We start from the raw sequence: 45,331 nt of genomic DNA, 5'->3' as shown, positions 1-45,331 counted from the left end.
GCTTTCCATTTGTCACACGACCAGTTTCACTAATACTGTTCTGAACTTCCGGAGAAACATAATCAAAAAACTCAAGATGATTAATGTTCTTTTTCTTTGGCCGATCAAATTTACGTTTATCACCATCGGCAATAAACACGAAACGCTCATCGAGGATTTTTATTACTACTGCAAATTGACCAGCATCTCTTCCTTGCACAATTTTAACTAACTGACCTATTCGCGGACTCGACTCAGGTTCGTTCACCCATTATCACCTTCACTTAGGCTTTTGTTAAAATTTCATATCCAGTTTCAGTAATTGCAATCGTATGTTCAAAATGAGCACACATTTTGCCGTCAACTGTAACAACAGTCCAGTTATCTGAAAGTGTTTTAACATAACGTGTACCTGCATTCACCATAGGTTCAACAGCAAGCACCATACCAGGCTTTAACCGTGGTCCTTTGTTAGGAGGTCCATAATGTGGAATTTGCGGATCTTCATGAAGATCCTGCCCAACTCCATGCCCCACATACTCTCTAACAATGGAAAAACCGTTTGCCTCTACATATGTTTGAATCGCATGCGAGATATTCGATAATCTTACACCGGCTTTCGCTTCCTCTAGACCTTTGTACAAAGATTGTTCGGTTACCTCTAATAGCTTCGTTGTGTTTTCATCTATGGTTCCTACAGCATATGTCCAAGCGGAGTCTCCATGGTAGCCATTATACTTTGCACCGATATCAATTGAAATTATATCACCGTCGCGTAGAACGCGATTACCAGGAATACCATGCACTAGCTCTTCATTCACAGATGCACATATACTTCCAGGAAAACCATTGTATCCCTTAAAGGATGGAATTGCGTTATAGAATCGGATGGTCTTTTCAGCTATATTGTCTAATTCCTTGGTCGTTATTCCCGGTTTTATATGCTTCTTTAGCTCTTGATGTGTAAGTGCAACGATTCTCCCTGCTTCACGCATAATTTCAATCTCGCGCTCAGTTTTACAAATGATCATCCATTTAAGCCTCCAAGGAGTTGATCTACTTCTTTAAATACATCATTAATATCCTGATCACCATTAATATTTCGTAGTGTCCCTTTTTCACTATAGAAATCAAGCAATGGTTGAGTTTGTTTTATATTTACTTCTAAACGGTTCCCTACAGTTTCTGCATTATCATCAGAACGTTGATAAAGCTCGCCACCACACTTATCACACACGCCCTCATGACGAGGTGGATTGAATACCATATGGTACGTAGATCCACATGATTTACAAATGCGGCGCCCAGTCAAACGTTCCATTAGCTTACTAGTATCAACACCAATGTTAATGACGTAATGAATTGGTCGATCTAGTTCAGTTAAGAGAACTTCAAGGGCTTCTGCTTGTGGAACTGTTCTAGGAAATCCATCTAAAAGAAAACCTTTTTTACAATCATCTTTTCCAAGACGGTCTTTCACGATACCAATCGTAACTTCATCAGGGACAAGTGCACCTTGGTCCATATACGACTTTGCCTTCATGCCTAATTCTGTGCCATCTTTGATAGCGGCACGGAACATGTCACCCGTTGAAATATGAGGTATATCATATTTTGCTACGATTTTTTCAGCTTGCGTCCCTTTTCCAGCTCCCGGTAACCCCATTAATACTAAATTCATCTTTACCCCCCTATATTCTGGCGAGGTATAGGGAAGATACCCTAACCTCTAAAATACTATTTCAGGAATCCCTTATAATGTCTCTTTACTAATTGGCTTTCCAGCTGCTTCATTGTTTCAAGTGCAACACCGACAACAATTAATAGGCTGGTACCGCCAATTTGTACCGATTGCGGTAATCCCGCAATGTTCACAAAGAATACAGGAAGTACTGCAATGATTGCCAAGAATATGGATCCCACTAATGTTAATCTGTAAAGAATACGAGTTAAGTACTCCTGGGTGCTCTTTCCTGGTCTAATACCTGGAACATAGCCACCTTGTTTTTGCAGGTTTTCCGCCATTTGTTCAGGATTTACTTGAACAAATGTATAGAAATAAGTAAACGCTATAATTAAGGCGACATAAATAATCATACCAATTGGATGTGAATACGTAAAAGTTGTTGTAATCCAAGTAGTGACCTTATTCGTTCCAAAAAAGCCTGCAATAGTTGGTGGTGTTATTAAAAATGATATTGCAAAGATTACCGGAATAACCCCTGCAGCATTCACTTTAATCGGTAAGTGCGTTGATTGTCCACCAACTGGACTGCGATTTACAAGTCTCTTCGCATACTGAATCGGTATTTTTCGAAGCGCTTGTGAAATAAAAATCGTCCCGACGATAACTGCTATTACAGCAACTAATAACAATACAATTGTTACAATTCGTAAAAACAGCGCTTCTCCTGCACCTTCAATTTGTTGAGCATAAATTTGGTTAGCTGCCGTTGGAATCGCAGCAACAATACCTCCAAAGATTATAATGGAAATTCCATTACCAACCCCATGTGATGTAATAAGTTCACCTAACCAAAGCAGGAACGCTGTTCCAGCAGTTAATACTAAAGCGATAAGTAAATATGTTGGTAACCCAGGATTGTTTATTAAGCCTGGAAACATATTATTAAATCCGATAGACATACCGACCGCTTGGATAAAACCGAGTACGATTGTACCATAGCGGGTAAACTGAGCTAACTTACGTCGTCCAACCTCTCCTTGTTTAGACCACTCCGTAAATTTAGGTACTACATCCATTTGTAAAAGCTGAATAATGATAGATGCAGTAATGTATGGCATAATCCCCATTGCAAAAATCGAGAAGTTCTTTAAAGCTCCGCCGCCAAATGTATTGAGAAGTCCAAATACACCTTGATCGCTGAGCTTTAGTACCTCTGCATTTACTCCTGGAACTGGTATAAAACTACCGAGTCTAAAAACTACGAGCATTAATAAGGTGAATACAATTTTCCTTCTTATTTCACCAACTCGTATAAAATTGGAGATTGTCTCAAACATTAAACCACCTCAGTTTTACCGCCAGCTGCCTCGATAGCTTCTTTAGCAGAAGACGAGAACTTATGTGCTTTAACAGTAAGGTTCTTTTCTAACTTACCATTTCCTAGTACTTTCACACCAGCATTTAATTTGCTGACAACACCAGTTTCAAGCAATAATTCGGGAGTTACCTCTGTACCATTCTCGAAGCGATTTAATGTTTCAAGATTAACAATCGCATATTCTTTACGATTGATATTTGTAAAACCACGTTTAGGCAAACGTTGGAAAAGAGGCATTTGTCCGCCCTCAAATCCAGGACGTACACCACCGCCTGAACGAGAACCTTGACCTTTGTGACCTCTACCTGATGTTTTACCATTTCCTGAAGCCATCCCACGGCCTACGCGGTTACGCTCTTTACGAGAACCTTCTGCTGGTTTTAACTCATGTAGTTTCATTCTTGCACCTCCTCTTATATTGAAAATTTATAATTAAACTTCTTCTACTAATACTAAGTGAGATACTTTATTAATCATTCCACGAATTGCCGCATTGTCTTCGTGAACAACTGATTGATGTAACTTGCGTAATCCTAATGTTTTTACAGTAGTTCTTTGGTCCTGTGGACGACCGATAACACTGCGTTTGAGGGTGATTTGAAGTTTATTTGCCATTGTTTTCCCTCCTTATCCTAACAGTTCTTCTACCGTTTTACCACGTAACTTTGCCACTTCATTTGCAACTTTTAAATCTTTCAATCCTTCAATAGTAGCACGGACAACATTAATTGGAGTATTAGTTCCTAATGACTTAGAAAGAATATCTCCAATACCTGCTAATTCTAGTACTGCACGTACAGGACCCCCAGCGATAACACCAGTACCTTCAAGAGCAGGCTTTAATAGTACATTGCCAGCACCAAAGTTTCCAATAACTTCATGTGGAATAGTTGTACCAACAAGCGGTACACTAATTAGGTTTTTCTTCGCATCTTCAATAGCTTTACGAATCGCATCTGGAACTTCTTGTGCTTTACCTGTTCCGAAACCAACATGACCATTTTTATCTCCAACAACAACCAGCGCAGCAAAGCGGAAGCGACGACCACCCTTAACTACTTTTGCTACACGGTTAACCGCAACAACGCGCTCTTCAAGCTCTAATTTATTTGGATCAACACGACGCATTAATTTCCCTCCTTTATGATTAGAATTCGAGACCAGCTTCGCGAGCAGAGTCTGCTAAAGCTTTAATTCTTCCATGATATAAGTAGCCGCCACGGTCAAAAACTACTTCTTTAACACCTTTTTCAAGTGCACGTTTTGCAACTAATTCACCGATTTTTTGAGCTGCTGCAATATTTCCAGTTGATTCAAGATTCACATCTTTTTCAACCGTAGATGCACTAGCTAAAGTTACTTTATTGACATCATCTATTAATTGCGCATAAATATGCTGATTGGAACGATATACATTTAAGCGTGGACGCTCAGCAGTCCCACTTACCTTAGCACGCACACGAGCATGTCTCTTTTTACGTACAGCATTTTTGTCAAGCTTAGTAATCATTCTCGGATTCACTCCTTTCTTCTACTCTAAGAAGCGTTATTTCTTGGCAGTCTTACCTTCCTTGCGACGTACAAATTCGCCTTCGTAACGAATCCCTTTACCTTTATATGGCTCTGGCGGACGAACGGCACGAATATTTGCAGCAACTGCTCCAACACGCTCTTTATCAATACCCTTAACAATAATCTTTGTGTTAGAAGGAACTTCAATTTCAATACCTGCTTCAGGTTGAATTTCTACTGAGTGTGAATATCCAACGTTAAGAACTAGCTTAGTTCCAGACTTAGAAGCACGGTAACCAACCCCGATTAATTCAAGTCCTTTTTCAAAACCATTCGTAACACCTTCTACCATATTAGCAAGGAGACTACGTGTTGTACCATGTAATGAACGATGTTCCTTATTATCTGAAGGACGTTCTACAGTAAGAACATTATCCTCTACTTTAATATTCATATCAGGATGAAAAGCACGAGTTAGCTCGCCTTTAGGTCCTTTTACAGTAATTACGTTACTTTTATTTGTGAAAGTAACGCTTTGTGGGATCTCAAGTATTTTCTTACCAATACGAGACATCTATTGCACCTCCATTCTTCAAAAAATCTTACCAAACGTATGCTAGGATTTCTCCACCAATTTGTTTCGCACGGGCATCTTTATCTGTTACAACACCACTTGATGTTGAAACAATTGCGATACCAAGGCCATTAAGTACGCGCGGTACTTCATTTGCTTTTGCATAAACACGTAATCCAGGCTTACTAATGCGTTTTAAGCCAGTAATAACTCGTTCATTATTTGTACCGTATTTAAGGAAAATACGAATAATTCCTTGCTTGTTATCTTCGATATATTCAACGTCACGGATAAAGCCTTCACGCTTTAGAATTTCAGCGATCTCTTTTTTAAGTTTAGATGCAGGGACTTCAAGCTTCTCGTGACGTACCATATTAGCATTACGAATGCGAGTAAGCATATCTGCAATTGGATCAGTCATTACCATATATTTTACCTCCTTCCCAATTTAAGGGTTTACCAACTTGCTTTTTTAACACCAGGGATTTGACCTGCGTATGCTAATTCACGGAAACAAATACGGCAAAGTTTAAATTTGCGTAATACTGAATGCGGACGACCACAGCGTTCACAACGAGTATATTCTTGAACAGCAAACTTTTGTTTGCGTTTTTGCTTAGCGATCATTGATTTTTTGGCCACGAATTTCCCTCCTTTTTAATTACTTTTGGAACGGCATGCCCACTTGAGTTAATAACTCACGAGCTTCTTCATCTGTATTAGCAGTAGTAACAATAACAATGTCCATGCCACGTACTTTAGATACTTTATCGTAATCAATTTCAGGGAAAATTAATTGTTCTTTAACACCTAGTGTATAGTTACCGCGGCCATCGAATGATTTCTTAGAAACACCTCTGAAGTCACGTACACGAGGTAACGAAACAGAAACTAATTTATCTAAGAATTCATACATACGCTCACCGCGAAGGGTAACTTTCGCACCGATTGGCATTCCTTCACGTAATCTGAAACCCGCAATTGATTTTTTCGCTCTCGTAACAACAGGCTTTTGACCTGTGATGGCAGCCAATTCTTCAACTGCACTATCTAGTGCTTTTGAGTTTTGAACTGCGTCACCAACACCCATATTGATAACGATTTTTTCAATTTTAGGTGCCTGCATGACAGATTTATAGTTAAATTTGCTCACAAGAGCTGGAACTACTTCTTTATTAAACTTTTCTCTTAGGCGATTCACTAGTCGCGACCTCCTTTCATAACAATCTATTTATCTAAAACTTCACCTGATTTTTTTGCAATACGCACTTTCTTACCGTCAACCACATTATAACCTACACGAGTAGGCTTGCCAGTCTTAGGGTCGATTGGCATTACATTTGATACATGAATAGGTGCCTCTTGGCTCATAATTCCACCCTGAGGATTCATTTGTGTTGGTTTTGAGTGTTTCTTAATAATGTTAACACCTTCAACTAGGACGCGGTCCTTTTTCGGATACGCTTCAAGGATAACACCTTGTTTGCCCTTGTCTTTCCCAGAGATTACTTGTACTTTATCACCTTTTTTGACATGCATCTTATAGACACCTCCTTCAAGGCTAATAATAAGATCTTTTCTTTATAGTACTTCCGGAGCTAATGAAACAATTTTCATAAAGTTTCTTTCGCGCAATTCGCGGGCCACTGGACCAAAGATACGAGTACCACGTGGACTCTTATCATCACGAATAATTACGCAAGCATTTTCATCAAAACGAATATATGAGCCGTCAACACGACGTGCACCACTCTTTGTGCGTACAATTACCGCTTTAACAACGTCGCCTTTTTTGACAACGCCCCCTGGTGTTGCTTGCTTGACAGTACATACGATAACATCACCGATGTTAGCTGTCTTTTTGCCTGAACCACCAAGAACTTTAATTGCTAAAACTTCACGTGCACCTGAGTTGTCAGCCACTTTTAAACGAGATTCTTGTTGAATCATCGATCAGTACCTCCTTTCGGAACACAATTTATATCCGAACTTTAAATTAAATAATTACCGCTTCTTCTACAACTTCAACTAAACGGAATCGTTTTGTAGCTGATAAAGGACGAGTTTCCATGATTTTTACAACATCGCCAATTTTTGCTTGGTTGTTCTCATCATGAGCTTTATACTTTTTAGAGTATTTAACACGTTTACCGTATAGTGAATGTTTTTTGTAAGTTTCTACAACTACTGTAATCGTCTTGTCCATTTTATCAGATACAACACGACCTACATATACCTTACGTTGGTTGCGTTCACTCATTTACGCTAACCTCCTCTCGATTATCGATTGTTAACACCAAGTTCTCTTTCACGAATAATCGTCTTCATGCGAGCAATCGCCTTGCGAACCTCACGAATACGAGTAGTGTTTTCTAATTGACCAGTCGCAAGCTGGAATCGAAGGTTAAATAATTCTTCTTTTAAAGATTTAACTTTTTGTTCAACTTCGGCAGTGGTTAAATCACGGATTTGATTAGCCTTCATTAGTTTCACCACCAATATCTTCACGTTTTACAAACTTACATTTAACAGGTAACTTATGGGCAGCAAGACGTAATGCTTCGCGAGCTACTTCTTCTGATACACCTGCAATTTCAAACATTACCTTCCCTGGCTTTACTACCGCTACCCAGCCTTCAGGAGCACCTTTACCGGAACCCATCCGTACTTCTAATGGTTTTGCTGTAAATGGCTTAGATGGGAAGATCTTTATCCAAACTTTACCGCCACGTTTCATATAACGAGTCATTGCACGACGAGCGGCTTCAATTTGGCGGTTAGTGATCCAAGAAGCTTCAAGTGATTGTAAACCGAATTCACCGAAGTGTACTTCTGTACCACCTTTAGCACGACCACGCATTTTTCCACGGTGTTCTCTGCGATACTTAACACGTTTTGGTAATAACATTATTGGTTTCCTCCTTCCTCATCTTTCGTTGCTCTTTTCTTTGTAGGAAGAACTTCACCACGGTAAATCCATACTTTAACACCCAACTTACCATAAGTAGTGTCAGCTTCTGCAGTTCCATAATCAATATCTGCACGTAAAGTATGAAGTGGTACTGTACCCTCACTATAATGTTCTGAACGAGCGATATCAGCTCCACCAAGGCGACCAGAAACCATTGTTCTGATACCTTTAGCACCTGCACGCATCGCACGTTGAATTGCTTGCTTTTGGGCACGACGGAAAGATACGCGATTTTCTAATTGGCGAGCAATATTTTCAGCTACTAACGTTGCGTCGATATCTGCCTTTTTAACTTCCATAATATTAATGTGAACACGCTTCCCGGTTAGCTCGTTTAACGCCTTACGAAGTGCTTCAACTTCTGTTCCACCTTTACCAATAACCATTCCTGGTTTAGCAGTGTGGATAGCGATATTCACACGGTTTGCAGCACGTTCGATTTCAATTTTTGAAACCGCTGCATCTGATAAACGTTTGTTAATATATTCACGGATTTTAATATCTTCATGCAATAGATCAGCATAATCTTTACCAGCAAACCATCTTGATTCCCAGTCCCGAATGATGCCGACGCGAAGTCCGTTAGGATTTACTTTTTGACCCACTACTATCCCTCCTTACTTTTCAGATACCACAACTGTAATGTGGCTAGTACGTTTGTTAATTGCGCTAGCACGGCCTTGCGCGCGTGGTCTGAAACGTTTTAATGTTGGACCTTCATCAACAAAAGCTTGTGATACTACTAAATTGTTAACATCCATTTCATAGTTATGTTCAGCGTTAGCAATCGCTGACTTTAGCACTTTCTCGATAACAGGAGAAGCTCCTTTTGGTGTATGGCGAAGAATGGCTATAGCTTCACCTACTTGCTTACCTCGTATTAAATCGATCACAATACGAGCTTTACGAGGAGCAATACGAACAGTTCTCGCTACCGATTTAGCTTGTTTCACTTCCATTCATATACCTCCTCTCTACTAACGTCTTGTTTTCTTATCGTCATCCGCATGACCTTTATAAGTGCGGGTTGGAGCAAATTCGCCTAATTTATGACCCACCATATCCTCAGTTACGAATACTGGAACATGTTTGCGGCCATCATAGACAGCGATAGTGTGCCCGATAAACTCTGGGAAAATCGTTGAACGGCGAGACCAAGTTTTAATAACTTGTTTTTTGTTAGACTCGTTCAATCCTTCAACTTTCTTCATTAAATGATCATCGACAAATGGTCCTTTTTTCAAGCTGCGACCCATGAATTGACCTCCCTTCGCGACTGTGCCACGGTTCCTATGAACCGTAGTACAATCCCGTTATTTTTTACGACGACGAACAATAAATTTGTCTGACGCTTTATTTTTCTTACGTGTTTTAGCTCCAAGTGTTGGTTTACCCCATGGTGACATTGGTGATTTACGACCGATTGGTGCTTTACCTTCACCACCACCGTGTGGATGGTCATTAGGGTTCATTACAGATCCACGTACTGTTGGACGAATGCCTAACCAACGAGAACGACCTGCTTTACCAACGTTCACTAGTTCATGCTCCAAGTTACCAACTTGGCCTACTGTTGCACGACATGTCGCTAAGACTTGACGAACCTCACCAGACATTAAACGAACTAGTACATATTTACCTTCTTTACCTAATACTTGAGCTTCAGCACCAGCAGAACGAACTAATTGTCCACCACGTCCTGGCTTTAACTCAATATTATGCACAACAGTACCAACCGGAATATTTGCAAGTGGCAATGCATTACCAACTTTAATATCCGCTTCAGGTCCTGAGAATACTTCTTGACCAACTTTTAAACCTTTTGGCGCAAGGATATAACGTTTTTCACCATCTACATAATTGATTAATGCGATGTTTGCAGTACGGTTTGGATCGTACTCAATCGTAGCAACGCGTCCTGGTATTCCATCTTTATCACGTTTAAAATCGATTAAACGATATTGACGCTTATGTCCACCACCGTGATGACGTGTAGTAATTTTACCTTGGTTATTACGTCCAGCTTTTTTGTGTAACGGTGCGAGCAATGACTTTTCTGGTGTGTCAGTTGTGATTTCTGCGAAATCCAAGCCTGTCATGCCACGACGACCGTTTGACGTAGGATTATACTTTTTAATCGCCATTTCGGTTTCCCTCCTTCACTTGTTGATTATGCTTCAAAGAACTCTAATTCTTTACTATCAGCAGTTAATTTTACAATTGCTTTTTTACGTTTAGGTTTAGTTCCTGTATAACGACCTACACGCTTGAATTTTCCTTGATAATTTTGAACGTTAACTTTTTCAACTTTTACGCCGAAAATCGCTTCAATAGCTTGTTTAACTTCCGTTTTGTTAGCTCTTGTATCTACTTCAAATGTATATTTTTTCTCACCCATTATTTCAGTAGAACGTTCAGTTATCACGGGGCGCTTAATAATATCACGAGGATCTTTCATTATGCAAGCACCTCCCCTACTTTTTCAGCTGCTTCTTTTGTAATCACCATTTTATCATGGCTCATTACATCTAAAACATTTACTCCATTAGCGTCTATAACAGTAACACCAGGAATATTGCGAGCAGATAGTTCAACCGTTTGATCTGCATTAGCAGTAACGATTAAAACTTTGTTATTTAATGATAATGCATTTAACACTTGAACCATGTCTTTTGTCTTTGGTGCTTCAATCGTTAAATTTTCTAATACTACAACGTTATTATCTAAAACCTTTGTAGATAACGCTGATTTAATAGCTAAACGACGAACTTTCTTAGGAAGTTTAAAAGAATAACTTCTTGGTTGAGGACCAAATACGATACCCCCACCTCTCCATTGTGGAGAACGAATCGAACCTTGACGCGCACGTCCAGTTCCTTTTTGGCGCCATGGCTTTCTGCCACCGCCGCGAACTTCAGAACGGTTTTTTACTTTGTGTGTACCTTGACGTCTTGATGCACGTTGCATAATAATAGCATCGAAAAGCACGTGACTGTTTGGCTCAATGCCGAAAACCGCTTCAGAAAGTTCAATTTCACCAACTTGTGAACCTGTTTGATTATAAAGTGCTACTTTAGGCATCAAATTTCCTCCTTTCTGAACAATTATTTGTTACCTTTAACCGCATTAAGGATTTTTACATAACTTTTTTTAGCTCCAGGCACATTTCCTTTAACTAATAATAGGTTACGTTCTGTATCAACCTTTACGATTTCAAGATTTTGAACTGTAATTTGCTCTCCACCCATTTGTCCAGGTAATTCTTTACCTTTGAATACGCGATTTGGAGCAACTGGTCCCATTGATCCAGGACGACGGTGATAACGAGATCCGTGAGACATAGGGCCACGTGATTGGTTATGACGTTTAATTGCACCTTGGAACCCTTTACCTTTTGATGTTCCTGTTACGTCAACTAACTCACCTTCTGTAAATAAATCAACTTTGACTTCCTGACCAACTTCATACTCCCCAGCGTTAATACCGCGGATTTCACGGACGAAGCGCTTAGGAGTTGTATTTGCTTTTGTTGCATGACCTTTTTCCGGCTTGTTTGCACGTGATTCTTTTTTATCTGCAAAACCTATTTGAACCGCTTCGTAACCATCAGTTTCAACAGTTTTCTTTTGTAAAACGATATTAGGCTCGGCTTGAATAACCGTTACTGGAATTAATTCGCCGTTTTCAGCGAAAACTTGAGTCATACCAATTTTTCTACCTAAGATTCCTTTGGTCATTAGTCACACCTCCTGTAATTATTATGATTTTTTATTTAAATTAAAGCTTAATTTCAATATCAACACCAGATGGTAAGTCTAAACGCATTAATGAATCGACAGTTTGTGGTGTCGGATTGACGATATCGATTAAGCGTTTATGTGTGCGCATCTCGAATTGCTCACGAGAATCCTTATATTTGTGTACAGCACGGAGAATTGTGTAAACAGCTTTCTCTGTAGGTAATGGAATCGGACCAGATACATTTGCACCAGAGCGTTTTGCAGTTTCGACAATTTTCTCAGCTGATTGATCAAGAATTCTGTGATCGTAAGCTTTTAAACGTATACGAATTTTTTCTTTTGCCATTATTTTCCCTCCTTTATTCGCCCATATTAGAATAGACATACTCCGTGGAAATTTCCCCACACTCGCCATGGCAAAGGGGCCGGGTGTGTCAGCAACCTTCCACATCATAGCTGTAAATGACCAACATTCAATATTATACAAAATAATAGAAGTGATTGCAACAACAAAAATAATTTCTGACGAACTTTTTAAATTCTACAATTCAATCAAATTGATTATAGAATTGCATATGAAAAAGCAGCCGGTTTTAGCCGACTGCTTTAATCTTTCATTAATTTAATTACTCAACGATTGTAGCTACAACGCCAGCGCCTACTGTACGTCCACCTTCACGAATTGAGAATTTAGTTCCTTCTTCAATCGCAACTGTAGTGATAAGTTCTACAGTCATTTCGATGTTGTCACCAGGCATTACCATTTCTACACCTTCTGGTAACTTGATGATTCCAGTTACGTCAGTTGTACGGAAATAGAATTGTGGGCGATAATTTGAGAAGAATGGAGTATGACGTCCACCTTCTTCTTTTGATAAAACGTAAACTTCAGCTTTGAAAGTTTTGTGTGGTGTAATTGAACCTGGTTTAGCAAGTACTTGACCACGTTGGATGTCATCACGTGCAACACCACGAAGTAATGCACCGATGTTGTCTCCAGCTTCTGCATAGTCAAGAAGCTTACGGAACATTTCTACACCAGTTACAGTTGTGCTCTTAGCTTCTTCAGCTAGACCAACGATTTCAACTACGTCACCAACTTTAACTTGACCGCGCTCAACGCGTCCAGTAGCAACTGTACCACGACCAGTGATTGAGAATACATCCTCAACTGGCATCATGAATGGCTTGTCAGTGTCACGAACTGGGTCTGGAATGTAGCTGTCAACAGCATCCATTAGTTCATTGATTTTAGCTTCCCACTCAGGCTCTCCTTCAAGAGCTTTAAGAGCAGAACCTTTGATTACAGGGATATCGTCTCCTGGGAATTCGTATTCTGAAAGTAAGTCACGAACTTCCATTTCAACTAATTCTAGTAATTCTTCGTCATCAACCATATCACACTTGTTCATGAATACTACTAAGTAAGGTACACCTACTTGACGAGAAAGTAAGATGTGCTCACGTGTTTGAGGCATAGGACCATCAGTAGCAGATACTACTAGGATACCGCCGTCCATTTGAGCAGCACCAGTGATCATGTTCTTAACATAGTCAGCATGTCCTGGGCAGTCAACGTGTGCATAGTGACGCTTTTCAGTTTGATATTCTACGTGAGAAGTTGAGATTGTAATTCCACGTTCTCTTTCCTCTGGTGCTCCATCGATTTGGTCATATCCACGAGCTTCCGCACCACCTGCCTTAGCAAGTACGTTTGTGATAGCAGCAGTAAGGGTAGTTTTACCATGGTCAACGTGTCCAATTGTACCGATGTTAACATGCGGTTTTGAACGGTCAAATTTAGCTTTAGCCATTAGAGATTTCCTCCTTAAATGTATAATAATTTATTATTTTTTTATATGTAAGGGACGGGAATTCTAGGAATTCCCAATTACCAACTTACTATAAAATTTGAATTAATGCAATATTAAACCTGATTATGCACCTGTGTTTTTCTTGATGATTTCTTCCGAAATTGATTTTGGAACTTCTTCGTAATGATCAAAGTGCATAGAGTATACTCCACGACCTTGAGTATTTGAACGAAGTGCAGTTGCATAACCAAACATTTCTGAAAGTGGAACCATTGCTTTAACAACTTGTGCATTACCACGAGCTTCCATACCTTCAACACGACCACGACGTGAAGTTACATCACCCATGATATCGCCCATGTATTCCTCTGGAACAACGATTTCAACTTTCATCATTGGCTCTAGTAATACTGGATTACATTTTGTTTTAGCATTTTTAAGTGATAAAGACGCAGCAACTTTAAACGCCATTTCACTTGAGTCTACATCATGGTAAGAACCATCGAATAATGTAGCTTTTACGTCTATTAACGGATAGCCAGCAAGGACACCGTTTTGCAGTGCGTCTTCTAGTCCTGATTGGATAGCAGGAACGTAATCTCTAGGGACTACGCCACCGACGATTGCGTTAACAAACTCGAAGCCTTTACCTTCTTCATTAGGTTCGAATCTAATCCATACGTGACCATATTGTCCACGTCCACCTGACTGACGTACGAATTTACCTTCACACTCAGCAGTTTGACGGAATGTTTCACGGTAAGAAACTTGCGGTGCACCCACATTAGCCTCAACCTTGAATTCGCGTTTCATACGATCAACAATGATGTCTAAGTGAAGTTCACCCATACCAGAGATAATCGTTTGTCCTGTTTCCGGATTTGTTTCCGTACGGAATGTCGGATCTTCTTCAGCAAGCTTTTGTAATGCAATGCCCATTTTATCTTGGTCTGCTTTTGATTTCGGCTCCACAGATAATGAGATTACTGGCTCCGGGAACTCCATAGATTCAAGAATAACTGCATTCTTTTCATCACAAAGAGTATCACCTGTTGTTGTATCTTTTAAACCAACAGCCGCTGCGATATCTCCAGCATAAACTTGTGAGATTTCTTCACGGTGGTTCGCATGCATTTGCAGGATACGTCCTACGCGTTCACGCTTACCTTTTGTTGAGTTTAATACATACGAACCGGAATTTAAGATACCCGAGTAAACACGGAAGAATGTTAGTTTACCGACATATGGATCTGTCATTATCTTAAATGCAAGTGCGGAGAATGGTTCTTCATCACTAGAATGGCGTTCCACTTCTTCGTCAGTATCAGGAATTATACCTTTAATTGATGCAATATCAATCGGAGCAGGTAAATAATCAATTACAGCATCAAGCACTTTTTGGATACCTTTATTCTTAAATGCTGTACCGCAAAGCACTGGGTAGATTTCAACATTAAGAGTACCCTTACGGATAGCCGCCTTAATTTCCTCATTAGTAAGCTCTTCGCCTTCAAGATACTTCATCATTAATTCTTCATCTAGCTCAGCTGCCGCTTCAATTAATTTTCCGCGATATTCTTCAGCCAAATCCTTCATGTCTTCAGGTATATCTGATTCTTGAATATCTGTCCCAGTATCATTACCATACATTGTTGCCTTCATTTCAACGAGGTCAATAATTCCTTTGAACTCATCTTCAGCACCAATTGGTAATTGAATTGGGTGTGCATTCGCACCTAAACGGTCATGGAGCGTCTTTACTGCATATAAGAAGTCCGCACCTGTTTTATCCATTTTGTTAACAAATACAATACGTGGTACTCCATAAGTTGTTGCCTGACGCCAAACTGTTTCAGTTTGCGGCTCAACACCTGATTGTGCATCTAATACTGTTACTGCGCCATCTAATACACGAAGAGATCGCTCAACCTCAACTGTAAAGTCTACGTGTCCTGGTGTATCAATAATATTAACACGGTGGCCTTTCCATTGAGCTGTTGTCGCAGCAGAAGTAATCGTGATTCCACGCTCTTGCTCCTGCGCCATCCAGTCCATTTGGGCAGCTCCTTCATGAGTTTCCCCAATTTTATGAATTCGTCCAGTATAGAAAAGGATGCGCTCAGTTGTTGTTGTTTTACCAGCATCAATGTGTGCCATGATACCGATATTACGAGTATTTTCTAAGGAGAACTCTCTAGCCATCTATACTTCTCCTTCCTTTTTAGGAAATTAATTAGTATGTTTATTTTACCAACGGTAGTGTGCGAATGCTTTATTCGCTTCTGCCATTTTGTGAGTGTCTTCACGCTTCTTCACTGATGCACCAGTGTTGTTTGCTGCATCAAGAATTTCGTTCGCTAAACGCTCTTCCATCGTTTTCTCACCACGAGAACGTGAATATTGCACTAACCAACGTAACCCTAAAGTAGTACGACGCTCAGGACGAACTTCTACTGGCACTTGATAGTTGGCACCACCAACGCGGCGTGCACGAACTTCAAGTACAGGCATAATGTTCTTAAGAGCTTGTTCGAATACTTCTTTTGGATCATTGCCAGTACGTTCTTTGATGATATCAAACGCATTATAAAGAATTGTTTGCGCCTTTCCTCTTTTACCATCAATCATAATTTGGTTGATTAGGCGAGTAATAAGCTTAGAGTTATAAATCGGATCTGGTAATACGTCTCTACGAGCTACAGGACCTTTACGTGGCATATGATACCCTCCCTTCATAATAATTATTTATGAAATATCGATTATTTTTTAGCTGCTTTTGGTTTCTTCGTACCATATTTAGAGCGACTTTGTGCACGATTGTTAACACCAGCTGTATCTAGCGCACCGCGTACAATGTGGTAACGTACCCCTGGAAGGTCTTTTACACGACCGCCACGGATTAACACAACACTGTGCTCTTGTAAATTATGTCCGATACCAGGAATATAAGCTGTAACCTCAATTCCATTTGTTAAACGAACACGAGCATATTTACGTAACGCTGAGTTTGGCTTCTTAGGAGTCATTGTTCCTACACGAGTACAAACACCGCGTTTTTGTGGTGAAGAAAGATCAGTTTGTTCCTTCTTCATGCTGTTATAACCTTTGTTTAACGCAGGAGATTTAGATGTAACGACTTTGCTTGTGCGTCCCTTGCGAACTAATTGGTTCATAGTAGGCATTAATTTTTCCTCCCTTCTTTTTTATGTCCACATATCCAGGTGATTCATTTTTTCGGCAAAAACAATGTTTTTGTGAGAGCGGTAAAAACCGCACCACAAAAACATTTTTAGCCTTTTATAGCAACTGTTGCAGCACCAACTTCTATTCCACACGCTTTTCCAAGCTTTTTCATTGAATCCACTTTGACGATAGGAATTCCATTTTCTTTTGCTGCCAGCAGTACTTTATTTGTCACACGCCGATCAGCATCATCGGCAATGATGACTTCTAATACTTCTTTTTCTTTAATAGCCTTAAGAGTCTGTTTTGAACCAATAACGAGCTCTTTTGCTACTGATACTTTTTCATAAGACATGTACCTATATCCTCCAAAGCATCGGGAATTAAAAACACCTTTGTAATGATATCATTTTAGCCAATCAATGTCAATATACTTTTATTCTATTCTTTAGAGACTAAATTTTTTTCATCATCAAAAGATTGCTCTTTTTCAAGGTCTTTTTCATATCTTACTTTTCTATATCTAGTCATACCTGTACCAGCTGGAACAAGTTTACCGATAATTACGTTTTCCTTCAGCCCTAGAAGCTCATCACGTTTACCTTTGATTGCCGCATCCGTTAATACCCTTGTTGTTTCTTGGAAGGAAGCTGCAGATAAGAATGATTCAGTTTCCAATGACGCTTTTGTAATACCAAGTAGAATTGGTCGTGCAACCGCTGGTCGACCGCCTTTTAACAGAACAGCCTTATTCGCTTCCCTGAATTGGTGGATATCTAAAAGCGAACCTGGCAGCACATCGCTGTCACCCGCATCCACTACCCGGACTTTGCGAAGCATTTGGCGAACCATTACTTCAATGTGCTTATCACCAATTTCTACCCCTTGCATACGATATACCTTTTGTACCTCACGAAGCAAATATTCTTGAACACCATCTACACCACGAACTTTTAATAATTCTTTCGGGTCAATGGAGCCTTCTGTCAATTCCTGACCTGCTGTCACTTTATCTCCTTCGGCAACTTTTAATCTAGAGCCATATGGAGCAGTGTATGTGCGGCTTTCAACCTCACCTTGGACAACAATTTCTTGTTTATCTTTTACGTCATTAACTTGCGACACGATACCAGGGATTTCCGAAATTACTGCTTGCCCTTTTGGATTACGAGCTTCAAATAACTCTTGAATACGTGGCAAACCTTGTGTAATATCATCTCCTGCTACACCGCCCGTGTGGAATGTACGCATTGTTAACTGTGTTCCTGGTTCACCAATTGACTGAGCCGCGATAATTCCTACCGCTTCCCCAACCTCAACGTCTTGACCAGTTGCTAGATTGCGACCATAACACTTTTTACAAACGCCTGCACGAGTATCACAAGTAAAGGCCGAGCGGATTCTAACCTGCTCAACCCCCGCATTCACAATCTTTGTCGCGATGTCTTCAGTAATCAGTTCATTTCGCTTAATAATAATTTCATTTGTTTCAGGATGCTTTACCGTTTCAAATGATGTACGTCCAACTAAACGTTCATATAACGGTTCAATTGTTTCTGTACCATCTTTAAGCGCATTTACCGTTAAGCCCCGGTCTGTTTTACAGTCATCCTCACGAACAATCACATCTTGGGCAACATCGACTAATCGTCTTGTTAAATAACCCGAGTCTGCTGTTTTTAGCGCTGTATCAGCAAGACCTTTACGAGCACCGTGCGTTGAAATGAAGTACTCTAGTACTGTTAACCCTTCACGGAAACTAGATTTAATCGGCAACTCAATAATTCGTCCTGCCGGGTTTGCCATCAGTCCGCGCATTCCTGCAAGCTGAGTAAAGTTAGAGGCGTTACCACGAGCACCTGAGTCACTCATCATAAAAATTGGGTTGGATATATCTAAGGTATCCATCAATCTCTTTTGGATTTCATCCTTAGCTGAACTCCAAATAGAGATGACACGATCATAGCGTTCTTCATCCGTGATTAAACCACGTCTAAATTGCTTCAACACGTTCGCAATTTTTTCTTCGGCATTTGCTAAAATTTCTTCTTTTTCTGGTAGAACGACGATATCAGCAACACCAACAGTAATACCTGCTTTAGTTGAGTACTTAAAGCCAAGATCCTTCATACGGTCTAACATTTTCGATGTTTCCGTAATATGGAATCTCTTAAATACTTCTGCAATAATATTTCCGAGATATTTCTTCTTGAACGGAGACACTAGTTCACGGTTACTAATTTCACCCTCAATATTTGTACCTTTTGGCACAAAATACTTTTCAGGTGTTTTCACCTCTAAGTTTTCTTTCGTTGGTTCATTTATATATGGGAATGACTTCGGTAAGATTTCGTTGAAAATCAATTTCCCAACTGTTGTTAATAACAACATCTCATTTTGCTCAGCAGTAAATGTTGTATTTTTTAACGAACCAGCGGCTATTGCGATACGTGTATGTAGGTGAACGTATCCGTTATAATAGGCAATAAGCGCCTCGTTCGTGTCTTTAAACACCTTACCTTCACCAACAGCACCGGCGCGTTCGATTGTCAAATAATAATTTCCAAGCACCATGTCTTGTGATGGGGTAACAACTGGTTTTCCGTCTTTCGGATTCAGGATGTTCTGGGCAGCAAGCATTAGTAATCTTGCTTCCGCCTGCGCTTCCGCCGATAATGGTACGTGCACCGCCATTTGGTCACCATCAAAGTCAGCGTTATACGCTGTACATACTAACGGATGCAAACGTATAGCCCTACCCTCAACTAATGTAGGTTCAAAAGCCTGGATACCCAGTCTGTGTAATGTCGGAGCACGGTTCAATAGAACTGGATGCTCTTTAATAACCTCTTCTAATACATCCCATACTTCAGGTTGAACTCTTTCAATTTTACGCTTTGCACTTTTAATATTATGTGCTAAGCCTTTGCCAACAAGCTCCTTCATTACAAATGGCTTGAATAATTCTAAAGCCATCTCTTTTGGCAAGCCACATTGGTACATTTTTAGGTTAGGACCAACAACAATTACTGAACGTCCAGAATAGTCAACACGTTTACCTAAAAGATTTTGGCGGAAACGGCCTTGCTTCCCTTTTAGCATATGTGACAATGATTTTAACGGACGATTACCAGGACCCGTTACAGGACGACCACGACGACCGTTGTCAATCAATGCATCAACAGCTTCTTGCAGCATTCTTTTTTCATTTTGAACAATGATGCTTGGGGCACCTAAATCTAATAAACGCTTAAGACGGTTATTCCGATTAATGACACGACGATATAAGTCGTTTAGGTCAGATGTCGCAAAACGGCCACCATCTAATTGCACCATCGGGCGCAATTCGGGTGGAATAACTGGAAGCACATCTAAAACCATCCACGAAGGGTCATTTCCAGAGTTACGAAACGCCTCTAGCACTTCCAAACGCTTAATTGCACGGGTACGGCGTTGGCCTTGCGCAGAACGTAATTCTTCTTTTAATTGATCCACTTCTTTATCTAAATCAATATCTTGTAGAAGCTTACGAATCGCCTCGGCACCCATCTGCGCTTGGAATGATTGACCATATTTTTCACGATATGTTCGATATTCCTTCTCTGACAGCAATTGTTTCTTCTCTAATGTTGTATTTCCAGGATCAGTAACAACATAGGAAGCAAAATAAATAACTTCCTCAAGGGCACGCGGTGACATATCTAACGCTAATCCCATACGGCTTGGAATTCCTTTGAAATACCAAATATGCGATACTGGGGCCGCTAACTCAATATGTCCCATCCGGTCACGACGTACTTTTGCACGGGTAACTTCAACGCCACAACGGTCACAGACAACGCCTTTATAGCGCACTCTTTTGTATTTTCCGCAATGACATTCCCAATCCTTTGTCGGGCCAAAAATGCGCTCGCAAAACAACCCATCTTTTTCTGGCTTTAATGTCCGATAATTGATTGTTTCTGGTTTTTTTACTTCACCAAAAGACCATGAGCGAATTTTGTCTGGTGAAGCCAACCCAATCTTCATATACTCAAAATTATTTACATCCAGCAAAGGGCCTACCTCCCTTATAAAGTGAAACTTTAGGGCTGCCTCATTGAGACAGCCTATTAGTTTGCATTCAATTATAATTAGTAATCACTATTCAACAGGTGTAACGTCTTTTTCCTCAGTTTCTGTCGTCTCGTTTTTCTCTAATGAAGGAATATCACGCCCGTCATCATCGTCATCAAAGTCACGTAATTCAATTTCTTCTTCATCACTTGACAGCATCTTGACATCCATACCTAGACTTTGAAGTTCTTTTATTAATACCTTAAAGGATTCTGGAACCCCTGGTTCAGGAACACTTTCACCTTTAACGATAGCTTCATAAGTTTTAACACGTCCGACTACATCATCGGACTTAACTGTTAAAATTTCTTGTAAAGTATAAGCTGCACCATATGCTTCAAGTGCCCAAACTTCCATCTCACCAAAACGCTGTCCGCCAAATTGCGCTTTACCACCAAGCGGCTGCTGCGTAACTAGTGAATATGGTCCAGTTGAACGAGCATGAAGTTTGTCATCGACCATGTGGGCAAGCTTAATCATATACATAATACCGACTGACACACGATTATCGAACGGTTCTCCGGTTCGACCATCATATAGAATTGTCTTTGCATCACTTGCCATTCCTGCTTCTTCAATTGTTGCCCATACATCTTCTTCTGTCGCACCGTCAAAAACTGGTGAAGCAACATGAATTCCAAGATAACGCGCGGCCATACCAAGATGCAATTCCAATACTTGCCCGATATTCATCCTTGATGGTACACCTAATGGATTTAACATGATATCAACTGGTGTTCCATCAGGCAAGTAAGGCATATCTTCTTCAGGAAGGATTTTTGAAATAACACCTTTGTTTCCATGTCGTCCAGCCATCTTATCGCCTTCATGAATTTTACGCTTTTGCACGATAAAAACACGAACTAATTGATTAACTCCCGGTGGTAGCTCATCACCATCTTCACGGTTAAAGATCTTTACATCTAAAATAATTCCGCCACCGCCATGTGGTACTCTTAATGAAGTATCACGTACTTCACGTGCTTTTTCACCGAAAATGGCATGTAATAATCTTTCTTCAGCAGTTAGCTCTGTTACACCTTTAGGCGTAACTTTACCAACTAATAAATCTCCATCTTTAACCTCCGCACCGATACGAATAATTCCACGTTCATCAAGATTACGAAGGGCATCCTCACCAACGTTTGGTATATCCCTTGTAATTTCCTCTGGCCCAAGCTTCGTATCTCGTGCTTCAGATTCATATTCCTCAATATGGATAGATGTATAGACATCATCCTTTACAAGTCGCTCACTCATAATGATGGCATCCTCGTAGTTGTAGCCATCCCATGTCATAAAGGCAACTAGTACATTTCGTCCTAATGCTAATTCACCCTTATCCATTGATGGGCCGTCTGCAAGAATTTCACCTTTTTTAACTTCATCGCCGACGACTACAATAGGGCGTTGATTATAACATGTCCCTTGATTTGAACGTTTAAATTTCAATAACTCATATTTATCAAGGTCACCTTTTACTTTTTGACCATCAACGTCTAAATAACGGCGAACACGAATAACGCCTGCCTCAACATGTTCAACAATGCCGTCATGCTTACAAATAACAGCCGCACCAGAATCTTTTCCGTCCACATATTCCATTCCCGTTCCAACAATCGGCGCCTCAGGATTCATTAATGGTACAGCTTGACGCTGCATGTTCGCACCCATTAATGCCCGGTTTGAGTCGTCGTTTTCCAAGAATGGAATACAGGCAGTTGCAGCAGATACTACTTGCTTTGGTGAAACATCCATATAGTCTACACGGTCTCTCTTAACCATTGTATTTTCACCACGGAAGCGGACTACAACTTCCTCATCAAGGAATGTGCCATCATCAGCTAAATTAACATTTGCTTGTGCCACAATATAGTTATCTTCTTCATCTGCTGTTAAATAATCAATTTGAGACGTAACCTTTCCTGTCTCTGGATCTACTTTGCGGTATGGTGTTTCAATAAAACCAAATCTATTTACTTTTGCATAAGAAGAAAGCGAGTTAATTAATCCAATGTTCGGACCCTCAGGTGTTTCAATTGGACACATGCGACCATAGTGTGAGTAGTGAACGTCACGAACTTCAAAGCCTGCACGTTCACGCGTTAAACCGCCCGGCCCTAAGGCAGACAAACGGCGTTTATGTGTCAATTCCGCAAGCGGATTCGTTTGGTCCATAAATTGCGAAAGCTGAGAGCTTCCAAAAAACTCTTTAATCGCTGCAATAACCGGGCGGATATTAATTAATGCCTGTGGCGTGATATTATTTGGATCTTGAATAGACATCCGCTCACGAACGACCCGTTCCATACGAGAAAGTCCGATTCTAAATTGATTTTGCAATAACTCCCCAACAGAACGTAAGCGACGATTGCCTAAATGATCGATATCATCGGTATCACCAACATGATGCAATAAATTAAAGAAATAGCTAATCGATGCAATGATATCGGCAGGTGTAATATTTTTAATCTCTACATCTATATTGGAATTACCAATGACATTGATAATTTTCTCTCCATCAACGTCCTTTGGAGCATATATTTTAATAGATTGAACTGTAATATCTTCTTCAATAACGCCACCATGTGGCTTCAGCACTTTAAAACCGATATTGTTTTCTAGGTAAGGTAAAATTCTGTCTAGTGTACGGCGATCAAGCACGGTACCTTTTTCAACTAAAATTTCACCCGTCTCCGGATCAATTAATGTTTCAGCAACACGCTGATTAAATAAACGGTTCTTAATATGAAGCTTTTTATTAATCTTGTAACGTCCGACATTTGCCAAATCATAACGTTTTGGATCAAAGAAGCGTGATATTAACAGACTTTTAGCATTTTCAACTGTAGGTGGTTCACCAGGACGTAGGCGCTCATAGATTTCTAGCAATGCTTTTTCGGTAGTTTCCGTATTATCCTTGTCAAGTGTGTTTCTTAAATACTCATTTTCACCTAATAAGTCGATAATTTCTTGGTCATTACCAAAACCTAACGCACGTAAAAGAACTGTTACAGGTAATTTACGTGTGCGATCAATACGAACATAGACAACGTCCTTAGCATCGGTCTCGTATTCCAACCATGCTCCACGGTTAGGAATGACAGTAGCTGAAAAACCCTTTTTACCGTTTTTGTCAATTTTTCCGCTATAATAAACACTTGGTGAGCGAACAAGCTGTGATACGATTACACGTTCAGCACCATTTATAACAAAGGTACCTGTTTCTGTCATTAACGGGAAATCACCCATAAATACATCTTGTTCTTTAACCTCACCTGTTTCCTTGTTGATTAGACGTACCTTTACTCGTAATGGCGCAGAGTATGTAACATCTCGTTGTTTTGATTCACCAACAGAGTACTTTGGTTCACCTAAGCTATAATCAATAAACTCAAGTGATAGGTTACCAGTGAAATCTTCAATTGGAGAAATATCCGTGAACATTTCCCTGAGCCCCTCATCTAGGAACCATTGGTAAGATGAGAGTTGAATTTCAATTAGATTTGGTAATTCTAGCACCTCGCTAATACGCGCATAACTTCTACGCTGGCGGTGGCGTCCATACTGAATTAGTTGACCTGTCAACTGATTCACCCCTCAAAATCAAACGTTTTATTTTTTGTACAAACAAAAAAAGCTTCTAAAAACATATCAAAAGCACAATAAAGATACAAATTCGATTTTATTATCATTTCCAATGACTATACTTTTATACCCTTTATTGTAGACATTTCCTATAATTGGAGCGTATATTCATTGGCATTTTATAATCTTATCATAACCAAAAATAACCGTCAACTTTTTTTTGATTTTATGATATAATATCCCTTTTTCTTCGAAACTACCTCTACTTCGGCAAAAATTGATTGTAATTTCTCTATAGCCGAAGGTGCTCCCTGTTTTTTCTGAATAACAATCCAAAGCTCACCATTTTCAACTAAATAATGATAAGACTTTTCAAATAGGTCATGCACTACCTTTTTGCCCGCTCGAATCGGCGGATTTGTAACAATCACAGCAAATGATTCTTCCTTCACATTTTCAAAGAGATTACTTTGGTAGATTGAAACATTGTCAACTTTATTTTGTTCACTATTTTTTCTCGCTAACTGTAAAGCTCGTTCATTTACATCTACCATGTCAACATGTCGTTCTGGATTTTCTTTAGCTAGAGCAAGTCCAATCGGCCCATAACCACAGCCGATATCTAAAATATCTCCACGAACAGCAGGAATTACAATTGTATCAATTAACAATTTCGAACCAAAATCAATTTCACTTTTTGAGAATACTCCGAAGTCTGAGGTGAAAACAAAAGAATGCCCCTTGAGTTTATAATGAAAGGTGAAAGGCTTACTTTCAACAGAAGGCTTATTCGAATAGTAATGTTCGGTCATATTGGATTATTCAACCCCTTTATTTAAGTAGTTTCGGGTTAATTTGGGTTTAAACTGAGGTTAAATAAAAAGCTCACTCAATTGAGTGAGCTTTTTATTTAAAAATGAATTGAATTACTTAACTTCAATGTTAGCTCCAACTTCTTCAAGTTTAGCTTTGATATCTTCAGCTTCTTCTTTAGATACGCCTTCTTTAAGCGGCTTTGGAGTGTTGTCTACTAAGTCTTTTGCTTCTTTTAAGCCAAGACCAGTGATTTCGCGAACAACTTTGATAACTTTAATCTTTTGGTCGCCAGCGCTTGCTAATACTACATCAAATTCTGTTTTTTCTTCAGCAGCACCGCCACCAGCAACAGCGCCACCCATAACTACAGGAGCAGCAGCAGTTACGCCGAATTCTTCCTCGATAGCTTTTACTAAGTCATTTAATTCTAAAACAGTCATATTTTTAACCGCTTCAATGATTTGTTCTTTAGTCATTTGAATTTTCCTCCTTGTTTTTCATGTCAATGTTTTAATTTTAGTAACAGATTTTATGCACCTTGTTCTTCTTTTTGGTCAGCAACAGCTTTTGCTGCAAGAGCAAGATTGCGGATTGGAGCTTGTAATACGCTAAGCAACATAGAAAGTAAACCTTCGCGTGATGGAAGTTCAGCTAATGCTTTCACTTCTTCTACGCTTGCAATTGTACCTTCGATAATGCCTGCTTTAATTTCTAAATTCTCATGTTTCTTAGCGAAATCATTAAGGATTTTCGCAGGAGCAACTACATCTTCAACTCCGAAAGCAACAGCAGTTGGTCCAACTAACTTGTCGTTAAGCTCCGCGAAGTTTGTAGCTTCTGCCGCACGACGCATCATCGTATTTTTGTATACTTTAAAGTCAATACCTGCATCGCGTAATTGCTTACGTAACTCAGTTACTTCAGCAACATCAAGTCCGCGATAATCAACGAAAACGACTGATTTGCTTTCACGTAACTTATCAGAGATTTCTTGAACGGTTTGTTTCTTTTGTTCAATAATTGCGCTCATTCTTACACCTCCTATAGAATTTCATACCGTACGGTGTTTTAAATAAAAAAGCCCCCATATCATAGACATGGAGGCAAATAGATCCGTTCGTATTATCAACAGATTTATAAACACACCTCGGTAGGGCTATTAAGCCTAAGAACGGCACCTACTGTCTACGGTATAATGATTATTTTATTAGCAACGGTTGTTATTATAACCGGATTAAATAAGTTTGTCAACCTATTTTCCTAGCAATAGCGGAGCAACATCCACTTTAATACCAGGGCCCATTGTAGATGTAATCGCAACATTCTTCATGTATGTTCCTTTTGCTGCAGCTGGTTTTGCTTTTTGGATTGTTTCAACAATTGTTGTTAAATTGCCAACAAGCTTCTCATCTTCAAATGATACTTTACCAATTGGAACATGAATATTACCAGCTTTATCTACACGATATTCAACTTTACCAGCTTTAATATCATTAACTGCTTTTGTTACGTCAAATGTTACAGTACCTGTTTTAGGGTTTGGCATTAAACCTTTGGGTCCTAATACGCGACCAAGCTTACCTACTTCACCCATCATGTCAGGTGTTGCTACAACTACATCAAACTCAAACCAACCTTGTTGGATTTTAGCAATGTATTCAGCATCTCCTACATAATCAGCACCTGCAGCTTCTGCTTCTTTGACTTTTTCGCCTTTAGCAAAAACTAACACGCGTTGCGTTTTACCAGTACCATATGGTAGAACAACTGCTCCACGAATTTGTTGGTCAGCTTTCTTAGGGTCAACACCTAAACGGAAAGCAACTTCAACACTTTCATCGAATTTAGCTGTAGCAGTCTTTTTTACTAATTCAATCGCCTCTTGAGCCGGATAAGTTTTCATGCGGTCAACAAGCTTTGTAAGTTCTTGATATCTTTTACCTCTTTTAGCCATTTAAAAAATCCTCCTCATATGTGGTTATAACGGTTTTACCTCCCACGAATAAAGGTTGCGAGTGTTGGATTTCCTTTTACTCGCAACCTCTGCCAATTACATTAGCAGCTCACGGGATTAGTCTTCAATAACAATTCCCATGCTGCGTGCTGTACCTTCAACCATGCGCATTGCAGCTTCTACACTTGCAGCGTTAAGGTCAGGCATTTTTTCTTCTGCGATTTGACGAACCTTATCACGCTTAACTGTAGCAACTTTCTTCTTGTTTGGCTCACCAGAACCAGATTCGATTCCAGCAGCTTTCTTAAGAAGAACAGCAGCAGGCGGAGTTTTTGTAATAAATGTAAATGAACGATCTTCAAATACAGTGATTTCAACAGGGATAATTAATCCAGCTTGTTCTGCTGTACGAGCGTTAAACTCCTTACAGAATCCCATGATGTTTACACCTGCTTGACCTAACGCAGGACCAACTGGTGGTGCTGGATTAGCTTTTCCGGCAGGAATTTGAAGTTTTACAATTTTAATAACTTTTTTAGCCACGAGACACACCTCCTTAAATAGTCCGTGATGTGGTAAAATTAGGCCCTTTAGACCCTCCCACTCATACTCCTATATATCTACAATAGTCTCTGTATTTTGAGACTCATAGGAAACACAAGAATTTTATCATTAAACAGACATGAATGCAAGATTTTTTTACACTGATTGCACTTGCGTAAATTCCAGTTCAACAGGAGTTTCTCTTCCGAACATATTAACATGGACCTTCACTTTTTGCTTGTCCATATCAATTTCTTCAATTGTCCCCGTGAAATTCGTAAATGGACCTTCAATGACACGTACCGTGTCTTTAAGGGCAAAATCAATTTCAGTTGGAACTTTGTCCAATCCCATTCTTTTTAAGATTACATCTACTTCATCGGGTTGAAGTGGAATTGGTTTTGAACCTGAGCCTGTCGACCCAACAAACCCCGTTACACCCGGAGTATTTCTTACGACATACCAAGAATCATCGGTCATTATGATCTCAACTAAAACATAACCAGGAAAAACTTTTTTCTTCACGACTTTCTTTTTGCCGTTTTTGATTTCATTTTCTTCTTCCTCTGGGACAACAATTCGGAAAATTTTATCCTGCATTCCCATTGACTCTACACGTTTTTCCAAATTCGCCTTTACTTTGTTTTCATAACCCGAATACGTATGTACAACATACCAGTTTTTTTCCATTCGCATTGGACAAATTTAGTCCATTCCCTCCCTTATCGAGATAATCAAAATCCTTTCGCTACCAACCCCATGGAACATTCTCTCGCTGTCACTTTTCTTATTGTCTAGCTCCAGCACCCAGCGACTCCTGAACTTCGCCCGCCTCCCTACGATAAGTCAACATCGAAATGCTTGCATTTCGTGTTTCCTTTATCTCGGTCGCCGTGCTCCAGTCCTTTCGTCGCTAAACGGGGGCTTCCGCTTTTCTTACAAACACGAAAAAACCCGCGAACGGGTTCCTTATCTTGTTATTCTGTATTTCCTTGATTATATATCATTATACCATATATAAGCCATAGTAAAAAGCTTAACCAAGAATTAAACGAATTAATGATGATATCCCCATATCTATAACAGTGAAAAACAAAGTCATAAAAGCAACTGTTACAATAACGGTGATTGTGTATTTTGTTAACTCCTTCTTTTTCGGCCAGCTGACTTTTTTCATTTCGCGAACAACATCGCGAAGGAACTTAATTATACGTTGCATGCAGTTACCTCCAACTTCATAAGCCAAGAACAAGTTATAATTGTCCCATCTTAAAATTAATCACTTGTAAAACTGTAACATAGCGTTAATTTAAATGTCAACAAAAAAGGGAGATTACAACGTAATTTCCCTCAATTCTAAATATCGTTCAAGCTTTCGCTTCACTCTTTGCAGTGCATTATCAATTGACTTAACATGGCGGTTTAAATCTTCAGAAATTTCTTGATATGTACGTCCGTCAAGATATAAACTTAGTACCTTTCTTTCTAAATCACTTAAAATCTCAGCCATTTTTACCTCAATATCATCAAATTCCTCTTGGTTAATAATCAACTCTTCAGGGTCAAGAGCCTTCGTACCTGAGATGACATCAAGAAGCGTTCGATCAGATTCCTCGTCATAAATCGGCTTATCTAATGACACATACGAATTTAATGGAATATGCTTCTGTCTTGTTGCTGTTTTAATTGCCGTAATAATTTGCCTTGTTATACATAATTCAGCAAACGCTTTAAACGAAGACAGCTTGTCCTCTTTAAAATCACGGATTGCTTTATACAAGCCAATCATACCTTCTTGAACAATATCCTCCCGATCTGCGCCAATTAAAAAATAAGACCGTGCTTTTGCCCGAACAAAATTTTTGTACTTATGAATTAAGTAATCTAAAGCTTCACTAGAACCTGCGTGGACTTGTTCAACTACTACTTCATCCTCTAGACGCTCTAAATCATTGATAGTATTTTCCTTGAGGTTTATACTCACTGTTTAATCCCTCCGTCCACAACCGATGCATATAGCATATAGATAGCAATATTATACAGCAGGTAATTTCAGGGAGTCAACTATTCCTGGCTTCCTCGACGCCACTTTTCAAAAATTTCAGCAATTTCGCTTTTTATTTTTATTCGATTCGTTGCTTTTCTTTGATTTGTTTCCTGTACAGATCGGTTAATCTTCTTGTCAATGTCGTTCACCTCGATTAGTAACTCGCGCGCCGACTTTCTTAAAGCACCTTGACCAAATACTACCCACTGCTCAGTATAATCGGAAGTTGCCACGTGCACTTGCGTATTTATATTAGTAAGCTCATTTGCCATTTTTTCTATTTTTTCATCAGCAATTTCATTTTCCTTCGTGAAGATGACCTCAACATTTTGGTTTGTTATTTTTTTTTCAATTCCGGGGACTAAGTGGGCATCGAAGACAATAATAACCCGGTAACCAGTATATGCTTTGTATTCCGCCATTTTTTCTATTAATTTATCACGGGCGGCGGCAAAATCTGTCTTCTGCAATTCTCTAAGTTCAGGCCAAGCACCAATTATATTGTATCCATCGACTATTAATACATCCATAACCGCCTATTCTCCAATAGGATTCCGTTTCCGATAGACCTCGTACATTAAAAGACTTGCAGCTACAGATGCATTTAGGGATGTCACTTTACCGACCATCGGCAATCGTACTAAAAAGTCACATTTTTCACCAATAAGCCTGCCTATCCCTTTCCCTTCACTCCCAATAACGATAGCTACTGGCATTTTGCCATCCATTTGTCTAAAATCCTGCGTGCCTTTTGCATCTGTTCCGACAATCCAAACCCCTTTTTCTTTTAACTCCTCCATCGTTCTAGCTAGATTCGTTACTCTTGCTACAGGTACGTGTTCAATTGCCCCTGTCGATGCTTTAGCAACTGCGGCGGTCAATCCTACCGCACGCCTTTTCGGAATAATCACCCCATGCACGCCTGCTGCATCAGCAGTACGGAGAATGGACCCTAAATTATGAGGATCCTCAATTTCATCTAAAATTAAAAAAAATGGGTCTTCATTTCTTGCTGCTGCGGCACTAAATAAATCGTCTAGTTCTGCGTATTGATAAGCCGCTACGGACGCCGCAACACCTTGGTGGTTACCCGATACAGTTTGGTCAAGCTTTTGTTTTGGCACATATTGAACAATAACACCAGCCTGTTTTGCAAGTTGAATCACCTGCTGCATTTGCCCCCTACCCGCGCCTTCAGCAATCCAAATTTTATTTATATCACGCTCTGCTCTTAATGCTTCAAGCACAGGGTTTTTCCCAATAATCCATTCACTCAATTTGTCTTCACTCCTTTCTTAATCGATTGAAATCCATACTCCATCAATTCATTTAACCGCTCTTTGTTCCCTAATAGATAATGGTAGCCAAGCAAGGCTTCAAAGGCAGTACTGTACCTATATGTCTGTACATCAGTATTTTTTGGTATGGTTGCGGATTTTGCATTTCTGCCTCTTTTAACAATTGCGACTTCTTCGTCTGTTAAAAGATTCTGTTCCATCAAAGCATGGACCATGGTCGATTGAGCTTTTGCTGAAACATACTTTGTTGCTTCGCGATGGAGCTGGTTAGGCCGGACTCCACCGCAAGCTAATAAATTAAATCTAATGAAACACTCAAAAACAGCATCGCCCATATAAGCTAACGCTAAAGAGTTTAATTGTTTTACATCGATAGTATGGTTTATATGCACAGGCGATCCTACATCCTTTTCCAACGTGTTCCTTGCGGAGTATCCTCAAGAATAATATTCAAGTCTTTTAATTGATCCCTTATTTCGTCTGCGAGCGCAAAATTGCGATTTTTTCTAGCATCAATTCGCTTTTGAATTAACTCCTCAATTTCCTCATCTAGCAATTCATTCGTCTTTTGTAGTTGAATCCCTAATACACCCGCTAATGTTTCAAATTGCTCTATAAACGCCTGAATCACTTCAGGGGATGTTTGCTTCTCCCTTAAGTAAATATTAGCTTGTTTAGCTAAATCAAATAAAACGGAAATGGCATTGGCTGTATTCATGTCATCATCCATTTCAGCAATAAATTGTTTGCGAAGTTCTTCGATAACTTTCAGCCATTGTTCGTTATTATTTGTTAAGCCTGTGCTGCTTTCTTTTCGATATGTCAGGTTTTCATAGGCAGTACGAATACGCTCTAAGCCGCTTTTGGCATTTTCCAACAGCTCCTGACTGAAGTTAATTGGATTCCGATAATGGACAGAAAGCATAAAGAAACGAAGCACCTGCGGATCAATTTGTTTTAAAATATCGTGCACAAGCACAAAATTACCAAGCGACTTCGACATTTTTTCATTATCAATTTGAATATAGCCATTGTGAAGCCAGTAGTTCGCAAATGTCTTGCCTGTTAATGCTTCAGATTGGGCTATTTCATTTTCATGATGTGGAAAAGTTAAATCTTGCCCACCTGCATGAATATCAATCGTCTCACCAAGATATTTCTTCGCCATCGCCGAACATTCGATATGCCAACCCGGACGGCCTTTACCCCATGGACTTTCCCAAAATATTTCACCTTCTTTTGCCGCTTTCCATAAGGCAAAATCAAGTGGATCTTGCTTCTTTTCGCCAACTTCAATCCGAGCACCAAGACGGAGTTCATCAATTGGTTGATGTGAAAGCTTCCCATAGTCTTCGAATTTTCGCGTTCGAAAATAAACATCACCTTCAGATTCGTAAGCAAAGCCCTTTTCAATTAATATTTCGATAAATTCAATAATACTATCCATGTTTTCCATCACACGTGGATGGACGTCGGCCTTCAGAACGCCTAGGGCCTTTACATCTTCGTAAAAAGCTTGAATGAAGCGGTCAGCGATTGTTGGAACATCTTCTCCTAATTCCTTTGACGCTTTTATTAATTTATCATCGACGTCAGTAAAGTTGGAAACATACGTTACATCATAGTCTCTAAATTGGAGGTAACGACGAACTGTATCGAAAACGATTGCTGGTCGTGCATTCCCAATATGAATATAATTATAAACAGTCGGGCCGCAAACATACATTTTCACCTTCCCGTCCTCAATCGGTTTAAATTCTTCCTTCCGACGTGTTAACGTGTTATATAATTTAATTGCCATTAGCAATTTCTCCTTTATCTTTTTTATTTAACTCTTCTTTCAGTAAATTAATTTGTTTTTCCATCTCGGCAAGCTTTTCGGAAACAGGGTCTGGTAATTCATTATGTTTTAAATCATGGCCTACCTTTAATCCATCCTTAATGACAATCTTCCCTGGAATACCTACTACAGTTGAATTCGGTGGGACCTCTTTAAGAACAACTGAACCCGCCCCAATTTTTGAATTTTCCCCGATGGTAATCGAACCTAATACCTTTGCACCTGTTGCTACAAGCACATTATCCATTAAAGTAGGATGTCTTTTGCCCTTTTCTTTTCCCGTACCGCCTAGCGTCACACCTTGGTAAATCGTAACATCATTACCAATTTCGCATGTTTCACCGATGACAATACCCATACCATGGTCAATGAAGAAGCGGCGGCCAATTTTAGCACCTGGATGGATTTCAATCCCAGTAAAGAAACGGCTTACCTGTGAAATAACTCTTGCAAGAAAGTAGAATTTCCTTTTATAGAGGGCATGCGCAAGCCGATGGGACCAAATGGCATGTAAGCCTGAATAGGTTAAAATCACTTCTAAATGACTTCTTGCTGCAGGATCTTGCTCAAAAATAACTTTGACATCTTCTCGTAAAATTTTAAACACGATTAACCCCCCCTATTTTTTTAAAAAAATAAAAAAGCGCCCCTATGCTTATATGCACAGAGACGCTTACGCGCGGTTCCACTCTGTTTAGGTGCTTGACGGATTCGGTCCGAAACAATACCCCAACTTATCTCTTGTAACGGTAGAGGGCCGCTTTTATCTACTAGATTATTCGTTCAATAATAGACTCAGAGGTGCATTTTCAAGATATATTGCTTAAACTACTTTCAGCCGGTGGTAGTTCTCTCTGTTAAAGCAATGCCAACCTTTACTTTTCCTCATCAACGTTGTTTCAATTATATAATATATTTATACTATATTATCTTTTTCCGCAATTGCCAATCATTTTATTGCAATAAAGACTGTAAACGGGTGAGAATTTTCTCTTTGCCTAGTAAATAAATGGCTTGCGGTAAATCAGGTCCATGGACTTGTCCAGTTGTCGCAACGCGGATTGGCATAAATAAGTTTTTTCCCTTTTGACCTGTTTCCTTCTGCACAGCTTTCATTGCCGCCTTAATTTCTTCAGGGGCAAACAATTGCAGTTCTTCAATTTGCTGTTTAAAGCTTTGGAGAACTACCGGTACACTCTCTCCGCTTAAAACCTCTTTTGCTTCTTCATCAAACTCAAGATTTTCCTTGAAGAATAGTTCAGTAAGTTCGACAATTTCCGCACCATAGCTCATTTTCTCTTGATGAAGGGCAATTAAACTACATGCCCATGCCTTTTGTTCCTCTGATAATTCCTGCGGAAGTCGACCAGCTTTAATAAGATGCGGCAATGATATTTCAACAAGGCGATCGACATCAATTTGTTTAATATATTGGTTGTTCATCCACGTTAATTTATTTGTGTCAAAAACAGCAGGTGCCTTTGACAATCGACTAGGGTCAAAGATTTTAATAAATTCTTCTTTTGTAAAAATTTCTTGTTCCCCGCCTGGTGACCAGCCTAAAAGCGCAATAAAGTTAAATAAAGCTTCAGGCAAATAGCCTAATTCTTCATATTGCTCAATAAATTGAATAATTGTTTCATCACGTTTACTTAATTTTTTATGAGATTCATTGACAATTAACGTCATATGGCCAAAAGTTGGCGGCTCCCAGCCGAATGCTTCATAAATCATTAATTGTTTTGGAGTATTGGAAATATGGTCATCACCGCGAAGGACATGGCTTATTTCCATAAGATAATCGTCAATGACAACAGCGTAATTATATGTTGGAATGCCATCTTTCTTAACAATAACAAAATCGCCAATGCCATTTGATTCAAACGACACTTCACCTTTGACGACATCATTAAATGTATATGTTTTGCCACTTGGCACTTTAAAGCGGATGCTCGCTTTGCGGCCTTCCTGCTCAAGTTCTTCTTGTTCATCTTGAGTTAAACCACAGCATTTTCTAGAATAGGCTGGCGTTTCACCTTTCGCCATTTGCACTTCCCGTTCTTGTTCCAATTCTTCTTCCGTACAATAACATTTATAAGCAAGGCCTTTAGCTAGTAAATCCTCCGTATGCTTATTATAAATATCTAGCCGTTCCGTTTGCCGATAAGGACCATAGCCACCATCCTTATCAACACTTTCATCCCAGTCAATTCCAAGCCATGTTAAGTATTTCAGCTGACTCTGTTCCCCGCCCTCAACATTTCTCTTAACATCTGTATCTTCAATCCGAATAATAAATTTACCGTTTTGGTTTCTAGCAAATAAGTAATTAAATAATGCCGTCCGTGCATTTCCAATATGTAAATGTCCTGTGGGACTTGGTGCATAGCGAACTCTAATTTCCTTTGTCATCATTTAGACACCTTCCGTTCATTTTCCTTTTCCTAAAATTTCTTCTCTATCTTAAATAATATTAAAGTAGTGGTCAAGCCTTAGTCCCGCTCCGCCAAAGTTTACTTTACGAGAAGTATGACTGCTTGCGCAGCAATCCCTTCACCGCGTCCTGTAAAACCAAGCTGCTCTGTTGTTGTTGCTTTTACATTTACTTGTCCTATTTCAGCATCTAATAAACTTGCAATCCGTTCCCTGATTTGCTCTATATATGGAGACATTTTTGGCTTTTGGGCAATAATCGTACAGTCTAAGTTTCCTAACCTATACCCTTCTTTTTTTATTAAAGCCCAAACATGCTCCATGAGCTTTGCAGAATCCGCATCTTTAAAAGCAGAATCTGTATCTGGAAAATGCTTGCCGATGTCCCCAAGCGCCAAAGCGCCTAATGCAGCATCACTAACTGTATGAAGGAGTACATCTGCATCAGAGTGACCAAGCAAGCCTTTTTCATAAGGTATCGTAATGCCGCCAATGATAAGCGGTCTTCCTTCCACTAGCTGATGAACATCAAAACCTTGGCCAATTCGTATCATTCGTTATTCCCCCTATTAGCTAATATTGCTTCCCCATAAAGTAAATCCTCTTGTGTTGTTAGTTTAATATTCTCATAATCACCAATCACAATATGGACGTTTTTACCTAATCTTTCAACAAGACTAGAATCATCCGTACCTAGAAAATGGTGATTTTCGGCATCTTGATGTGCTGCTAAAATAACAGACAGACGAAAAGCTTGTGGGGTTTGCACCGACCACAAGCTTGAACGCTCCACTGTTTTTTGTACTATGTTGTTCTGAACGGCCTTAATTGTATCTTTTACGGGAACTGCTACAACCGCACCATCATATCGGGCTGCACAGCGAACGAGTTTATGAATCGTTGTTTTTTTGATAAACGGTCTAGCGCCATCATGAATTAATACTATTGTATTTTCAACTTGATCTCGTAAGGCCTTTAAACCATTATAAACACTATGCTGCCTCTCCTTGCCGCCATTAACAATTTTAATGACTTTTTTAATATGATGTTCACGAATAAGTTCTATAAAAATATTCACTTCATATTCATTAACAGCAAGAATAATGCCTTGGCAATTTTCATCCTTATCAAAAACATTTAATGTGTGAATAATCACCGGTATGTTATTTAATTTAATGAATTGTTTATTCATCCCCGCGTTCATTCTTTTGCCTTGCCCAGCCGCAGGTATTACAACATAATAGTCCATTTTGTTCACCTTATAACGCCTTTTCTAAAAGTTTGGGCTTGGCGAAAATCATACGGCCTGCAGATGTCTGCAATACACTTGTAACAAGCACATCAATACGCTTACCGATATAATCCCGACCTTCCTCAACAACAATCATCGTTCCATCATCAAGATAGGCAATCCCTTGATTGTGCTCTTTGCCGTCTTTAATGACTTGAACGCTCAATTCCTCACCCGGAAGAACAACTGGTTTAACCGCATTCGCCAAATCATTAATATTTAATACAGCCACATTTTGCAACTCACAAACTTTGTTTAAATTAAAATCATTTGTGACGACGATTCCGGAAGTAATTTTTGCTAATTTTACAAGCTTACTATCAACCTCTTGTATATCTTCAAAATCGCCTTCATAAATCTCAACATTGATTGCTAATTCTTTTCTAATTCTATTCAAAATATCTAAACCGCGTCGACCTCTATTTCGCTTTAAAGCATCTGAGGAATCAGCGATGTGTTGCAGTTCTTCCAAAACAAATTGCGGAATGACAATCGTACCTTCTAAAAAACCCGTTTGGCAAATATCTGCAATGCGACCATCGATGATAACACTTGTATCAAGGATTTTAAGCTTGCCCGGCACGTATTCCTCTTGTTGTTCAGCCTCATTAGATGATGACTTCTTTTTGTCCCTTGCCCCTAGTCGAGCTGGAATTGAAAATAAATTAATGAGTTCTTCACGTTTTTTAAACCCTGTTTGGAACCCAAGATAACCTAGAAACACTGTTACAAAAATTGGAATAATCGTGCTTAAAACCTCAAACTTAATACCTTTTAAAGGAATCATAATTAAAAAAGCTACAATTAGACCAACAATAAGTCCCAAACTACCAAACATAATATCTGTCGCTGGTGCCTTTACTAAAGCTTCCTCAATCTTACGTATTAAACCTACAATATAATCAGTTAACCAAAATGTAGAAAGAAATAAAATAAGTGCGCCATAAACAGTACATGCATAAGGGGAAGCAAGCCACCCGATGTTACCGATATTTAGTAATTCCAATAGCTGCGGAAAATATAAATACCCTAAAGTTCCACCAACGACAATAAAAAATAATTGTACAATTTTTTTAACCATTCCTTCACCTCCTTTAACATTATTAACTAATTTTCTATTTTAAAAACATATTCTTCACTGAAGCTGAAAAAATATTTCCTATCTTATTTTATATTGAACGGACTATAAATATCAATTTTGTAGGCCGATTACTAAAAATTGCATATTCATCCTAGCGTGTACTCCAACGCTTGTGAAACTGTAGAAACACCGATCACTTCAATCCCTTTTGGCACAGTCCAACCCCCGATATTATTTTCAGGAACAATAACCCGCTTAAAGCCAAGCTTTGCTGCTTCTTGGACACGCTGCTCCACTCTTGATACTCTCCTTATTTCTCCCGTCAACCCAACTTCACCAAACACGACATCTGTCGGGTTAGAAGGCTGGTCACGGAAACTTGAAGCGATGCTTACGGCTATCCCGAGATCAATTGCTGGTTCATCCAGCTTAATGCCGCCGGCCACTTTCAAATAGGCATCATAAGCACCTAACAAAAAGCCAACCCTTTTTTCTAAAACAGCCATAATCAGTGACACGCGGTTATGGTCAATGCCAGTTGCCATTCTCCGTGGGTTTCCAAAGCTTGTCGGCGCAATTAACGCTTGAATTTCAACTAACACGGGGCGTGTCCCTTCCATTGAAGCGACGACAATTGAGCCCGCTGCCCCTTCAGCTCGTTCCTCCAAAAATATTTCTGACGGATTTAAAACTTCCTTTAAGCCATCCTCCTTCATTTCAAAAATTCCCATTTCATTTGTTGAGCCGAAGCGATTTTTGACTGCTCTTAAAATTCGGTAAGTATGATGGCGCTCCCCTTCAAAATACAAAACAGCGTCAACCATATGTTCAAGCAACCGCGGTCCAGCAATCGAACCTTCCTTAGTGACATGACCGACTAAGAAGATGGCAATCCCCTTTGTTTTTGCGATTCGCATAAAATGAGATGTACATTCCCTTACTTGTGATACGCTACCTGGGGCAGACTGAATCTCGGGATGGTATACCGTTTGAATTGAGTCAATAACAACAAAAGTTGGATTTAGCTCATCAGTCGCTTTTTCGATAAATGCTAAATCTGTTTCCGATAAAACAAAAATATTATCACTTGTTATACGTAAACGGTCTGCCCGAAGTTTCGTCTGACGAACAGATTCTTCACCTGAAATATATAAAACTTTATAATTGCTATTCGCAAGCTGAGACGTAATTTGCAAAAGAAGCGTCGATTTCCCAATTCCGGGGTCTCCGCCGATTAATACGAGCGAACCTGGAACAATACCCCCACCTAATACTCTGTCCATTTCTTTATAATCTGTATGAATTCTTGGTTCGCTTACGGATTGGATGGATGTAATGATTTGTGGTTTATTTGCCCCTGCTACAGATTGTGAAGAGGTAATAAATGATTGGCGTCTAGATGGTTTCGTAATCTCCATTTCCTCTACCATTGTGTTCCATTCGTTACATCCTGGACATTTACCCATCCATCTTGGTGTTTCATATCCACATGATTGACAGCAAAATTTCGTTTTTTTCTTAGACATGGAAAAAATCCTCTCTTAGAAAGTTACCTCATATTTCTACTATTTATGATACCATAAGTAAGATTGTAATAAAAAGAAAGGAAGGACGCTATTTGCGTCCTTCACTTCATACTTAGTTACATCGTTTTTACTACATAGTCATCGTTTTCTACATCTATCGTAACCTTTTGCCCTTTTTGAACTGTTCCTTTTAATAATTCTTCAGATAAGCGGTCCTCAACCTGCTTTTGCAATGCACGTCTTAATGGTCTTGCACCATATTCAGGGTCAAAGCCTTCTTTAGCAATTTTTTCCTTAGCTGCCTCTGTTAATTCAAACTCAATCTCTTGCTCTTTTAATCGTCTTGTTAATTCATTAGCCATTAACGTAACAATTTCGTTAATATGCTGTCTCTCTAATGAGTGGAAGACAATAATTTCATCAATTCGATTTAAAAATTCAGGACGGAACGCTTTTTTCAATGCATCCATTACCTTTGACTTCATGTCCTTATACTCTTGACCTTCCTGCACATTAAAGCCAACATACTTATTGCGCTTCAATTCACTTGCCCCAACATTTGATGTCATGATGACAATTGTATTGCGGAAGTCGACTGTACGCCCTTTTGAGTCTGTTAAACGACCATCCTCTAATACTTGAAGAAGAATATTAAATACTTCTGGGTGAGCCTTTTCAATCTCATCTAATAAAATAACTGAATATGGTTTACGGCGAACCTTTTCCGTTAATTGACCACCTTCTTCATGACCTACATATCCAGGAGGCGAACCAACTAAACGAGAAGTCGTATGCTTCTCCATATATTCTGACATATCTATACGGACGAGCGCGTCTTCATCACCGAACATTGCTTCTGCAAGTGCCCGCGCTAATTCTGTTTTACCTACTCCAGTAGGTCCCAGGAAAATAAATGAGCCAATTGGGCGCTTAGGATCTTTCAAGCCTGCACGTGCTCTACGAATGGCTTTGGCAATCGCTTTAACAGCTTCTTCTTGACCGATAACACGAGAATGAAGGATGCTTTCCATATTCAATAAGCGGTCTGTTTCGGCTTGCGCTAATTTTGAGACAGGGACTCCCGTCCATGCTGACACTACTAAAGCAATGTCCTCAGTAGTAACTTCGGAATTTTCTTTCCCTTGCTTTTCTTTCCATTCTTTCTTTGTTTTTTCTACATCTTCACGGAGACGCTGTTCGGTATCTCTTAATGAAGCAGCTTTTTCAAACTCCTGACTTTGAACCGCTGCATCTTTTTCTTTTCTTATTTCCTCTAATTTTTGCTCAAGCTCTTTTAAGTTCGGCGGAGCAGTATAGGAACGAAGGCGGACCTTGGCAGCTGCCTCATCTATAAGGTCAATCGCTTTATCTGGAAGAAAACGATCCGAAATATAGCGATCTGACAGCTTAACAGCTTCCTCAATTGCTTCATCTGTAATCGTTACCCGGTGATGGGCTTCATAACGATCTCGTAGTCCATGTAAAATTAAAATCGTTTCTTCCTTTGTTGGCTCCCCAACTTGGATTGGTTGGAATCGGCGCTCAAGAGCAGCGTCTTTTTCAATATATTTACGATATTCATCTAGCGTTGTTGCTCCGATACATTGCAACTCACCACGCGCGAGTGATGGTTTCAAAATGTTGGAAGCATCAATCGCACCTTCCGCCCCGCCCGCACCAATTAACGTATGCAATTCATCAATGAACAGAATAATATTACCAGCTTGGCGTATTTCGTCCATTACCTTTTTGAGACGGTCTTCAAATTCACCACGATATTTTGTACCAGCAACAACAGTCCCCATATCTAATGTCATCACGCGCTTATTACGAAGAATCTCAGGAACTTCATTTTGCACAATTTGCTGGGCAAGACCCTCAGCAATAGCAGTTTTACCTACACCAGGCTCACCGATTAAGACTGGATTATTTTTCGTACGACGGCTTAACACCTCTATTACACGTTGAATTTCTTTGCCTCGCCCAATCACAGGGTCTAAGCTTCCTTCACGGGCAATTTGCGTTAAATCACGTGCCAAACTATCCAATGTCGGTGTATTAGCGTTTACTACTGCCCCACTTGAATGACCGCTGGAGGTAGACTCATTTGAACCAAGGAGCTGTAAAACTTGTTGGCGTGCTTTGTTCAAACTTACCCCAAGATTATTTAATACTCGTGCTGCAACGCCTTCCCCTTCACGGATTAGACCAAGCAAAATATGCTCGGTGCCAACATAGGAATGACCAAGCTTTCTAGCCTCATCCATTGACAGCTCAATCACCTTTTTGGCTCTTGGTGTATAATGAATCGTTTGACTCACTTCATCTCCTCTACCAATCAAGCCCTCTACTTCTTCTTGAATTTTTTCAGGGCCAAGATTGAGGGCGATAAGAGCTTTTGCCGCAATCCCTTCACCTTCCCGAATTAGACCTAATAAAATATGCTCAGTCCCGATATTGCTATGTCCTAAACGAACTGCTTCTTCTTGCGCTAATGCTAATACTTTTTGTGCACGTTCTGTGAATCTTCCAAACATCATTTAGATCACTCTCCCATCGAATCTTTTTCTAATTGTAATCGTTCTCTGATTAGAGTTGCTCTCCTAACATCTCTTTCTTCAGGCGTTAGTTTTTTTCCTGCAAATCTTTGTAAAAAACCTGGCTGTGTTAAAATCATTAATTCACTTAAAATGGATCTTGATACATTTTTAATAAATCCTAAGTCAATGCCAAGCCTTACATCTGATAGACACTGGGAGGCTTCGCTAGATGTAATGATGCGGCTATGTGCTAATTTACCATAGGAACGCCAAACCTTATCTTCTAGCTGAATTGGAGAATTTTTTAGGAACATCTCTCGCGCTGTGCGTTCCTGAGCGATTACTTGCGCGACGACACTCTCCAAATCCTTAACAATATCTAGCTCTGACATTCCTAAAGTCATTTGGTTCGATATTTGAAATATATTTCCTTGAGCTTGGCTGCCCTCACCGTAAATTCCTCTTACAACAAAACCTAATTGATTGATTGCTGGGATGATTTTATTCATTTGATTCGTTAAAATAAGAGCAGGTAAATGCATCATGACTGATGCTCTTAACCCTGTACCAACATTGGTTGGACAGCTCGTTAAATAACCTCTTTTTTCATCAAACGCAAAATCGATGCCTTCTTCAATCCAATCATCAATCTCATTGGCAACTTGAAGCGCCTGTGATAACTGTAAGCCCGGAAATAAGCATTGAATCCTTACATGATCCTCCTCGTTTACCATGATGCTAACTTCTTCATTTTCTGATAAAATTACCGCACCATGTTCAGAATTTTCCACAAGGTGAGGGCTTATTAAATGTTTCTCAACTAGTACGCGCTTATCAATAAACTCCAGTCCATCCATCTTTATTAGTTCAAAATTACCAATATTCCCAAAACTATGTTTCGCAATCGAATCATTAAGTAATTGAATGACCCGATCCAATTCCTCTCCCGAAGCTAAGCTTGGGAAAACAACATCTTTAAGGTTCCGTGCTAAACGAATTCTACTACTAAGAACAATATCACTATCAGGGCCTTCCACACTCATCCATGGGCTTAATGCCTGACTGATAAAACGGTTTAATGACATCGATTAATGCTCCCCCTCTCCATGCTCACTTAAGTGCTGCTCTATGGAGCGGATTTGATCTCTTAATTCAGCTGCCTTTTCAAATTCTTCATGTTGGATTGATATTTGTAATTGTTCTTTCAACGCGGCAATTTCTTTCGCTAAATGAAGGTTGCCGCCGATTCGCTTCGGAATTTTTCCAACATGTGTTGTATTACCACTATGAACTCTTCTTAAAATCGGATCAATTTTTGAGCTAAATGTTTCATAACAATTTGAGCATCCGAATCTCCCCATTTTGGAAAATTGCTGAAAGGTCATACCACACTGCTTACATTGGGCCGTATCTAAATTTACAAATGGATTCGAATTTGGATTTGTTGCAATTGAATAGTCTAAGTTTAATAAGCCAGAAAGGAGATTGCTGATTGAGAACCCTCCTGCTGCTGACATGATTTCACCTTTTTCCCTTGCGCATTGCTCACAAAGATGTGTTTCCGTCTTTTTCCCATTAACAATCTTCGTAAAATGAAGCGATGCGGGATTTTGGTGACATTCCTGGCATTCCATAATAACACCTCTCCCTCGATTGCAAATTTTCAAAATTTTATTCTATATTGAAATTACTTATATTTTAAAGTAAAGAGCATTGACTTCAGTATTTTCGACCGAAGCTCATCTCTAACAGGTAAATCGATTAACAAGACATTACGGTCAATAGCACTTAATAGTAATTTAGCTTCCCTTTGGGAAATTGCCTTTTCTTCGAGTAACCGTTCAACAAGAATATCAGCAGTAGATTGTGAAATACGAATTGGGATTAATTCAAGCATTTGATCAATTAATTCGGCATGGTCATCTGTTTCGACTTTAATAATTCGAATATATCCCCCACCACCCCTTTTACTTTCCACAATATACCCCTTTTCAATTGTGAAACGGGTATTGATAACATAATTTATTTGTGAAGGGACACATTGAAATTTTTCTGCTATTTCATTTCTTTTAATTTCAACAATATTTTCTTCGCTAACATGTAAAACCTTCTTTAAATATTCCTCTATAATATCAGAAATATTTCGCATCAATCCCTCCCCTTTCTCCTGACTTTGACTTTCTTTGACCATGTATATATTATATAGTTTTAGAACGATACTTTTCAACAAAATAGATTTATTTAGAATCAGTAGTATCATTCCCAATTTTCCAGTTAGACAAACTGCAATTAACATATTTGATAAACAACAGTTAATCTCAAAACGTTTGATGGACAAACTCTAGCCTTGATATTTTATCTTGAAGTTCTGCAAGGATTGATGGATCATTTTCCATATTAACTTGAATTGTTATTTTCTTTTTGTCAGCTTCTCCCTTTTCGCCTTTTACTGTTTTTATAGAAATACCTTGAAACGCGATTTCTTCTTTTTCTAATACTCTTAATACTTCGTTTAACTTATTACAATCCTTGTCCATTACGATATTTAGTAGCTGGGATGTACCGGTTGGGAACATTCTTCTCTCAAATTTATTCAAAAAGATTAAACTTAATAAAACAACAATTGTCGTCAAAACAGCTGGAGCGAACATACCAACTCCTACTATCAAGCCAATACCAGCAACAATCCATATTGATGCAGCAGTTGTTAATCCGCGAATTGTCGCACCTTTAACTAAAATTGTTCCAGTACCAAGAAAACCAATACCACTAATAACGTAAGAAGGAATCCTCGCCGGATCAAACCTAATATTCCTATTATTATCGATATAATCTTCAAATCCATATAAAGAAAGAAGCATCATTAAACAAGAACCCACACCAACTAATAAGTGGGTTCGAAAACCAGCCGGTTGTTTTTTTACTTCACGTTCAAAACCAATAACCCCACACAACAATGCGGATATAAAAATTCTAAAGGACATTACCCAAAAATGCTCACCCAAAATTTGCTCCATCGTAAGCCCCCCTTATTTCCATGTCTACCTATATAATTCGTAATAGGCATGTTTTTTTCCTTGTTAGTATTATTAACAATATTTTATGCAAAAAAAGTATAGGCGGATATAGGCGAGCTTGCTCTTTTAAAAAAAATACAAAATATAGGCTTGTATTTTTTATTCTATTTATGGAAAAAGCTATTCATGCAAAAGTAATTGAAAGTTTTTTGTGAAATTTGCTTTATTACACTGACTTCAACACAAAAAAGAGCAGCATTTCTGCTACTCCTTTTAATATGCTTGGCAACGTCCTACTCTCACAGGGGGACAGCCCCCAACTACCATCGGCGCTGAAGAGCTTAACTTCCGTGTTCGGCATGGGAACGGGTGTGACCTCTTCGCTGTCGTCACCAAACATTAT

The 45,331-nt window shown here is 39.3% G+C and carries 55 protein-coding genes, 1 rRNA gene and 1 other annotated feature; all 56 genes read right to left on the bottom strand.

Annotated features, from left to right (window positions below; all coding sequences use genetic code 11):
• The coding region (locus tag GX497_01305) for an RNA-binding protein (protein HHY71874.1) at nt 1-247 on the bottom strand (247 nt) is incomplete at its 3' end.
• A 16-nt stretch (nt 248-263) separates the two neighbouring features.
• Nucleotides 264-1,010, bottom strand: a complete 747-nt coding sequence (map, locus tag GX497_01300) for a type I methionyl aminopeptidase (protein ID HHY71873.1) — start codon at nt 1,008-1,010, stop codon at nt 264-266.
• Nucleotides 1,007-1,660 (bottom strand): adenylate kinase, encoded by a 654-nt coding sequence (locus tag GX497_01295; protein ID HHY71872.1) that lies wholly within the window; start codon nt 1,658-1,660, stop codon nt 1,007-1,009. Before GX497_01295 ends, map begins: the two co-directional genes overlap by 4 nt.
• Before the next feature lie 56 nt (nt 1,661-1,716).
• The gene (gene secY, locus GX497_01290; protein HHY71871.1) at nt 1,717-3,003 is read right to left on the bottom strand and encodes a preprotein translocase subunit SecY; all 1,287 of its coding nucleotides are present in this window, start codon (nt 3,001-3,003) and stop codon (nt 1,717-1,719) included.
• Nucleotides 3,003-3,443 carry a 50S ribosomal protein L15 gene (gene rplO, locus GX497_01285; GenBank protein HHY71870.1) on the bottom strand — a complete coding sequence of 147 codons (441 nt, stop codon included), beginning with the start codon at nt 3,441-3,443 and terminating at the stop codon, nt 3,003-3,005. Before rplO ends, secY begins: the two co-directional genes overlap by 1 nt.
• 33 nt (nt 3,444-3,476) lie before the next feature.
• Nucleotides 3,477-3,659: a 50S ribosomal protein L30 gene (rpmD, locus tag GX497_01280; protein HHY71869.1), complete on the bottom strand. Its 183-nt coding sequence runs from the start codon at nt 3,657-3,659 to the stop codon at nt 3,477-3,479.
• 12 nt (nt 3,660-3,671) lie between these two features.
• On the bottom strand, nt 3,672-4,172 hold the full coding sequence (rpsE, locus tag GX497_01275; protein ID HHY71868.1) for a 30S ribosomal protein S5: 501 nt from the start codon (nt 4,170-4,172) through the stop codon (nt 3,672-3,674).
• Nucleotides 4,173-4,191: 19 nt separating this feature from the next.
• Nucleotides 4,192-4,554, bottom strand: coding sequence for a 50S ribosomal protein L18 (gene rplR / locus GX497_01270; protein ID HHY71867.1), 363 nt, complete (start codon nt 4,552-4,554; stop codon nt 4,192-4,194).
• Nucleotides 4,555-4,590: 36 nt separating this feature from the next.
• Nucleotides 4,591-5,130 carry a 50S ribosomal protein L6 gene (gene rplF / locus GX497_01265; protein HHY71866.1) on the bottom strand — a complete coding sequence of 180 codons (540 nt, stop codon included), beginning with the start codon at nt 5,128-5,130 and terminating at the stop codon, nt 4,591-4,593.
• 28 nt (nt 5,131-5,158) lie between these two features.
• Complete coding sequence (gene rpsH, locus GX497_01260) at nt 5,159-5,557, bottom strand: 30S ribosomal protein S8 (protein HHY71865.1); 399 nt, start codon at nt 5,555-5,557, stop codon at nt 5,159-5,161.
• Between the two features lie 29 nt (nt 5,558-5,586).
• Nucleotides 5,587-5,772 (bottom strand): type Z 30S ribosomal protein S14, encoded by a 186-nt coding sequence (locus GX497_01255; protein ID HHY71864.1) that lies wholly within the window; start codon nt 5,770-5,772, stop codon nt 5,587-5,589.
• Nucleotides 5,773-5,791: 19 nt separating this feature from the next.
• The gene (gene rplE / locus GX497_01250; GenBank protein HHY71863.1) at nt 5,792-6,331 is read right to left on the bottom strand and encodes a 50S ribosomal protein L5; all 540 of its coding nucleotides are present in this window, start codon (nt 6,329-6,331) and stop codon (nt 5,792-5,794) included.
• Between the two features lie 26 nt (nt 6,332-6,357).
• Nucleotides 6,358-6,669, bottom strand: a complete 312-nt coding sequence (rplX, locus tag GX497_01245; GenBank protein ID HHY71862.1) for a 50S ribosomal protein L24 — start codon at nt 6,667-6,669, stop codon at nt 6,358-6,360.
• Nucleotides 6,670-6,711: 42 nt separating this feature from the next.
• Complete coding sequence (gene rplN / locus GX497_01240) at nt 6,712-7,080, bottom strand: 50S ribosomal protein L14 (GenBank protein ID HHY71861.1); 369 nt, start codon at nt 7,078-7,080, stop codon at nt 6,712-6,714.
• 46 nt (nt 7,081-7,126) lie between these two features.
• Entirely contained in the window at nt 7,127-7,390 is a 264-nt protein-coding gene (rpsQ, locus tag GX497_01235; GenBank protein HHY71860.1) for a 30S ribosomal protein S17, read from the bottom strand.
• A 20-nt stretch (nt 7,391-7,410) separates the two neighbouring features.
• Nucleotides 7,411-7,614 (bottom strand): 50S ribosomal protein L29, encoded by a 204-nt coding sequence (gene rpmC, locus GX497_01230; protein HHY71859.1) that lies wholly within the window; start codon nt 7,612-7,614, stop codon nt 7,411-7,413.
• A complete protein-coding gene (gene rplP, locus GX497_01225; GenBank protein ID HHY71858.1) occupies nt 7,604-8,038 on the bottom strand; it encodes a 50S ribosomal protein L16 in 435 nt (144 codons plus the stop codon). The genes rpmC and rplP overlap by 11 nt, the downstream gene beginning before the upstream one ends.
• Nucleotides 8,038-8,706, bottom strand: a complete 669-nt coding sequence (rpsC, locus tag GX497_01220; GenBank protein HHY71857.1) for a 30S ribosomal protein S3 — start codon at nt 8,704-8,706, stop codon at nt 8,038-8,040. The genes rplP and rpsC overlap by 1 nt, the downstream gene beginning before the upstream one ends.
• 12 nt (nt 8,707-8,718) lie before the next feature.
• On the bottom strand, nt 8,719-9,060 hold the full coding sequence (rplV, locus tag GX497_01215; GenBank protein HHY71856.1) for a 50S ribosomal protein L22: 342 nt from the start codon (nt 9,058-9,060) through the stop codon (nt 8,719-8,721).
• 18 nt (nt 9,061-9,078) lie between these two features.
• Nucleotides 9,079-9,357 carry a 30S ribosomal protein S19 gene (rpsS, locus tag GX497_01210; GenBank protein ID HHY71855.1) on the bottom strand — a complete coding sequence of 93 codons (279 nt, stop codon included), beginning with the start codon at nt 9,355-9,357 and terminating at the stop codon, nt 9,079-9,081.
• Between the two features lie 57 nt (nt 9,358-9,414).
• Complete coding sequence (gene rplB, locus GX497_01205; GenBank protein ID HHY71854.1) at nt 9,415-10,245, bottom strand: 50S ribosomal protein L2; 831 nt, start codon at nt 10,243-10,245, stop codon at nt 9,415-9,417.
• Between the two features lie 26 nt (nt 10,246-10,271).
• Nucleotides 10,272-10,559: a 50S ribosomal protein L23 gene (gene rplW / locus GX497_01200; protein ID HHY71853.1), complete on the bottom strand. Its 288-nt coding sequence runs from the start codon at nt 10,557-10,559 to the stop codon at nt 10,272-10,274.
• Nucleotides 10,559-11,182, bottom strand: a complete 624-nt coding sequence (rplD, locus tag GX497_01195; protein ID HHY71852.1) for a 50S ribosomal protein L4 — start codon at nt 11,180-11,182, stop codon at nt 10,559-10,561. The genes rplW and rplD overlap by 1 nt, the downstream gene beginning before the upstream one ends.
• 23 nt (nt 11,183-11,205) lie before the next feature.
• Nucleotides 11,206-11,838 carry a 50S ribosomal protein L3 gene (gene rplC, locus GX497_01190; protein HHY71851.1) on the bottom strand — a complete coding sequence of 211 codons (633 nt, stop codon included), beginning with the start codon at nt 11,836-11,838 and terminating at the stop codon, nt 11,206-11,208.
• A 40-nt stretch (nt 11,839-11,878) separates the two neighbouring features.
• Complete coding sequence (gene rpsJ, locus GX497_01185) at nt 11,879-12,187, bottom strand: 30S ribosomal protein S10 (protein ID HHY71850.1); 309 nt, start codon at nt 12,185-12,187, stop codon at nt 11,879-11,881.
• A 280-nt stretch (nt 12,188-12,467) separates the two neighbouring features.
• Nucleotides 12,468-13,655 (bottom strand): elongation factor Tu, encoded by a 1,188-nt coding sequence (tuf, locus tag GX497_01180; GenBank protein ID HHY71849.1) that lies wholly within the window; start codon nt 13,653-13,655, stop codon nt 12,468-12,470.
• A gap of 123 nt (nt 13,656-13,778) precedes the next feature.
• Complete coding sequence (gene fusA, locus GX497_01175; GenBank protein ID HHY71848.1) at nt 13,779-15,857, bottom strand: elongation factor G; 2,079 nt, start codon at nt 15,855-15,857, stop codon at nt 13,779-13,781.
• A 45-nt stretch (nt 15,858-15,902) separates the two neighbouring features.
• Nucleotides 15,903-16,373, bottom strand: a complete 471-nt coding sequence (gene rpsG / locus GX497_01170) for a 30S ribosomal protein S7 (GenBank protein HHY71847.1) — start codon at nt 16,371-16,373, stop codon at nt 15,903-15,905.
• A 41-nt stretch (nt 16,374-16,414) separates the two neighbouring features.
• Nucleotides 16,415-16,837, bottom strand: a complete 423-nt coding sequence (rpsL, locus tag GX497_01165; GenBank protein ID HHY71846.1) for a 30S ribosomal protein S12 — start codon at nt 16,835-16,837, stop codon at nt 16,415-16,417.
• Nucleotides 16,838-16,944: 107 nt separating this feature from the next.
• The gene (locus GX497_01160; GenBank protein ID HHY71845.1) at nt 16,945-17,193 is read right to left on the bottom strand and encodes a 50S ribosomal protein L7ae-like protein; all 249 of its coding nucleotides are present in this window, start codon (nt 17,191-17,193) and stop codon (nt 16,945-16,947) included.
• A gap of 86 nt (nt 17,194-17,279) precedes the next feature.
• Nucleotides 17,280-20,894 carry a DNA-directed RNA polymerase subunit beta' gene (gene rpoC / locus GX497_01155; GenBank protein HHY71844.1) on the bottom strand — a complete coding sequence of 1,205 codons (3,615 nt, stop codon included), beginning with the start codon at nt 20,892-20,894 and terminating at the stop codon, nt 17,280-17,282.
• Between the two features lie 87 nt (nt 20,895-20,981).
• Entirely contained in the window at nt 20,982-24,542 is a 3,561-nt protein-coding gene (rpoB, locus tag GX497_01150; protein HHY71843.1) for a DNA-directed RNA polymerase subunit beta, read from the bottom strand.
• Between the two features lie 209 nt (nt 24,543-24,751).
• Nucleotides 24,752-25,354, bottom strand: a complete 603-nt coding sequence (locus GX497_01145; GenBank protein HHY71842.1) for a class I SAM-dependent methyltransferase — start codon at nt 25,352-25,354, stop codon at nt 24,752-24,754.
• A 114-nt stretch (nt 25,355-25,468) separates the two neighbouring features.
• Entirely contained in the window at nt 25,469-25,834 is a 366-nt protein-coding gene (gene rplL / locus GX497_01140; protein HHY71841.1) for a 50S ribosomal protein L7/L12, read from the bottom strand.
• A gap of 53 nt (nt 25,835-25,887) precedes the next feature.
• Nucleotides 25,888-26,388: a 50S ribosomal protein L10 gene (locus GX497_01135; protein HHY71840.1), complete on the bottom strand. Its 501-nt coding sequence runs from the start codon at nt 26,386-26,388 to the stop codon at nt 25,888-25,890.
• Between the two features lie 35 nt (nt 26,389-26,423).
• Nucleotides 26,424-26,567, bottom strand: a sequence feature (ribosomal protein L10 leader region).
• 43 nt (nt 26,568-26,610) lie between these two features.
• A complete protein-coding gene (rplA, locus tag GX497_01130) occupies nt 26,611-27,312 on the bottom strand; it encodes a 50S ribosomal protein L1 (GenBank protein HHY71839.1) in 702 nt (233 codons plus the stop codon).
• 117 nt (nt 27,313-27,429) lie between these two features.
• Complete coding sequence (gene rplK / locus GX497_01125; GenBank protein HHY71838.1) at nt 27,430-27,855, bottom strand: 50S ribosomal protein L11; 426 nt, start codon at nt 27,853-27,855, stop codon at nt 27,430-27,432.
• 156 nt (nt 27,856-28,011) lie between these two features.
• Nucleotides 28,012-28,545, bottom strand: coding sequence for a transcription termination/antitermination protein NusG (nusG, locus tag GX497_01120; GenBank protein HHY71837.1), 534 nt, complete (start codon nt 28,543-28,545; stop codon nt 28,012-28,014).
• Nucleotides 28,546-28,891: 346 nt separating this feature from the next.
• The gene (secE, locus tag GX497_01115; GenBank protein ID HHY71836.1) at nt 28,892-29,074 is read right to left on the bottom strand and encodes a preprotein translocase subunit SecE; all 183 of its coding nucleotides are present in this window, start codon (nt 29,072-29,074) and stop codon (nt 28,892-28,894) included.
• A 114-nt stretch (nt 29,075-29,188) separates the two neighbouring features.
• On the bottom strand, nt 29,189-29,839 hold the full coding sequence (sigH, locus tag GX497_01110) for an RNA polymerase sporulation sigma factor SigH (protein ID HHY71835.1): 651 nt from the start codon (nt 29,837-29,839) through the stop codon (nt 29,189-29,191).
• Between the two features lie 80 nt (nt 29,840-29,919).
• Nucleotides 29,920-30,432, bottom strand: a complete 513-nt coding sequence (locus GX497_01105) for an NYN domain-containing protein (GenBank protein HHY71834.1) — start codon at nt 30,430-30,432, stop codon at nt 29,920-29,922.
• 6 nt (nt 30,433-30,438) lie between these two features.
• A complete protein-coding gene (gene rlmB, locus GX497_01100) occupies nt 30,439-31,179 on the bottom strand; it encodes a 23S rRNA (guanosine(2251)-2'-O)-methyltransferase RlmB (GenBank protein ID HHY71833.1) in 741 nt (246 codons plus the stop codon).
• Nucleotides 31,176-31,535, bottom strand: coding sequence for a Mini-ribonuclease 3 (locus GX497_01095; GenBank protein ID HHY71832.1), 360 nt, complete (start codon nt 31,533-31,535; stop codon nt 31,176-31,178). The genes rlmB and GX497_01095 overlap by 4 nt, the downstream gene beginning before the upstream one ends.
• A 65-nt stretch (nt 31,536-31,600) precedes the next feature.
• Nucleotides 31,601-33,001 (bottom strand): cysteine--tRNA ligase, encoded by a 1,401-nt coding sequence (cysS, locus tag GX497_01090; GenBank protein HHY71831.1) that lies wholly within the window; start codon nt 32,999-33,001, stop codon nt 31,601-31,603.
• Nucleotides 32,991-33,647, bottom strand: coding sequence for a serine O-acetyltransferase (gene cysE / locus GX497_01085; protein HHY71830.1), 657 nt, complete (start codon nt 33,645-33,647; stop codon nt 32,991-32,993). The genes cysS and cysE overlap by 11 nt, the downstream gene beginning before the upstream one ends.
• Before the next feature lie 347 nt (nt 33,648-33,994).
• A complete protein-coding gene (locus GX497_01080; GenBank protein ID HHY71829.1) occupies nt 33,995-35,452 on the bottom strand; it encodes a glutamate--tRNA ligase in 1,458 nt (485 codons plus the stop codon).
• 101 nt (nt 35,453-35,553) lie between these two features.
• Nucleotides 35,554-36,027: a 2-C-methyl-D-erythritol 2,4-cyclodiphosphate synthase gene (locus GX497_01075; GenBank protein ID HHY71828.1), complete on the bottom strand. Its 474-nt coding sequence runs from the start codon at nt 36,025-36,027 to the stop codon at nt 35,554-35,556.
• Complete coding sequence (locus GX497_01070) at nt 36,024-36,722, bottom strand: 2-C-methyl-D-erythritol 4-phosphate cytidylyltransferase (protein ID HHY71827.1); 699 nt, start codon at nt 36,720-36,722, stop codon at nt 36,024-36,026. The genes GX497_01075 and GX497_01070 overlap by 4 nt, the downstream gene beginning before the upstream one ends.
• A gap of 10 nt (nt 36,723-36,732) precedes the next feature.
• Nucleotides 36,733-37,845, bottom strand: coding sequence for a PIN/TRAM domain-containing protein (locus GX497_01065; protein ID HHY71826.1), 1,113 nt, complete (start codon nt 37,843-37,845; stop codon nt 36,733-36,735).
• A 146-nt stretch (nt 37,846-37,991) separates the two neighbouring features.
• Nucleotides 37,992-39,371, bottom strand: coding sequence for a DNA repair protein RadA (radA, locus tag GX497_01060; GenBank protein HHY71825.1), 1,380 nt, complete (start codon nt 39,369-39,371; stop codon nt 37,992-37,994).
• Nucleotides 39,372-39,487: 116 nt separating this feature from the next.
• Complete coding sequence (locus GX497_01055; GenBank protein ID HHY71824.1) at nt 39,488-41,911, bottom strand: ATP-dependent Clp protease ATP-binding subunit; 2,424 nt, start codon at nt 41,909-41,911, stop codon at nt 39,488-39,490.
• Nucleotides 41,912-41,916: 5 nt separating this feature from the next.
• Nucleotides 41,917-42,996 (bottom strand): protein arginine kinase, encoded by a 1,080-nt coding sequence (locus GX497_01050; protein HHY71823.1) that lies wholly within the window; start codon nt 42,994-42,996, stop codon nt 41,917-41,919.
• 3 nt (nt 42,997-42,999) lie between these two features.
• Nucleotides 43,000-43,545 (bottom strand): hypothetical protein, encoded by a 546-nt coding sequence (locus tag GX497_01045; protein ID HHY71822.1) that lies wholly within the window; start codon nt 43,543-43,545, stop codon nt 43,000-43,002.
• A 53-nt stretch (nt 43,546-43,598) separates the two neighbouring features.
• Nucleotides 43,599-44,060 carry a CtsR family transcriptional regulator gene (locus GX497_01040; protein ID HHY71821.1) on the bottom strand — a complete coding sequence of 154 codons (462 nt, stop codon included), beginning with the start codon at nt 44,058-44,060 and terminating at the stop codon, nt 43,599-43,601.
• Nucleotides 44,061-44,229: 169 nt separating this feature from the next.
• The gene (locus GX497_01035; protein ID HHY71820.1) at nt 44,230-44,895 is read right to left on the bottom strand and encodes an MgtC/SapB family protein; all 666 of its coding nucleotides are present in this window, start codon (nt 44,893-44,895) and stop codon (nt 44,230-44,232) included.
• Between the two features lie 313 nt (nt 44,896-45,208).
• A 5S ribosomal RNA gene (rrf, locus tag GX497_01030) occupies nt 45,209-45,325 on the bottom strand.
• Between the last annotated feature and the right edge of the window lie 6 nt (nt 45,326-45,331).

The organism is Bacillus sp. (in: firmicutes) (genome assembly GCA_012842745.1).
Classification (GTDB): Bacteria; Bacillota; Bacilli; order Bacillales; family Bacillaceae_J; genus Schinkia.
This window is presented reverse-complemented; position numbering and strand designations above follow the sequence as displayed.

What these genes read in the sequence shown, in the direction of transcription:
- rpsE (HHY71868.1), bottom strand. Translation starts at nt 4,172, where the DNA reads ATGCGTCGTGTTGATCCAAATAAATTAGAGCTTGAAGAGCGCGTTGTT.
- rplD (HHY71852.1), bottom strand. Translation starts at nt 11,182, where the DNA reads ATGCCTAAAGTAGCACTTTATAATCAAACAGGTTCACAAGTTGGTGAA.
- GX497_01135 (HHY71840.1), bottom strand. Translation starts at nt 26,388, where the DNA reads ATGAGCGCAATTATTGAACAAAAGAAACAAACCGTTCAAGAAATCTCT.
- secY (HHY71871.1), bottom strand. Translation starts at nt 3,003, where the DNA reads ATGTTTGAGACAATCTCCAATTTTATACGAGTTGGTGAAATAAGAAGG.
- rplA (HHY71839.1), bottom strand. Translation starts at nt 27,312, where the DNA reads ATGGCTAAAAGAGGTAAAAGATATCAAGAACTTACAAAGCTTGTTGAC.
- rpsS (HHY71855.1), bottom strand. Translation starts at nt 9,357, where the DNA reads ATGGGTCGCAGCTTGAAAAAAGGACCATTTGTCGATGATCATTTAATG.
- rpsG (HHY71847.1), bottom strand. Translation starts at nt 16,373, where the DNA reads ATGCCACGTAAAGGTCCTGTAGCTCGTAGAGACGTATTACCAGATCCG.
- rpsH (HHY71865.1), bottom strand. Translation starts at nt 5,557, where the DNA reads ATGGTAATGACTGATCCAATTGCAGATATGCTTACTCGCATTCGTAAT.
- GX497_01055 (HHY71824.1), bottom strand. Translation starts at nt 41,911, where the DNA reads ATGATGTTTGGAAGATTCACAGAACGTGCACAAAAAGTATTAGCATTA.
- GX497_01075 (HHY71828.1), bottom strand. Translation starts at nt 36,027, where the DNA reads ATGATACGAATTGGCCAAGGTTTTGATGTTCATCAGCTAGTGGAAGGA.
- nusG (HHY71837.1), bottom strand. Translation starts at nt 28,545, where the DNA reads ATGGAAAAAAACTGGTATGTTGTACATACGTATTCGGGTTATGAAAAC.
- rplB (HHY71854.1), bottom strand. Translation starts at nt 10,245, where the DNA reads ATGGCGATTAAAAAGTATAATCCTACGTCAAACGGTCGTCGTGGCATG.
- tuf (HHY71849.1), bottom strand. Translation starts at nt 13,655, where the DNA reads ATGGCTAAAGCTAAATTTGACCGTTCAAAACCGCATGTTAACATCGGT.
- GX497_01295 (HHY71872.1), bottom strand. Translation starts at nt 1,660, where the DNA reads ATGAATTTAGTATTAATGGGGTTACCGGGAGCTGGAAAAGGGACGCAA.
- GX497_01160 (HHY71845.1), bottom strand. Translation starts at nt 17,193, where the DNA reads ATGTCTTATGAAAAAGTATCAGTAGCAAAAGAGCTCGTTATTGGTTCA.
- GX497_01045 (HHY71822.1), bottom strand. Translation starts at nt 43,545, where the DNA reads ATGGAATGCCAGGAATGTCACCAAAATCCCGCATCGCTTCATTTTACG.
- rplX (HHY71862.1), bottom strand. Translation starts at nt 6,669, where the DNA reads ATGCATGTCAAAAAAGGTGATAAAGTACAAGTAATCTCTGGGAAAGAC.
- radA (HHY71825.1), bottom strand. Translation starts at nt 39,371, where the DNA reads ATGTCTAAGAAAAAAACGAAATTTTGCTGTCAATCATGTGGATATGAA.
- rplC (HHY71851.1), bottom strand. Translation starts at nt 11,838, where the DNA reads ATGACCAAAGGAATCTTAGGTAGAAAAATTGGTATGACTCAAGTTTTC.
- rplN (HHY71861.1), bottom strand. Translation starts at nt 7,080, where the DNA reads ATGATTCAACAAGAATCTCGTTTAAAAGTGGCTGACAACTCAGGTGCA.
- GX497_01035 (HHY71820.1), bottom strand. Translation starts at nt 44,895, where the DNA reads ATGTCCTTTAGAATTTTTATATCCGCATTGTTGTGTGGGGTTATTGGT.
- rpsL (HHY71846.1), bottom strand. Translation starts at nt 16,837, where the DNA reads ATGCCTACTATGAACCAATTAGTTCGCAAGGGACGCACAAGCAAAGTC.
- GX497_01070 (HHY71827.1), bottom strand. Translation starts at nt 36,722, where the DNA reads ATGGACTATTATGTTGTAATACCTGCGGCTGGGCAAGGCAAAAGAATG.
- cysS (HHY71831.1), bottom strand. Translation starts at nt 33,001, where the DNA reads ATGGCAATTAAATTATATAACACGTTAACACGTCGGAAGGAAGAATTT.
- rplV (HHY71856.1), bottom strand. Translation starts at nt 9,060, where the DNA reads ATGGAAGTGAAACAAGCTAAATCGGTAGCGAGAACTGTTCGTATTGCT.
- rplO (HHY71870.1), bottom strand. Translation starts at nt 3,443, where the DNA reads ATGAAACTACATGAGTTAAAACCAGCAGAAGGTTCTCGTAAAGAGCGT.
- GX497_01105 (HHY71834.1), bottom strand. Translation starts at nt 30,432, where the DNA reads ATGGATGTATTAATAGTCGATGGATACAATATAATTGGTGCTTGGCCT.
- GX497_01095 (HHY71832.1), bottom strand. Translation starts at nt 31,535, where the DNA reads ATGGGCGATGCTGTTTTTGAGTGTTTCATTAGATTTAATTTATTAGCT.
- GX497_01065 (HHY71826.1), bottom strand. Translation starts at nt 37,845, where the DNA reads ATGGTTAAAAAAATTGTACAATTATTTTTTATTGTCGTTGGTGGAACT.
- rpsQ (HHY71860.1), bottom strand. Translation starts at nt 7,390, where the DNA reads ATGAGTGAACGCAACCAACGTAAGGTATATGTAGGTCGTGTTGTATCT.
- GX497_01080 (HHY71829.1), bottom strand. Translation starts at nt 35,452, where the DNA reads ATGACAAAGGAAATTAGAGTTCGCTATGCACCAAGTCCCACAGGACAT.
- fusA (HHY71848.1), bottom strand. Translation starts at nt 15,857, where the DNA reads ATGGCTAGAGAGTTCTCCTTAGAAAATACTCGTAATATCGGTATCATG.
- GX497_01145 (HHY71842.1), bottom strand. Translation starts at nt 25,354, where the DNA reads ATGACCGAACATTACTATTCGAATAAGCCTTCTGTTGAAAGTAAGCCT.
- rpmD (HHY71869.1), bottom strand. Translation starts at nt 3,659, where the DNA reads ATGGCAAATAAACTTCAAATCACCCTCAAACGCAGTGTTATCGGTCGT.
- GX497_01050 (HHY71823.1), bottom strand. Translation starts at nt 42,996, where the DNA reads ATGTCATTAAACCGTTTTATCAGTCAGGCATTAAGCCCATGGATGAGT.
- rpmC (HHY71859.1), bottom strand. Translation starts at nt 7,614, where the DNA reads ATGAAGGCTAATCAAATCCGTGATTTAACCACTGCCGAAGTTGAACAA.
- rplL (HHY71841.1), bottom strand. Translation starts at nt 25,834, where the DNA reads ATGACTAAAGAACAAATCATTGAAGCGGTTAAAAATATGACTGTTTTA.
- secE (HHY71836.1), bottom strand. Translation starts at nt 29,074, where the DNA reads ATGCAACGTATAATTAAGTTCCTTCGCGATGTTGTTCGCGAAATGAAA.
- rpsJ (HHY71850.1), bottom strand. Translation starts at nt 12,187, where the DNA reads ATGGCAAAAGAAAAAATTCGTATACGTTTAAAAGCTTACGATCACAGA.
- rplW (HHY71853.1), bottom strand. Translation starts at nt 10,559, where the DNA reads ATGAAAGATCCTCGTGATATTATTAAGCGCCCCGTGATAACTGAACGT.
- rplF (HHY71866.1), bottom strand. Translation starts at nt 5,130, where the DNA reads ATGTCTCGTATTGGTAAGAAAATACTTGAGATCCCACAAAGCGTTACT.
- map (HHY71873.1), bottom strand. Translation starts at nt 1,010, where the DNA reads ATGATCATTTGTAAAACTGAGCGCGAGATTGAAATTATGCGTGAAGCA.
- rplR (HHY71867.1), bottom strand. Translation starts at nt 4,554, where the DNA reads ATGATTACTAAGCTTGACAAAAATGCTGTACGTAAAAAGAGACATGCT.
- GX497_01040 (HHY71821.1), bottom strand. Translation starts at nt 44,060, where the DNA reads ATGCGAAATATTTCTGATATTATAGAGGAATATTTAAAGAAGGTTTTA.
- rplP (HHY71858.1), bottom strand. Translation starts at nt 8,038, where the DNA reads ATGTTATTACCAAAACGTGTTAAGTATCGCAGAGAACACCGTGGAAAA.